Below are 57,671 nucleotides of genomic sequence, written 5' to 3'. Positions count from 1 at the left end.
GGCTTCGGATCCGGCAAGTACAACTCAACGGGCAACCAGATCCGCGTCAACCTCGCCGGCGTGACCAACTCCGCAGGCACCGCCGGTGTGGGCCAGGCCGTCTCCACGGTCACCTACGACATCGACATCATGGCGCCCGGCGTCACCATCAGGCTGGGCGACACCGTCCTCACCCCGGGCGAAACCACTACCGTCACCTTCAGCTTCAACGAGCCCGTCACCGGCTTTGACGCCGACGACATCGACCTGACACGGGCCAACGGCACGCTGGGTCCGCTGACCGCCATCGGAGATGACAGGAGGACTTGGACCGCCACCTTCACGCCCGCAGCGAATGTCAACGATGCCGAGAACAAAATCCGCGTCAGATCGGACGGCGTGGCGGACTTGGCGGGCAATGGTACGAGTACCTCCGTCAGCAGCAACTACACCATTGACACCCGGCCCGGCACCACGGGCCAGACATCCGGCCTGAGCGCACGCGTCACGCTGACCGATGACCGCCTCATGACGGGAGAAAAGGCGATCGTCATCATCGCCTTCAACAAGCCCGTCAACGGCTTCACGCTCGATGACGTGGACGCGACCCGGGCCAACGGCACGCTCAGCGACCTCATACTCAGCGCCGACGGCCGAACCTGGACGGCCACCTTCACGCCCACGGCGGGCGTCATCGCCGAAAGCAACACCATCAGCGTGAACCTCGCGGGCGTGACCGACGCCGCAGGCACTGCCGCAACCGGCAGCGCCACCAGCGCCAACTTCATCGTGAACACCGCGCTCCCTGCCGCCACGATCACGCTGACCGATACCGCGCTCACCGCGGGCGAAACAACGACCGTCACCTTCACCTTCAACCAAGTGGTCATTGGCTTCACGATCGATGACATCGATCTGACGCAGGCCAACGGCACATTGAGCGCACTCACATACGCCGCCAACAAAACCTGGACCGCCACCTTCACACCCGATGCCAACGTCAGCGACGCGACCAACACCATCCGCGTCAACCTGACCGGCGTAGCCAACGTGGCAGGCCGCTCCAGTACCGGCACCGCCAGCAGCGCCAACTACACCGTGGACACCCGGGTGCCGGACACCACGGCCCCGCAGCTGATCACCACCGGCGCCACGTCCCCCAAGGTCACCGGCGACCAACTGGTACTCAGCTTCAACGACACCAGCAACCTGGACGCGGACCCGGACCACAAACCGGCCAACGGGGCCTTTACGGTGCTTGTGAATGGCGTCGCGAACACCGTCACCCACGTCACCGTCCAGGCCCAAGCCAAGACCGTCACGCTCACGCTGACCACGGCAGTCACCCACGGCCAGTCGGTCACCGTCGCCTACACCGACCCCACGACCGGCAACGACACCAACGCGATACAGAACGCCGCAGGCCACGACGTGGCCAGCTTTGCCGCCACCGGGGTGGTCAACAACACGCCAGCAGCAACAGACACCACGCCCCCGGTGTTCAGCAGCGCCGCGGTCAACGGCGACCAGCTGGTGATCACATACACCGAAGCCAACACCCTGGACGCGGCCGCACTCGCGGGCAGCGCCGGCTTTACGGTGAGCAGCAGCACGGGCACGGCCATTACCGTGAGCAGCGCCGTGGTAGATGCGACGGCCAAGACCGTCACGCTCACACTGAGCCGCGCCGTGACCCAGGCTGAGACGGTGAAAGTCAACTACACCAAACCAGCATCCGGCGCCGTGGTGCAGGACGCTGCGGGCAACGACGCAGTGAGCTTCAGCGAGCAGGCGGTGACGAACAACACGCCGGCGGCACCCGCAGCGCCAGAAGACACCACGGCCCCGGTGTTCAACAGCGCCGCGGTCAACGGCACCCAACTGGTGATCACATACACCGAAGCCAACACCCTGGACCCGGCCGCACTCGCGGGCAACGCCGGCTTTACGGTGAGCAGCACCACGGGCACGGCCATCACCGTGAGCGGCGCCGTGGTGCATGCGACGGCCAAGACCGTCACCCTGACGCTGAGCCGCGCCGTGACCCCGGCTGAGACGGTGAAAGTCAACTACACCAAACCAGCATCCGGCGCCGTGGTGCAGGATGCTGCGGGCAACGACGCAGTGAGCTTCAGCGAGCAGGCGGTGACGAACAACACGCCGGCGGCACCCGCAGCGCCAACAGACAACACGGCCCCGGTGTTCAACAGCGCCGCGGTCAACGGCGACCAGCTGGTGATCAGCTACACCGAAGCCAACACCCTGGACGCGGCCGCACTCGCGGGCAACGCAGGCTTTACGGTGAGCAGCAGCACGGGCACGGCCATCACCGTCAGCAGCGCCGTGGTGCATGCGACGAACAAGACCGTCACCCTGACGCTGAGCCGCGCCGTGACCCAGGCTGAGACGGTGAAAGTCAACTACACCAAACCAGCATCCGGCGCCGTGGTGCAGGATGCTGCGGGCAACGACGCAGTGGACTTCAACAACCAGGCGGTGACGAACAACACGCCCGCGCAAGCAGACACCAGGCCCCCGGAGTTCATCGACGCCTCGGTCAACGGCAACCAGCTGGAGCTCCACTACGCCGATGCAAACCACCTGAACGCAAACCACAGCGCGCCCGCATCGGCGTTTGCACTGAACAGTCCCGGCGCTGCGGCCATCAACGTGAGCGACGTTGCCATCACGGGCAAGACCGTCACGCTGACGCTGAGCCGCGCCGTGGCCAACGGCGAAAAGCTCACGCTCAGCTACACCAAGCCCGCGACCGGCGACAACGCGATACAGGACGCGGCAGGCAACGCCGCGGTGGACTTGCACAACCAGACCGTGGAAAACTTCACGCCCGCACCGGCCCCCGCGCCCGGACCTGGACCCGCGCCCGGACCCGCGCCCACACCGGAACACGACCCCGGCGCGCCCAATGCGGACCACGACGGCGTGCCCGACGCGCAAGAAAATCAGGCCATCGGCCCCAAGGGCTCCGCCCCCGGCGACGGCAACAACGACGGCATCCAGGACAGCACGCAGGCCGCAGTCGCCTCCTTCAGCGCCAAGACCAGCAGCGGTTCCGGCACCTCGGTGACCCTGGTCGCAGACAGCCAGGGCGGCAAGGTCCCCTTGGGCAGCACCACCCGCATCACCAGCCTGGAGCAAAAGGCAGCGCCCGCCCAAACACCCAAGGCGCTGGAGACGCCGATCGCGCTGACCAGTTTCAAAGCCACGCTGGAGACCGCCGGCAGCACCGAGACCTTCAGCCTGTACGTGGACCCGAAGATCGGCGCCAACGGCTACTGGCTGCAAGACCACAGCGGCACCTGGGTGAACCTGGCGAGTAGCCCTTACGGCGGCAAGATGGTGGACGAAGGCGGGCGGCTGCGGCTGGACTTCACGATCACCGACGGCGGAGCGTTCGACGCCGACGGCCAAGCCAACGGCAGCATCACCGCGCCCGGCGCCGCAGCGAAGATGCCGCTGTCCATCGTGGGCCAGGCGCCGGATGGGACGCATGGCGGGTTCTGGCTCTGAGGCCGGCCCCCGAATCGGCATGCATCCGGAAAAGAACCGCGCTTGCGCCTGCGCGGTTCTGGCCTGATTCACTGCCACGGCATGCCCGCGGCCATGCATTGCAATGCGTTTCGGTAAGAAAGGGTGCCTATGCGACCGTCCGTTTGATCCAGTGGGGAGCGGCCAAGGCAGGCCGAAAAGTGAAGGCTGTCCGATTCACTTTCATGCGCAACCCGCAACAGTCATTGCAGTTTTAGCACCTGGAAAAGCGACATTTTCCTTAAAAATAAAAGAGTTATAGCGTTCGGCGCCAGGTCACCGGGATATGCGCAAGTGGTTTGGTGATGAAAGCCAGCAGATTCGCCCATCTGCTGGCTTTTTCTTTTCTGCGTCATCGATCATGCTCCGGCCCTGGCTCAGGCCGTTGCCGTGAGGTCTGGAGTTCCTGCTTTTCCTGCTCTCGGCCACGGCTGAAATCGGCCGTCTCCCCGGCGTTCAAGCGGCTCTGAACGTGGTCCATGACCGACTGAATGCCGGCCTCTTGCGCCTCGGGCTTGCCCGGCATCTTCGATTCAAAATAAGCCGCTGCTGTGTGCATCGTCTCGTATGCATCTTTCAGCTCTGGATATTCTTTCAAGGCTTCCCGCTCGGTCATCTGCTCGAAGGCCACAGCACGGCTTGGCCGTACTGCATCGCGCAGTAGATCGGGCAAGGCCCGATTACCTTCCAGTCTGTCCTGTGTGCTCAGGATTTTTCGCATGGCGCTTTCATTCTGAACGTACGGCTTCGCCAGCTCGTTCACGATGAGGTCGCGGGCGATGTACAAAAGATCGCGCCCGACATCACTACGACCGAACCGCTCCCAATCGACTTCATAGCCAGCTTCCTTGGCAAGCTGCTTGGTGAAGGTGCGAAGCGTGCGGCTGTTGCCGTCGCTAAACGGGTGAACATAATCCAGCTCTGCATAAATCTTGGCGAACCGTGCCGTGAATTCGGACGTCTTCAACCCGCGCAGTGCGTCGGGCTTGGCCAATTCAAGCACCTTGTCCAGCCGGTCCGTGGCGGCATCGCCCATGCGCGAGTAAGCGACGTAAAACGAACCTCCCACGGTTGATAGGCCGCGCTGCTTCATCCAGTCCACGCCATCGGGCACCGGCTTGCGGAATTCGCCCGGCGTCACGTCACCAAAGCCAGCGCCCGGCAAGTCCTGAAAGATGCGTCGGTTGACCTCCTTCAAATGCGCGGCATCGAAGTTGCCGCGCACCGGCTCCAGCTCAAGCTGAAAAACCCGCCTGAACGTGTTATCGGCTTCGAGCTGCTGCCGCAGTTCGGCCGTCAACGCTTTAGCGGCTGTGGGCTTGTTCTGCATCGGGCTTCACTTTGACGAAAAGGTCGGCGAGTTGGATTTCACCCTTGATGAATTGTCGCGCACCGGCTTCTGCCTCGGCGGAAGGCTTGAAGCCTTCCAAGCCAACGGACGCACGGGCGAAGTTCACGGCCTGTTCGCGGCGCCGGCTTTCGGCCGGGGAAATGGCATCGTTAACCGGTCTGTTGGCACGCGCGCGCGCTTCGATCACATAGGCCCGCATGAGTTCGCGCAGCACCTGGGCGGCCGGGCGGTCTTCCATCAAAGCGGCATTGGAAAACTCGGCACGCAATTCCGGTTCAATCCGGAACGTCATTTGAACTTCTTTGGACATGTTGTGTACCTCTTTTAAAAAAATGGCAATTTGGCGTATAAGCCGGCCTCCATTTTAATGTATGTACATTGCACAGGTCACCCAGTGTGTGGCGTTGTTGCATAAATCGACCTTCGAAGATGCCCCTCCCCAAGAACACCCATTCAGGTGATGCGCACGCACTGGCTGGAACGCCGGAACTACCGTGGTAGCGCCAAGTGAACCTTGATTGCATCCTCGATGGCCAACCTATCCGCTTTGGATAACGTACCCATCTGGCTTTTGAGCCGCGACTTATCGGCAGCCATGAGCTGATCAGCCATCGCCTTGCTACTTTGGCCGCCAGCAGTAACCACCGCTTCGCCTGGGTACTGCTGCCCCGTGTTGCTGGTCAGCGGCACGACCACCACCCGCGCCAGATTTCGATTGGCTGCATCGTTGCTCACGATCACCGCCGGGCGCGTCTTGCGGATTTCGCTGCCAACTGCCGGGTCGAACTCGACCCACCATACTTCACCGCGCTGCATCGGCCATATCTCCGGCAAGGGCGTTGCACCATTCCATCGCTTCGGCCTCGCGCACCATGTCGGCAGCCATCGCCCGGTAGCCGTCATCAAGTGACGTATCCACCACGTGCGGCCTCAGCAAGTCCTCAATGAACTGGCTCATCTTCCGCCGCCCTACCGTCCGGTAAAGCCCCTCATAAACCGCCTCATCAAGCGTGATCGTCATTTTCCGGCGCATACCCACCTCCTCTACACTGAATACGTATTACATCCCAACACGCTAGCCGATCGAACCCATCCGACCCGCCCTGCCCTCCCGGGCGGGAGTCAGCAGCAACCCGTTGGTGCTCAGCTACACCGAAGCCAATAGCCCGGACGGGGCAGCGCTGGACGGCGTCATCACCGCGCCCGGCGCCGCAGCGCAGATGCCACTGTCCACCGTGGGTCCGGCACCGGACGGGGCGCATAGCGGGTTCTGGCCCTGAGGCCAACCTCCCCCGAGTCGGATCCGATCTCTGCGGCCATGGCCTGCCTCTTGCGCAGCGCCGGGGTTTCCAGCGGCTGCCCGGCGATCGAATGGATGGATGGACGCATAACGTACATTTTCAGATAGAAAATTTCAACTTAACACGTATGATGCGCGGCATGTCGGGCTACCCCTCCTTCGCATGCATCGTCTCAACCCAAGCGTTGGTCGGGGCTTGGCACGGCTTGAACGCCGTGCCTCCGGGGGCCGGCGGGGTAATGACCCCCTCGGGAGCCTGGAGATCGGAAATCGCCGCTTGGCGTGCGCCGCCACAGGAGCACAACGCCTCCGGAACCAGACCCGCAAACAGACTCTGCCCACCGGAGCCCCCGCTGTTCACAAGGGCCATGCACCCAACCCCCGTCCCCCGCACCCATCCCTGAAACACCATGACGACCGATACCACGACACCAGACACCACGGCCCCGCAGCTGATCACCACCGGCGCCACGCGCCCCACGGCCAGCGGCAACCAATTGGTGCTCCGCTTTAGCGACGCGAGCAACCTGCACGCGGACCCGGCCCGCAAACCGGCCCCCGGGGACTTTGCGGTGCTCGTCGCTGGCACCCCGAATGCCGTCACCGCAGTCGCCGTGGACGGGGCGGCCAAAACCATCACGCTCACGCTGACTACCGCCGTGACAGTTGGCCAGACCGCGACCGTCGCCTACACCGACGGCACACCCAGCGACACCAGCGGCATACAGGACGCAATCGGCAACCGCCTGCCCGACTTTGCAGCCACGGAGGTGAATACGACACCCGACACCACGCCCCCGGTGTTCAGCAGCGCCGCGGTCAACGGCAATCAATTGGTGCTCACGTACACCGAAGCCAGCAGCCTGGACGCGGCCGCGCTCACGGGCAACGCAGGCTTTGCGGTAGCCGGCCACGGCGCGGACGGCACCGCCCCCATTGCCTACGGAGTCTTCAGCGCCGTGGTGAATGCAACGGCCAAGACCGTCACGCTGACGCTGAAAGCCCCCGTGCTACACGGTCAGAAGGTGACCGTCAGCTACACCAAGCCGACGACCGGCCCTGGGGTGCAAGACACTACCGGCAACGAAGCCGCGAACTTGATCGACCAGGCCGTGGCCAACAACACGTCCGCGGAAGCAGACACCACGCCGCCGGTGTTCCGTAGCGCCACGGTCAACGGCAACCAGTTGGTGCTGACCTACACCGAGGCAAACAACCTGGAAGGGGCAGCGCGCACGGGCAGCGCGGGCTTTGCGGTGAACAGCGCCGAGGGCGCGGCCATCCCCGTCACCGGCATCGTGGTGAACGCAACGGCCAACACCGTCACACTGACACTGAGCCGCGCCGTGACCCACGCGGAGCGGCTGACCGTCAGCTACACCAAGCCCGGGGGCAACGACGTGGTGCAGGACGCCACCGGCAACGACGCGGCAAACCTCAGCAACGAGGCCGTGAGCAACGACACGCCCATACCGGAGACCGTGCCCCCGGAGCTTGGCGACGTCACGGTCAACGGCGACCAGTTGGAGCTCATCTACGCCGATGAAAACAAGCTCGACGCCCACCACACCGCGCCCGCATCGGCGTTTGCGCTCAGCAGTTCCAGCGATGACGTGGCCATCCGCGTGCGCAGCGTTGCCGTCACGGGCAAGACCGTCACGCTCACGCTGAGCCGCGCCGTGGCCAGCGACGAGGTGCTCACGCTCAGCTACACCAAGCCGGCGGGCGACAACGTAATACAGGACGCGGCCAGCAACGACGCGCCAAGCTTCGGCAACCAGGCCGTGGAGAACCTCACGCCCGAGCCCACACCCGTGTCAGCGCCCACGCCCAAACCAGACCCCAGCGCAGCCAAACCAAACCCCGTCGCACTCAATGCGGACAGCGACGGCGTGTCCGACACACAGGAAAGGCAGGCCATCGGCCCCTGGGGCTCCGCCCGCGGCGACGGCAACGACGACGGCATTGCGGACAGCGCGCAGGCCGCAGTCGCCTCCTTCAGCGCCAAGATCAGCGGCAGTCCCGGCACCTCGGTGACCCTGGTCGCAGACAGCCAGGGCGGCAAGGTCACCTCCGGCAGCCACGCCCGCATCACCAGCCTGGAGCAAAAGACGGCACCCGCCGAGACACCCCAGGCGCTGGAGACACCCATCGCGCTAACCAGTTTCCAGGCCACGCTGGAGACCACCGGCAGCACCGAGACCTTCAGCCTGTACGTGGACCCGAAAATCGGCACCAACGGCTACTGGCTGCAAGACCACGGCGGCACCACCTGGGTGAACCTGGCGAGCAGCCCTTATGGCGGCAAGATGGTGAACGAAGGCGGGCGGCTGCGGCTCGACTTCTCGATCACCGACGGCGGCCCGTTCGACGCCGACGGCGAGGCCAACGGCAGCATCACCGCGTCCGGCGCCGCAGCGCAGATGCCGCTGTCCATCGTGGGCCAGGCGCCGAACGGGGCGCAGGACGGGTTCTGGCTCTGAGGCAAGCCATCCCCCGAGTCGGGTCCGCCCCGCGCTGAGCCCCGCCAAATTGGCAGGGGTTCAGACCATTCAAGAAACCATTCACGGCCTTCCCCGGGGACTGCGCACGCCGCCCAGGGTCCGGGCCGCATTGCCGGCCCGGCACGTCGGAGCCGGCCGCTTGGCGCGCGCCGCCAGAGGGCTGCAATGCAACGCGGCCCCAACTTACAGATGTTGCTTGCCATGCGCGCGGTACTTACGACACTTCACTTCCGGAGACATCCGTTGAGAAAGATCTGTGTATAACGAATTGGCCCCCCCGTCCCACGCACGCCCAGCACGGAGACACCATGGCCGATACCACCCCATCCGACACCACGCCCCGAGAGCCCAACAGGGAGCTCGACGCCACCATCACGATCGCCGACAGCGCGCTCACCGCGGGCGAGACCACCACCTTCACCTTCACCTTCAGCGAACCCGTCAACGGCTTGGACACCGGAGACATCTCGTACACCAACGGCACGCTGAGCCGGCCCACGGCCAACGCCGAGCACACGATCTGGACGGCCACCTTCACGCCCACGACCAACATCAACGCCCCGTCGAATGTCCTCAACGTAGACCTCGCCGGGGTGACCGACAACGCTGGCAACCCCGGCGAGGGTGAAGCCACCAGCGCCAACTACTCCGTGGACACCCGGGATACCGTGGCTCCGCTGCTCCACAGCGCCACGGTCAACGACAACCAGTTGGTGCTCAGCTACACCGATGCAAACATGCTGGACGCAAGCCACACCGCAGCCGCATCGGCCTTTGCGCTAAGCAGTTCCAGCGCTGCAGCCATCAGCGTGAGCAGCGTTGCCGTCGCGGGCAAGACCGTCACGCTGACGCTGAGCCGCGCCGTGACCAGCGACGAGGCGCTCACGCTCAGCTACACCAAGCCGGCGACCGGCGAGATACAGGACGAGGCGGGCAACGACGCGGCGGACTTGCACAACCAGACCGTGGACAACCGCACGCCCGAACCCAAACCCGACGTGCTCAATGCGGACAACGACGGCGTACCCGACGCGCAGGAAGATCAGGCCATCGGCCCCAGGGGCTCCACCGGCGACGGCAACGGCGACGGCATCCAGGACAGCGCACAGGCCGCAGTCGCCTCCTTCAGCGCCAAGACCAGCAGCGGTTCCGGCACCTCGGTGACCCTGGTCGCCGACAGCCAGGACGGCAAGCTCCCCTTGGGCAGCAACACCCGCATCACCAGCCTGGAGCAAAAGGCCGCGCCCGCCCAGACGCCCCAGGCACTGGAGACGCCCATCGCGCTGACAAGCTTCAAAGCCACGCTGGAGACCGCCGGCAGCAGCGAGACCTTTAGCCTGTACGTGGACCCGGCGCTGGGCGTCAACGGCTACTGGCTGCAAGACCACGGCGGCACCTGGGTGAACCTGGCGAGCAGCCCTTACGGCGGCAAGATGGTGGACGAGGGCGGGCGGCTGCGGCTGGACTTCACGATCACCGACGGCGGAGCGTTCGACGCCGACGGCCAGGCCAACGGCAGCATCAGCGCGCCCGGCGCCGCAGCGCAGATGCCGCTGTCCATCGTGGGCCAGGCGTCGGACATGGCGCATGACGGGTTCTGGTTCTGAAAGAGATGGTGAACGAAGGCGGGCCTGCGGCTGGACTTCCCGATCGCCGATGGCAATGCCAACGGCCCCATCACCGGACAAGCGCCGGATGGGGCGCACGGCGGGATCTGACGGCGTTGGGACCCGCCTGCCGGGACCCTTCCCGTTGATTCCACTGCGGGAACGCTTGCCGCCGAAGCGGCTTACCCGATCGGCATAAAGCTCACCGTTTGTCACGTTATGATACGTGGCATGTGGAACCGGTCTGCCCTTGCATGCGCCTGCCAACCAAACGGGGGGCGGGGTCTGCACATGGTGAAGGCCGCCCTCCTGAGCGGGCCATTGCGCCACGCGGCCAACCCCCTGCCTGATATCGGGGGGGGGGGGGGGGGGGGGGGGGGTACTCCCGCCACCATGGCGGCCTGCCCGCACCCCTCTCCATAAAGCCAGGCCCGTCATCGGCTTTCCTCCGGGGTTGCGCATGCAGCCCGCGGAAGGGATTGCGCTGCCTCTTTCTGCGCCCCTTGAAGCGGGGGGCGCCGACACATGGCGGCCTGCCCGCACCCCTCTCCGTAAAGTCAGGCCCGTCATCGGCTTTTCTCCGGGGTTGCGCACGCAGCCTACGGACGCGATTGCGCTGCCTTTTTCTGCGCCCCTTGAACCTGGGGGCGCCGGCACATGGCGGCCCACCACAACACCAGTCCCCACGAAGTAGCGCCCATCACCGGCGCATGTCCGCAGGGATACGTACCCGCACCCCATCCACCACCAAAGCACCATGAGCACCCAATTGAACATCACGCTGGCCAACTCCCGCCTCAAGGCGGGCGACACCACCACCGTCACCTTCGCCTTCAACGAGGCCGTCACCAACTTCACGCGCGACGACGTCGTGCTCAGCGACGCCAACGGCACGCTCGGCGAACCCACGACCAGCGACAACGGCAGGACCTGGACCGCCACCTTCACGCCCACGGCCAACGTCGAGGACGACAGCAACACCATCAGCGTCAACCTCGCGGGCGTGACCAACACCGCAGGCACCGCCGGATCGGGCCAAGCCAGCAGCACCAACTACAGCATCGACACCCGCAGGCCCACGCTCACCATCACGGTCGCCGACGAGTACCTCGGCATCGGCGAAACCACCACCGCCACCTTTACCTTCAGCGAAGCCGTCACGGGCTTTACCGGCCAAGCACTCGGTATCTACGGTGGTCTCAAGGTCTCTATCAGTGATCCGCATCCCAGCGGCACCAGCAGCACCGTCTGGACCGCCACGGTCACGCCTGTCTCCAACGGGCATTGCGAGATCGGCATAGATATGTGGACCGTCACCGATCTCGCGGGCAACGCCGGCTTGCGAGAAGTCACCTACTCCGCGAATAGCGTCATCGTCGATTTGGTGCGCCCCACCGCCGCCAGCACCAACCCCATCACACTCGCCGACACCGACCTCGGGCTCGGCGAAACCACCACCGTCACCTTCCGCTTCAGCGAGGCCGTCACCGGCTTCACGCTGGATGACATCGACCTCAGCCAGGCCCATGGCACGCTCAGCGGATTGCGCTCGACCTCCGGCGACGGTAGCAGCGGCGACACCTGGACGGCACTGTTCACCCCCACGGCCAACACGACCAGCCTGACCAACACCCTCGGGATCAACCTCTCTGGCGTGCGCGATATCGCTGGCAACGCCGGCCAGGGCAGCGTCCGCAGTGGCAACTACGCCGTCAAGACACAGGGGCTCACCGCCACCATCACACTGGCCGATACCGCCCTCGCTGTGGGCGAAACCACCACCGTCACCTTTACCTTCAGCGAAACCGTCACCGGCTTTACGCGCGACGACGTCGTGCTCAGCGACGCCAACGGCACGCTCGGCGAACCCACGACCAGCGACAACGGCAGGACCTGGACCGCCACCTTCACGCCCACGGCCAACGTCGAGGACAGCAGCAACACCATCAGCGTCAACCTCGCGGGCGTGACCAACACCGCAGGCACCGCCGGATCGGGCCAAGCCAGCAGCACCAACTACAGCATCGACACCCGCAGGCCCACGCTCACCATCACGGTCGCCGACGAGTACCTCGGCATCGGCGAAACCACCACCGCCACCTTTACCTTCAGCGAAGCCGTCACGGGCTTTACCGGCCAAGCACTCGGTATCTACGGTGGTCTCAAGGTCTCTATCAGTGATCCGCATCCCAGCGGCACCAGCAGCACCGTCTGGACCGCCACGGTCACGCCTGTCTCCAACGGGCATTGCGAGATCGGCATAGATATGTGGACCGTCACCGATCTCGCGGGCAACGCCGGCTTGCGAGAAGTCACCTACTCCGCGAATAGCGTCATCGTCGATTTGGTGCGCCCCACCGCCGCCAGCACCAACCCCATCACACTCGCCGACACCGACCTCGGGATCGGCGAAACCACCACCGTCACCTTCCGCTTCAGCGAGGCCATCACCGGCTTTGCGCTGGATGACATCGACCTCAGCCAGGCCCATGGCACGCTCAGCGGATTGCGCTCGACCTCCGGCGACGGTAGCAGCGGCGACACCTGGACGGCACTGTTCACCCCCACGGCCAACACGACCAGCCTGACCAACACCCTCGGGATCAACCTCGCCGGCGTGACCGATATCGCTGGCAACGCCGGCCAGGGCAGCGTCCGCAGTGGCAACTACGCCGTCAAGACACAGGGGCTCACCGCCACCATCACGCTGGCCGATACCGCCCTCGCTGTGGGCGAAACCACCACCGTCACCTTTACCTTCAGCGAAACCGTCACCGGCTTTACGCGCGACGACGTCGTGCTCAGCGACGCCAACGGCACGCTCGGCGAACCCACGACCAGCGACAACGGCACAACCTGGACCGCCACCTTCACGCCCACGGCCAACGTCGAGGACAGCAGCAACACCATCAGCGTCAACCTCGCGGGCGTGACCAACACCGCAGGCACCGCCGGATCGGGCCAAGCCAGCAGCACCAACTACAGCATCGACACCCGCAGGCCCACGGTCGCCATCACGGTCGCCGACCCGGACCTCGGCATCGGCGAAACCACCACCGTCACCTTTACCTTCAGCGAAGCCGTCACGGGCTTTACGATCGGTGCCCTCCGTGTCCTCTCCGGTGGTAGTAGGCCCGTAGTCACTATCAGTGATCTGCGTCCCAGCGGCACCAGCGGCACCGTCTGGACCGCCACGGTCACGCCCTTCGCCGACGGGGATTACAACATCGGCGTAGATATGTGGTACGTATCCGATCGCGCGGGCAACGTCAGCTTGCGAGACTGGCGAGAAACCACCTACCTCACGGGTAACGGTAACAACGTCATCGTCGATTTGGTGCGCCCCACCGCCGCCAGCACCAACCCCATCACTTTCGCCGACACCGACCTCGGGCTCGGCGAAACCACCACCGTCACCTTCCGCTTCAGCGAGGCCATTACCGGCTTTGCGCTGGATGACATTGACCTCAGCCAGGCCCATGGCACGCTCAGCGGATTGCGCTCAACCTCCGGCGACGGCAGCAGCGGCGATACCTGGACGGCGCTGTTCACCCCCACGGCCAACACGACCAGCCTGACCAACACCCTCGGGATCAACCTCGCCGGCGTGACCGATATCGCTGGCAACGCCGGCCAGGGCAGCGTCCGCAGTGGCAACTACGCCGTCAAGACACAGGGGCTCACCGCCACCATCACGCTGGCCGATACCGCCCTCGCTGTGGGCGAAACCACCACCGTCACCTTTACCTTCAGCGAAACCGTCACCGGCTTTACGCGCGACGACATCGTGTTCGACGCCACCACCGGCACGCTCGGCGAACCCACGACCAGCGACAACGGCACAACCTGGACAGCCACCTTCACGCCCACGGCCAACGTCGAGGACAGCAGCAACACCATCAGCGTGAACCTCGCGGGCGTAACCAACACCGCAGGCACCGCCGGATCGGGCCAAGCCAGCAGCGCCAACTACAGCATCGACACCCGCAGGCCCACGGTCACCATCACGGTCGCCGACGAGCACCTCGGCATCGGCGAAACCACCACCATCACTTTTACCTTCAGCGAAGCCGTCACGGGCTTTACGCTCGGTGCCCTCCGTGTCCTCTCCGGTGGTAGTAGGCCCGTAGTCACTATCAGTGATCTGCGTCCCAGCGGCACCAGCGGCACCGTCTGGACCGCCACGGTCACGCCCTTCGCCGACGGGGATTACAACATCGGCGTAGATATGTGGTACGTATCCGATCGCGCGGGCAACGTCAGCTTGCGAGACTGGCGAGAAACCACCTACCTCACGGGTAACGGTAACAACGTCATCGTCGATTTGGTGCGCCCCACCGCCGCCAGCACCAACCCCATCACACTCGCCGACACCGACCTCGGGATCGGCGAAACCACCACCGTCACCTTCCGCTTCAGCGAGGCCATCACCGGCTTTGCGCTGGATGACATCGACCTCAGCCAGGCCCATGGCACGCTCAGCGGATTGCGCTCGACCTCCGGCGACGGCAGCAGCGGCGATACCTGGACGGCACTGTTCACCCCCACGGCCAACACGACCAGCCTGACCAACACCATAGCGATCAACCTCGCCGGCGTGCGCGATATCGCTGGCAACGCCGGCCAGGGCAGCGTCCGCAGTGGCAACTACATCGTCAAGACACAGGGGCTCAGCGCCACCATCACGCTGGCCGATACCGCCCTCGCTGCGGGCGAAACCACCACCGTCACCTTTACCTTCAGCGAGACCGTCACCGGCTTCACGCGCGACGACATCGTGCTCAGCGACGCCAACGGAACGCTCGGCGAACCCACGACCAGCGACAACGGCACAACCTGGACCGCCACCTTCACGCCCACGGCCAACGCCAACGGCGCGACCAACACCATCCGCGTCAACCTCGCGGGCGTAAACACCGCCGCGGGTACTGCGGGTACCGGCACCGCCAGCAGCGACAACTTCATCGTGGACACCACGCCCCCGGTAATCAACACCGCCACGGTCAATGGCGATCAACTGGTACTCACGTACACCGAAGCCAACACCCTGGACGGAGCCGCGCTCACGGGCAATGCAGGCTTTACGGTCAGCAACGCCGCGGGCACGGCCATTACCGTCAGCGGTGCCAGCGTGAACGCAACGGCCAAGACCGTCACGCTAACGCTCAGCCGCGCCGTGGCCCAGGGAGAAGCGGTAAGCCTCAGCTACACCAAGCCCGCGACCGGCGCCGTGGTGCAGGACGCTGCCGGCAACGATGCGGCGGACTTCAGCAATCGGGCCGTGACGAACAACACGCCGGACCGCACGCCCCCGCAGCTGATTACCACCGGCGACGACGGATACCAGATCCCCACGATCAGCGTCTATACCGGTAATCTGGTGCTCCGATTCAACGACGCAAGCAATCTGAACGCGGACCAGGACCGCAAGCCGGCCGCCGGGGACTTCACGGTGCTCGTGGATGGTGTCCCCAGGGCGGTCACCGGTGTCACCGTGGACGCAGTGGCCAAGCTCATTAAATTGTCCTTGGCCACCCCCCCCGTGACCCATGGTCAGCACGTGACCGTCGCCTACCAGGACAGCACACCCAACGACACCAACGGCATCCAGGACACTGCCGGCAATCTCCTGACCAGCTTCCCGACCACGGCGGTGCTCACCGCCCTGCCAGACACCACCGCCCCGGCGCTCAGCACCGCCACGGTCAACGGCAACCAGTTGGTCCTCACCTACACCGATACAAGCAGCCTGAACGGGGCCGCACTCGCGGGCAATGCCGGCTTTACCGTCAGCAGCGCCACGGGCACGGCCATTACCGTGGACAGCGCCGTGGTGCATGCGACGAACAAGACCGTCACGCTCACGCTCAGCCGCGCCGTGGCCAACGGGGAGACGGTGACCATCAGCTACGCCAAGCCCGCGACCGGCAATGGGGTGCAGGACACGGCCCACAACAACGCAGTGAACTTCAGCAGCCGGGCCGTGACCAACACCACGCCGGACACCACGCCCCCGGAGTTCAGCAGCGCCACGGTCCGCGACAACCAACTGGTGATCAGCTACACCGAAGCCAATACCCTGGACGGAGCCGCGCTCACGGGCAATGCAGGCTTTGCGGTCAGCAGCGCCGCGGGCACGGCCATTACCGTGAACAGCGCCGTGGTCAGCGCAACGGACAAGACCGTCACCCTGACGCTCAGCCGCGCCGTGGTCCAAGGTGAGGCGGTAAGCGTCAGCTACACCAAACCCGCAACCAGCGCCGTGGTGCAGGACGCGGCCGGCAACGATGCGGCGGACTTCAGCAGCCGGGCGGTGACCAACAACACGCCGGACCGCACGCCCCCGCAGCTGATTACCACCGGCGACGACGGATACCAGATCCCCACGATCAGCGTCTATACCGGTAATCTGGTGCTCCGATTCAACGACGCAAGCAATCTGAACGCGGACCAGGACCGCAAGCCGGCCGCCGGGGACTTCACGGTGCTCGTGGATGGTGTCCCCAGGGCGGTCACCGGTGTCACCGTGGACGCAGTGGCCAAGCTCATTAAATTGTCCTTGGCCACCCCCCCCGTGACCGATGGTCAGCACGTGACCGTCGCCTACCAGGACAGCACGCCCAACGACACCAACGGCATCCAGGACACTGCCGGCAATCTCCTGACCAGCTTCCCGACCACGGCGGTGCTCACCGCCCTGCCAGACACCACCGCCCCGGCGCTCAGCACCGCCACGGTCAACGGCAACCAGTTGGTCCTCACCTACACCGATACAAGCAGCCTGAACGGGGCCGCACTCGCGGGCAATGCCGGCTTTACCGTCAGCAGCGCCACGGGCACGGCCATTACCGTGGACAGCGCCGTGGTGCATGCGACGAACAAGACCGTCACGCTCACGCTCAGCCGCGCCGTGGCCAACGGGGAGACGGTGACCATCAGCTACGCCAAGCCCGCGACCGGCAATGGGGTGCAGGACACGGCCCACAACAACGCGGCGGACTTCAGCAGCCGGACTGTTATCAACACCACGCTGGACACCACACCCCCGGCGTTCAGCAGCGCCACGGTCAACGGCAACCAACTGGTGATCAGCTACACCGAAGCCAACACCCTGGACGGAGCCGCGCTCGCGGGCAATGCAGGCTTTACCGTCAGCAGCACCGCGGGCACGGCCATCACCGTGAACAGCGCCGAGGTCAGCGCAACAGCCAAGACCGTCACCCTGACGCTCAGCCGCGCCGTGGTCCAAGGTGAGGTGGTAAGCGTCAGCTACACCAAGCCCGCGACCGGCGCCGTGGTGCAGGACGCTGCCGGCAACGATGCGGCGGACTTCAGCAGCCGGGCGGTGACCAACACCACGCCAGCAGCAGACACCACGCCCCCGGAGTTCAGCAGCGCCACGGTCACCGGCAACCAGCTGGTGATCAGCTACACCGAAGCCAATACCCTGGACGCGACCGCGCTCGCTGGCACCGCAGGCTTTACGGTCAGCGGTGCTGCGGGCACGGCCATTACCGTGAGCAACGTCCGCGTAAACGCAACGGCCAAGACCGTCACGCTCACGCTGAGCCGCGCCGTGACCCAAGCTGAGACGGTGACCGTCAGCTACGCCAAACCAGAATCCAGCGCCGTGGTGCAGGACGCTGCGGGCAACGACGCAGCAAACTTCACCAACCGGACAGTGACCAACAACACGCCGGCAACACCCGCAGCGCCAACAGACACCACGCCCCCGGAGTTCAGCAGCGCCACGGTCCGCGACAACCTGCTGGTGATCAGCTACACCGAAGCCAACGCCCTGGACGCAACCGCACTTACGGGCACCGCAGGCTTTACGGTCAACAGCACCACGGGCACCGCCATTACCGTGAGCAGCGCCAGCGTGGACGCAACGGCCAAGACCGTGACGCTAACGCTCAGCCGCGCCGTGACCCAGGCTGAGACGGTGACCGTCAGCTACGCCAAACCCGCAGCCGGCAATGGGGTGCAGGACGCGGCCCACAACAACGCGGCGGACTTCAGCGGCCGGGCCGTAACCAACACCACACCGGACACCACGCCCCCGGAGTTCAGCAGCGCCACGGTCCGCGACAACCAGTTGGTGATCAGCTACACCGAAGCCAACGCCCTGGACGCAACCGCACTCACGGGCACCGCAGGCTTTACGGTCAACAGCACCGCGGACACCGCCATCACCGTCAGCAGCGCCAGCGTGAACGCAACGGCCAAGACCGTGACGCTGACGCTCAGTCGCGCCGTGACCCAGGCTGAGACGGTGACCGTCAGCTACGCCAAACCCGCAGCCGGCAATGGAGTGCAGGACGCTGCCCACAACAACGCGGCGGACTTCAGCGGCCGGGCTGTGACGAACAACACGCCGGCAACACCAACAGCACCAACAGACACCACGCCCCCAGAGTTCAGCAGCGCCACGGTCCGCGACAACCAGCTGGTGATCAGCTACACCGAAGCCAACGCCCTGGACGCAACCGCGCTCACGGGCAACGCAGGCTTTACCGTCAGCAGCACCGCAGGCACGGCCATTACCGTGAGCAGCGCCCGCGTGAACGCAACGGCCAAGACCGTCACGCTAACGCTCAGCCGCGCCGTGGCCAACGGCGAGACGGTGACCATCAGCTACGCCAAACCCACGACCGGCAATGGGGTGCAGGACGCGGCCCACAACAACGCGGCGGACTTCAGCGGCCGGGCCGTAACCAACACCACACCGGACACCACACCCCCGGTGTTCAGCAGCGCCACGGTCACCGACAACCAGTTGGTGATCAGCTACACCGAAGCCAACGCCCTGGACGCAACCGCGCTCACGGGCAACGCAGGCTTTACGGTCAACAGCACCGCGGACACCGCCATCACCGTCACCAGCGCCGTGGTGAGCGCAACGGCCAAGACCGTCACGCTCACGCTCAGCCGCGCCGTGTCCAACGGAGAGACGGTGACCATCAGCTACGCCAAACCCGCAGCCGGCAATGGGGTGCAGGACGTTGCCCACAACAACGCAGCGGACTTCAGCAGCCGGGCCGTAACCAACACCACACCGGACACCACACCCCCGGTGTTCAGCAGCGCCACGGTCCGCGACAACCTGCTGGTGATCAGCTACACCGAAGCCAATACCCTGGACGCAACCGCGCTCGCGGGCAACGCAGGCTTTACGGTCAACAGCACCACGGGCACCGCCATTACCGTCAGCAGCGCCAGCGTGGACGCAACGGCCAAGACCGTCACGCTCACGCTCAGCCGCGCCGTGGCCAACGGCGAGACGGTGACCATCAGCTACGCCAAACCCGCAGCCGGCAATGGGGTGCAGGACGCGGCCCACAACAACGCAGCGGACTTCAGCAGCCGGGCCGTAACCAACACCACGCCGGACACCACACCCCCGGAGTTCAGCAGCGCCACAGTCACCAACAACCAGCTGGTGATCAGCTACACCGAAGCCAATACCCTGGACGCGACCGCGCTCACGGGCAACGCAGGCTTTACGGTCAACAGCACCGCGGGCACCGCCATTACCGTGAGCAGTGCCAGCGTGGACGCAACCACCAAGACCGTCACGCTCACGCTAAGCCGCGCCGTGGCCAACGGGGAGACGGTGACCGTCAGCTACGCCAAACCCGCAGCCGGCAATGGGGTGCAGGACGCTGCCCACAACAACGCGGTGGACTTCAGCGGCCGGGCTGTGACGAACAACACGCCGGCAACACCAACAGCGCCAACAGACACCACACCCCCGGAGTTCAGCAGCGCCACGGTCCGCGACAACCAACTGGTGATCAGCTACACCGAAGCCAACGCCCTGGACGCAACCGCACTCACGGGCACCGCAGGCTTTACGGTCAGCAGCACCGCAGGAACCGCCATTACCGTGAGCAGCGCCGTGGTGAGCGCAACGGCCAAGACCGTCACGCTCACGCTCAGCCGCGCCGTGGCCAACGGGGAGACGGTGACCGTCAGCTACGCCAAACCCGCAGCCGGCAATGGGGTGCAGGACGCTGCCCACAACAACGCGGTGGACTTCAGCGGCCGGGCTGTGACGAACAACACGCCGGCAACACCAACAGCGCCAACAGACACCACGCCCCCGGAGTTCAGCAGCGCCACGGTCCGCGACAACCAGCTGGTGATCAGCTACACCGAAGCCAACGCCCTGGACGCAACCGCGCTCACGGGCAACGCAGGCTTTACGGTCAGCAGCACCGCAGGCACGGCCATTACCGTGAGCAGCGCCAGCGTGGACGCAACGGCCAAGACCGTCACGCTAACGCTCAGCCGCGCCGTGGCCAACGGCGAGACGGTGACCGTCAGCTACGCCAAACCCGCAGCCGGCAATGGGGTGCAGGACGCGGCCCACAACAACGCGGTGGACTTCAGCGGCCGGGCTGTGACGAACAACACGCCGGCAACACCAGCAACGCCAACAGACACCACCCCCCCGGAGTTCAGCAGCGCCACGGTCCGCGACAACCAGTTGGTGATCAGCTACACCGAAGCCAATACCCTGGACGCAACCGCGCTCGCGGGCAACGCAGGCTTTACGGTCAACAGCACCACGGGCACCGCCATTACCGTCAGCAGCGCCAGCGTGAACGCAACGGCCAAGACCGTGACGCTGACGCTCAGTCGCGCCGTGGCCAACGGGGAGACGGTGACCATCAGCTACGCCAAACCCACGACCGGCAATGGGGTGCAGGACGCTGCCCACAACAACGCGGCGGACTTCAGCGGCCGGGCCGTAACCAACACCACACCGGACACCACGCCCCCGGAGTTCAGCAGCGCCACGGTCCGCGACAACCAGCTGGTGATCAGCTACACCGAAGCCAACACCCTGGACGCAACCGCGCTCACGGGCAACGCAGGCTTTACCGTCAGCAACACCGCAGGAACCGCCATTGCCGTCAACAGCGCCAGCGTGAACGCAACGGCCAAGACCGTCACGCTGACGCTGAGCCGCGCCGTGGCCAGCGACGAGAAGCTCACGCTCAGCTACACCAAGCCGGCGACCGGCGACAACGTGATACAGGACGCTGCCGGCAACGACGCGGCAAGCTTCGGCAACCAGGCCGTGGGGAACCTCACGCCCACGCCCACACCAAAACCCGCACTCGTGCCCACACCGGAACACGACCCCGGCGCGCCCACACCAAAACCCGGACCCGCGCCCACACCGGAACACGACTCCGGCGCGTCCAATGCGGACCACGACGGCGTGCCCGACGCGCAGGAAAATCAGGCCATCGGCCCCAGGGGTTCCGCCCGCGGCGACGGCAATGGGGACGGTATTCAGGACAGCGCACAGGCCGCAGTCACCTCCTTCAGCGCCGAGACCAGCAGCAGTTCCAGCACCTCGGTGACCCTGGTAGCAGACAGCCGGAACGGCAAAGTCCCCTCCAGCAGCAACACCTGCATCACCAGCCTGGAGCAAAAGGCGGTCCCCGCCCAGACGCCCAAGGCGCTGGAGACGCCCATCGCGCTGACAAGCTTCAAAGCCACGCTGAAGACCGCCGGCAGCACCGAGACCTTCAGCCTGTACGTGGACCCGGAGATCGGCGCCAACGGCTACTGGCTGCAAGACCACGGCGGCACCTGGGTGAACCTGGCGAGCAGCCCTTACGGCGGCAAGATGGTGGACGAAGGCGGGCGGCTGCGGCTGGACTTCACGATCACCGACGGCGGAGCGTTCGACGCCGACGGCCAGGCCAACGGCGTGATCACCGCACCCGGCGCCGCAGCGCAGATGCCGCTGTCCATCGTGGGTCAGGCGTCGGATGGGACGCCTGGCGGGTTCTGGTTCTGAGAGCAGTGCGCCTTGCGACGGCACGATGGTGAACGAAGGCGGACGGCTGCGGCTGGACTTCTCGATCACCGATGGCCAGGCCAAGGGCAGCATCACCGGACAAGCGCCGGATGGGGCGCACAGCGGGATCTGACGGCGTTGGGGCCAGCCTGCCGGGACCCTTCCCGTTGATTCCACTGCGGGGCGCTTGCAGCCGGAGCGGCTTACCCGATCGGCATAAAGCTCACCGTTTGTCACGTTATGATACGTGGCATGTGGAACCGGTCTGCCCTTGCATGCGCCTGCCAACCAAACGGGGGGCGGGGTCTGCACATGGTGAAGGCCGCCCCCCTGAGCGGGCCATTGCGCCACGCGGCCAAGCCCCTGCCTGATATCGGGGGGGGGGAGCACAACGGGGGTACTCCCGCCACCATGGCGGCCTGCCCGCACCCCTCTCCATAAAGACAGGCCCGTCATCGGCTTTTCTCCGGGGTTGCACACGCAGCCCGCGAAAGGGATTGCGCTGCCTCTTTCTGCACCCCTTGAACCAGGGGGTGCCGGCCCATGGCGGCCTGCCCGCACCCCTCTCCATAAAGACAGGCCCGTCATCGGCTTTCCTCCGGGGCCGCGCATGCAGCCTACGGACGCGATTGCGCTGCCTCTTTCTGCGCCCCTTGAACCTGGGGGTGCCGGCACATGGCGGCCTGCCCGCACCCCTCTCCATCAAGCCAGGCCCGTCATCGGCTTTTCTCCGGGGCCGCACACGCAGCCCGCGGACGCGATTGCACTGCCTCTTTCTGCGCCCCTTGAACCTGGGGACGCCGACACATGGCGGCCTGCCCGCACCCCTCTCCATAAAGCCAGGCCCGTCACCGGCTTTTCTCCGGGGTTGCGCATGCAGCCCGCGGACGGGATTGCGCTGCCTCTTTCTGCGCCGCTTGAACCTGGGGGCGCCGGCCCCTGGCGGCCCACCACCACACCAGTCCCCACGAAGTAGCGCCCATCAGCGGCGCATGTCCGCAGGGATGCGTGCCCACACCCCATCCACCACCAAAGCACCATGAGCACCCAATTGAACATCACGCTGGCCAACTCCCGCCTCAAGGCAGGAGAAACCACCACCGTCACTTTCGCCTTCAACGAGGCCGTCACCGGCTTCACGCGCGACGACGTCGTGCTCAGCGACGCCAACGGCACGCTCGGCGAACCCACGACCAGCGACAACGGCAGGACCTGGACAGCCACCTTCACGCCCACGGCCAACGTCGAGGACAGCAGCAACACCATCAGCGTGAACCTCGCGGGCGTGACCAACACCGCAGGCACCGCCGGATCGGGCCAGGCCAGCAGCACCAACTACGGCATCGATACCCGCAGGCCCACGGTGGTCGCCATCACGGTCGCCGACATGCACCTCGGCATCGGCGAAACCACCACCGTCACCTTTACCTTCAGCGAAGCCGTCACGGACCTTGTGCTGAATGACCTCTATTACCTCTACGCAAATTGGCGAATGCTCTCTTGCAGCGACCCGCGTCCCAGCGGTACCAGTCGCACCATCTGGACCGCCACGGCGACACCCCTCGCCAACGGGGATTGCAACATCGGCGTAGACATGCGGACCGTCACCGATCTCGCGGGCAACGCCGGCTTGGAACGGACCGTCACCAACGACAGTCGAGTCATCGTCGACTTGGTACGCCCCACCGCCGCCAGCACCAACCCCATCACATTCGCCGACACCGACCTCGGGCTCGGCGAAACCACCACCGTCACCTTCCGCTTCAGCGAGGCCATCTCCGGCTTCACACTGGATGACATCGACCTCAGCCAGGCCCATGGCACGCTCAGCGGATTGCGTTCGACCTCCGGCGACGGCAGCAGCGGCGACACCTGGACGGCACTGTTCACCCCCACGGCCAACACGACCAGTCTGACCAACACCCTCGCGATCAACCTCTCCGGCGTGCGCGATATCGCGGGCAACGCCGGCCAGGGCAGTGTCCGCAGTGACAACTACACCGTCAAGACACAGCCGCCCACCGCCACCATCACGCTGGCCAACTCCCGCATCAAGGCAGGCGAAACCACCGCCGTCACCTTTACCTTCAGCGAGGCCGTCACCGGCTTCACGCGCGACGACGTCGTGCTCAGCGACGCCAACGGAACGCTCGGCGAACCCACGACCAGCGACAACGGCACAACCTGGACAGCCACCTTCACACCCACGGCCAACGTCGAGGACAGCAGCAACACCATCCGCGTGAACCTCGCGGGCGTGACCAACACCGCAGGCACCGCCGGATCGGGCCAGGCCAGCAGCACCAACTACGGCATCGATACCCGCAGGCCCACGGTGGTCGCCATCACGGTCGCCGACATGCACCTCGGCATCGGCGAAACCACCACCATCACTTTTACCTTCAGCGAAGCCGTCACGGACCTTGTGCTGAATGACCTCTATTACCTCTACGCAAATTGGCGAATGCTCTCTTGCAGCGACCCGCGTCCCAGCGGTACCAGTCGCACCATCTGGACCGCCACGGCGACACCCCTCGCCAACGGGGATTGCAACATCGGCGTAGACATGCGGACCGTCACCGATCTCGCGGGCAACGCCGGCTTGGGAAAGACCGTCACCAACGACAGTCGAGTCATCGTCGACTTGGTGCGCCCCACCGCCGCCAGCACCAACCCCATCACACTCGCCGACACCGACCTCGGGCTCGGCGAAACCACCACCGTCACCTTCCGCTTCAGCGAGGCCATCTCCGGCTTCACACTGGATGACATCGACCTCAGCCAGGCCCATGGCACGCTCAGCGGATTGCGCTCGACCTCCGGCGACGGCAGCAGCGGCGACACCTGGACGGCACTGTTCACCCCCACGGCCAACACGACCAGCCTGACCAACACCATAGCGATCAACCTCGCCGGCGTGCGCGATATCGCTGGCAACGCCGGCCAGGGCAGCGTCCGCAGTGGCAACTACGCCGTCAAGACACAGGGGCTCACCGCCACCATCACGCTGGCCGATACCGCCCTCGCTGCGGGCGAAACAACGACCGTCACCTTTACCTTCAGCGAGACCGTCACCGGCTTTACGCGCGAAGACATCGTGTTCGACGCCACCACCGGCACGCTCGGCGAACCCACGACCAGCGACAACGGCACAACCTGGACAGCCACCTTCACGCCCACGGCCAACGCCAACACCGCGACCAACACCATCCGCGTCAACCTCGCGGGCGTGAACACCGCCGCAGGCACCGCGGGCACCGGCACCGCCAGCAGCGACAACTTCATCGTGGACAGCACACCCCCGGTGATCAACACCACCACGGTCAACGGCAACCAGTTGGTGCTCACGTACACCGAAGCCAACAGCCTGGACGGGACAGCGCTCGCGGGCAATGCAGGCTTTACCGTCAGCAGCACCACGGGCACGGCCATTGCCGTGAACAGCGCCGAGGTGCATGCGACGAACAAGACCGTCACGCTCACGCTCAGCCGCGCCGTGGCCCAGGGGGAAGCGGTAAGCCTCAGCTACACCAAGCCCGCGACCGGCGCCGTGGTGCAGGACGCTGCCGGCAACGATGCGGCGGACTTCAGCAGCCGGGCTGTTACCAACAACACACCGGACACCACGCCCCCGCAGCTGATTACCACCGGCGGCGGATACCAGGCCCCCGCGATCAGCGGCTATACCGGTGATTTGGTGCTCCGATTCAACGACGCGAGCAACCTGAACGAGGACCCGGCCCGCAAGCCGGCCGCCGGGGATTTCACAGTGCTCGTGGATGGCGTCGCCAGGACGGTCACCGATGTCTCCGTGAGTGCAATAGCCAATCTCATCACATTGTCCTTGGCCACCCCCGTGACCCATGGTCAGCGCGTGACCGTCGCCTACCAGGACAGCACACCCAACGACACCAACGGCATCCAGGACACTGCCGGCAATCTCCTGACCAGCATCCCGACCACGGCGGTGCTCAACGCCCTGCCAGACACCACCGCCCCGGCGCTCAGCACCGCCACGGTCAACGGCAACCAGTTGGTCCTCACCTACACCGATACAAGCAGCCTGAACGGAGCCACGCTCGCAGGCAATGCCGGCTTTACCGTCAGCAGCGCCACGGGCGCGGCCATTGCCGTGGACAGCGCCGTGGTGCATGCGACGAACAAGACCGTCACGCTCACACTCAGCCGCACCGTGGCCAACGGGGAGACGGTGACCATCAGCTACGCCAAGCCCGCGACCGGCAATGGGGTGCAGGACACGGCCCACAACAACGCGGCGGACTTCAGCAGCCGGACTGTTATCAACACCACACCAGATACCACACCCCCGGAGTTCAGCAGCGCCACGGTCCGCGGCAACCAACTGGTGATCAGCTACACCGAAGCCAACACCCTGGACGCGACCGCGCTCGCAGGCAACGCAGGCTTTGCGGTCAGCGGCGCTGCGGGCACCGCCATTACCGTGAACAGCGCCGTGGTCAGCGCAACGGACAAGACCGTCACCCTGACGCTCAGCCGCGCCGTGGTCCAAGGTGAGGTGGTAAGCGTCAGCTACACCAAGCCCGCGACCGGCAATGGGGTACAGGACGCGGCCCACAACAACGCCGCGGACTTCAGCAGCCGGGCCGTGACGAACAACACGCCGGACCGCACGCCCCCGCAGCTGATTACCACCGGCGGCGGATACCAGGCCCCCGCGATCAGCGGCTATACCGGTGATGTGGTGCTCCGATTCAACGACGCGAGCAACCTGAACGAGGACCCGGCCCGCAAGCCTGCCGCCGGGGATTTCACAGTGCTCGTGGATGGCGTCGCCAGGACGGTCACCGATGTCTCCGTGAGTGCAATAGCCAATCTCATCACATTGTCCTTGGCCACCCCCGTGACCCATGGTCAGCGCGTGACCGTCGCCTACCAGGACAGCACGCCCACCGACACCAACGGCATCCAGGACACTGCCGGCAATCTCCTGACCAGCTTCCCGACCACGGCGGTGCTCAACACCCTGCCAGACACCACCGCCCCGGCGCTCAGCACCGCCACGGTCAACGGCAACCAGTTGGTCCTCACCTACACCGATACAAGCAGCCTGAACGGAGCCACGCTCGCAGGCAATGCCGGCTTTACCGTCAGCAGCGCCACGGGCGCGGCCATTGCCGTGGACAGCGCCGTGGTGCATGCGACGAACAAGACCGTCACGCTCACGCTCAGCCGCTCCGTGGCTCAGGGGGAGGTGGTGAGCGTCAGCTACACCAAACCCGCGACCGGCAATGGGGTGCAGGACACGGCCCACAACAACGCGGTGGACTTCAGCAGCCGGGCTGTTATCAACACCACACCGGACACCACACCCCCGGAGTTCAGCAGCGCCACGGTCCGCGACAACCAGTTGGTGATCAGCTACACCGAAGCCAATACCCTGGACGGAGCCGCTCTCGCGGGCAATGCAGGCTTTGCGGTCAGCAGCACCGCGGGCACCGCCATTGCCGTGAACAGCGCCGTGGTGAGCGCAACGGACAAGACCGTCACCCTGACGCTCAGCCGCGCCGTGGTCCAAGGTGAGGTGGTAAGCGTCAGCTACACCAAGCCCGCGACCGGCAATGGGGTACAGGACGCGGCCCACAACAACGCCGCGGACTTCAGCAGCCGGACCGTGACCAACAACACGCCGGCAACACCAGCAGCGCCAGCAGACACCACGCCCCCGGAGTTCAGCAGCGCCACGGTCCGCGACAACCAACTGGTGATCAGCTACACCGAAGCCAATACCCTGGATGCGACCGTGCTCGCGGGCAACGCAGGCTTTACCGTCAACAGCACCGCAGGTACGGCCATTACCGTGAGCAGCGCCCGCGTGAACGCAACGGCCAAGACCGTCACGCTGACGCTCAGTCGCACCGTGGCCAACGGGGAGACGGTGACCGTCAGCTACGCCAAGCCCGCGACCAGCAATGGGGTGCAGGATGCCGCCCACAACAACGCGGCGGACTTCAGCAGCCGGGCCGTAACCAACACCACGCCAGACACCACGCCCCCGGTATTCAGCAGCGCCACGGTCACCGACAACCAGCTGGTAATCAGCTACACCGAAGCCAATACCCTGGATGCGACCGTGCTCGCGGGCGACGCAGGCTTTACGGTCAGCAGCACCGCAGGTACGGCCATTACCGTGAGCAGCGCCAGCGTGAACGCAACGACCAAGACCGTCACGCTGACGCTCAGCCGCTCCGTGGCCAACGGAGAAACAGTGACCGTCAGCTACGCCAAACCCGCGACCAGCAATGGGGTGCAGGATGCGGCCCACAACAACGCCGCGGACTTCAGCAGCCGGGCCGTGACGAACAACACGCCAGCGACACCCGCAGCGCCAGCAGACACCACGCCCCCGGAGTTCAACAGCGCCACGGTCACCGGCGACCAACTGGTGATCAGCTACACCGAAGCCAACAGCCTGAACGCGGCCGCACTCACGGGCAACGCAGGCTTTACCGTGAGCAACACCGCAGGCACCGCCATTGCCGTGAGCAGCGCCAGCGTGAACGCAACAGCCAAGACCGTCACGCTGACGCTCAGCCGCGCCGTGACCAACGGAGAAACAGTGACCGTCAGCTACGCCAAACCCGCGACCAGCAATGGGGTGCAGGATGCGGCCCACAACAACGCCGCGGACTTCAGCAGCCGGGCCGTGACGAACAACACGCCAGCGACACCCGCAGCGCCAGCAGACACCACGCCCCCGGAGTTCAACAGCGCCACGGTCATCGGCGACCAACTGGTGATCAGCTACACCGAAGCCAACAGCCTGAACGCGGCCGCACTCACGGGCAACGCAGGCTTTACCGTGAGCAACACCGCAGGCACCGCCATTGCCGTGAGCAGCGCCAGCGTGAACGCAACAGCCAAGACCGTCACGCTGACGCTCAGCCGCGCCGTGACCAACGGAGAAACAGTGACCGTCAGCTACGCCAAACCCGCGACCAGCAATGGGGTGCAGGACGCGGCCCACAACAACGCCGCGGACTTCAGCAGCCGGGCCGTGACGAACAACACGCCAGCGACACCCGCAGCGCCAGCAGACACCACGCCCCCGGAGTTCAACAGCGCCACGGTCATCGGCGACCAACTGGTGATCAGCTACACCGAAGCCAACAGCCTGAACGCGGCCGCACTCACGGGCAACGCAGGTTTTACCGTGAGCAACACCGCAGGCACCGCCATTGCCGTGAGCAGCGCCGTGGTGCATGCGACGAACAAGACCGTCACGCTCACGCTCAGCCGCACCGTGGCCAACGGGGAGACGGTGACCATCAGCTACGCCAAACCCGCGACCGGCAATGGGGTGCAGGACGCGGCCCACAACAACGCCGCGGACTTCAGCAGCCGGGCCGTGACGAACAACACACCGGCAACACCAGCAGACACCACGCCCCCGGAGTTCAGCAGCGCCACGGTCCGCGACAACCAACTGGTGATCAGCTACACCGAAGCCAACGCCCTGGACGCAACCGCGCTCACGGGCAACGCAGGCTTTACGGTCAGCAGCACCGCAGGCACGGCCATTACCGTGAGCAGCGCCCGCGTGAACGCAACGGCCAAGACCGTCACGCTGACGCTCAGTCGCACCGTGGCCAACGGGGAGACGGTGACCGTCAGCTACGCCAAGCCCGCGACCAGCAATGGGGTGCAGGACGCTGCCCACAACAACGCGGCGGACTTCAGCAGCCGGGCCGTAACCAACACCACGCCAGACACCACGCCCCCGGTATTCAGCAGCGCCACGGTCACCGACAACCAGCTGGTAATCAGCTACACCGAAGCCAACACCCTGGACGCGACCGCGCTCACGGGCAACGCAGGCTTTGCGGTCAGCGGCGCTGCGGGCACCGCCATTACCGTAAACAGCGCCGCGGTAAACGCAACGGCCAAGACCGTCACGCTAACGCTCAGCCGCGCCGTGGCCCAGGGAGAAGCGGTGAGCCTCAGCTACACCAAGCCCACGACCGGCGCCGTGGTGCAGGACGCGGCCGGCAACGACGCGGCGGACTTCAGCAGCCGGGCGGTGACCAACAACACACCGGACAGAACGCCCCCGCAGCTGATTACCACCGGCACCTCAGCCCCCAGGGCCCTTGGCAGCGCGCTGATGCTCGAATTCAGCGACATGGGCAACTTGGACGCAACAGAGGTCCGCAAGCCGCTCAGCAGGGACTTCACGGTGCTTGTGGATGGCACAGCCAATGCTGTCACCTCGGTCACCGTGAATGCAAACATCAATCTCATCTCCCTGGCGCTGACCACCCCCGTGCGACATGGTCAAAGCGTGAGCGTCGCCTACAACGACAGCACGCCCGACGACACCAGCGCCATACAGGACACTGCCGGCAATCGCCTGACCAGTTTCCCTTCCACGGCGGTGGACAACCGCGCGCTGGACCGCGAGAGCCCGCAGCTGATCACCACCGGCGCCATGCGCCCCTCCGTCAACGGCAACCAGTTGGTGCTTGGCTTTAGCGACACGAGCAACCTGCTCGCGGACCTGGCCTACAAGCCGGCCACCGGGGACTTTACGGTGCTCGTCGCGGGCCTCGCGAATGCCGTCACTGCAGTCGCCGTAGACGACACGACCAAGACCATCACGCTCATACTGACCACCGCCGTGACACCTGGCCAGACAACGACCGTCGCCTACACCGACAGCACACCCAACGACACCAGCGGCATACAGGACACAAAAGGCAACAGTCTGTCCCGCTTTGCGGCCACGGAGGTCAATACAGCACCCGACACCACGCCCCCCCAACTGATCACCACCGGTGACTCTCGCCCCAGGGTCACCGGCAACATGCTGCTGATCGACTTCACCGACACAAGCGCCTCGATATCCCAGGTTCCGAGCCGATGGCCAGTCAGCGGAGACTTCACGGTGCTCGTCAATGGTGTAGCCAACACCGTCACCGAGGTTTTCTATACACACGCCAAGACCATCGCCATAGTGTTGACCACTCCCGTGCGACAGGGTCAAACCGTGACCATCTCCTACCAGGACAGCACACCCAGCGACGACAGAGGCATACAGGACACAGCAGGCAACCGCCTGACCAGCATCCCGACCACGGAGGTGAACAACAAAACAGACAACACACCCCCGGTGATCAACACCGCCACGGTCAACGGCAACCAATTGGTGCTCACGTACACCGAAGCCAACCGCCTGGACGGGGCACCGCTCACGGGCAACGCAGGCTTTACGGTGAGCAGCACCACGGGCACGGCCATTACCGTGAGCGACGCCGTGGCGCATGCGGCGAACAAGACCGTCACGCTCACGCTGAGCCGCGCCGTGACCAACGCGGAGACGGTGACCGTCAGCTACACCAAACCCGAATCCGGCGCCGTGGTGCGGGACGCTGCGGGCAACACCGCAGCAAACCTCAGCAGTCAAGCGGTGACCAACACCACGCCGGCGACACCCGCAGCACCAGCAGACACCACGCCCCCGGAGTTCAGCAGCGCCACGGTCACCGACAACCAGCTGGTGATCAGCTACACCGAAGCCAATAGCCTGAACGCAGCCGCACTCACGGGCAACGCGGGCTTTACGGTCAGCGGCACAACGGGCACCGCCATTGCCGTCAGCAGTGCCAGCGTGGACGCAACGGCCAAGACCGTCACGCTCACGCTCAGCCGCGCCGTGGCCTACAGCGAGACGGTGAACGTCAGCTACACCAAACCCACGACCGGCGCCGTGGTGCAGGACGCTGCCGGCAACGCCGCAGCCAACTTCAGCAGCCAGGCCGCGATCAACAACACACAGGACACCACGCCCCCGGTGTTCAGCAGCGCCACGGTCACCGACAACCTGCTGGTGATCAGCTACACCGAAGCCAACCACCTGGACGCGGCAGCACTCACGGGAAACGCGGGCTTTACGGTGAGCAGCACCGCGGGCACGGCCATTACCGTGAGCAGCGCCCGCGTGAACACAACGGCCAAGACCGTCACCCTGACGCTGAACCGCGCCGTGGCCAATAGCGAGACGGTGAACGTCAGCTACACCAAACCCGCGAGCGGCAATGGGATACGGGATACCGCCGGCAACGACGCAGCAAGCTTCAGCGAAAAGGTCGTGGCCCACGGCACGCCGACGCCGACGCCAACGGACACCACACCCCCGTCGCTGGACAGCGCCACGGTCAACGGCAACCAGCTGGTGCTCACGTACACCGAAGCGGGCACCCTGGACGTGGCCGCGCTCGCGGGCAATGCAGGCTTTACGGTCGGCAGCAGCAACACGCGGGCCATCACCGTCACCGGCGCCGTGGTGGACGCGACGACCAAGACCGTCACGCTGACATTGAGCCGCGCCGTGACCTACAGGGAGACGGTGGAGGTCAGCTACACCAAACCCCCGACCGGCCATGGGGTGCAGGACGCTGCCGGCAACTCTGCAGCGGACTTCAGCCTCTGGCATGTGCGCAACAACACGCCGGTGCCAGCAGACACCACGCCCCCGGTGCTCAGCAGCGCCACGGTCAACGGCAACCAGTTGGTGCTCACGTACACCGAGACCACCAGTCTGGACGCGGCCGTGCTGACGGGCGCGGCAGGCTTTACGGTAACCGGCTACGGCACGGACGGCACCTCCCCCATTCCCTGCGGAGTCTTCAGCGCTGTGGTGAATGCGGTGGCCAAGACCGTCACGCTGACACTGAGAAGCCCCGTGGGGCACGGTCAGCGGGTGAGCGTCAGCTACACCCAGCCGACGACCGGCCATGTGGTGCAGGACGCTGCCGGCAACGAAGCGGCGAACTTGCGCGACCAGGCCGTGACCAACAACACGTCAGCGGCAGCAGACACCACGCCCCCGGTGTTCCGTAGCGCCACGGTCAATGGCGACCAGTTGGTGCTCCGCTACACCGAAGCAAACAACTTGGAAGGGGCAGCGCGCGAGGGCAGCGCAGGCTTTGCGGTCAGCAGCGCCGCGGGCGCGGCCATCACCGTCACCGGTATCGTGGTGAACGCGACGACCAACACCGTCACGCTGAAACTGAGCCGCGCCGTGACCCGCGCTGAGCTGCTGACCGTCAGCTACACCCAGCCCGGGGCCGAGAACGCGGTGCAGGACGCTGCCGGCAACGCCGCGGCAAACTTCGGCAACGAGGCCGTGAGCAACGACACGCCCATACCAGAGACCACGCCCCCGGTGCTTGGCGACGTCACGGTCAACGGCAACCTGCTGGAGCTCAGCTACACCGATGCAAACAAGCTCGACGCCAACCACACCGCGCCCGCATCGGCGTTTGCGCTCAGCAGTTCCAGCGATACGGCCATCCACGTCAGCAGCGTTGCCGTCACGGCCAAGACCGTCACGCTGACGCTGAGCCGCGCCGTGGCCAGCGACGAGAAGCTCACGCTCAGCTACACCAAGCCGGCGACCGGCGACAACGTGATACAGGACGCTGCCGGCAACGACGCGGCAAGCTTCGGCAACCAGGCCGTGGAAAACCTCACGCCCGCACCCACGCCCACACCGGAACACGACCCCACCGCGCCCATACCGGAACACGACCTCGGCGCGCCCGATGCGGACCACGACGGCATGCCCGACGAGCAGGAAGATCAGGCCATCGGCCCCAGGGGCTCCGCCCGCGGCGACGGCAACGGCGACGACATTCAGGACAGCGCACAGGTCGCAGTCGCCTCCTTCCACGCCGAGACCAGCAGCCGTTCCAGCGGCACCTCGGTGACCCTGGTAGCAGACAGCCGCAACGGCATGGTCTCCCCCGGCAGCAACACCCGCATCACCAGCCTGGAGCAAAAGGCGGTCCCCGCCCAGACGACCAAGGCGCTGGAGACACCGATCGCGCTGACGAGTTTCAAGGCCACGCTGGAGACCGCCGGCAGCAGCAAGACCTTCAGCCTGTTCGTGGACTGGGGGCTGGGCGTCAACGGCTACTGGCTGCAAGACCACGGCGGCACCTGGGTGAACCTGGCGAGCAGCCCTTACGGCGGCAAGATGGTGGACGAAGCCTGGCTGTTGCGGCTGGACTTCTCGATCACCGATGGCGGCCCGTTCGACGCCGACGGCAAGGTCGACGGCGTGATCACCGCGCCCGGCGCCGCAGGGTATATGCCGCTGTCCATCGTGGGCCAGGCGCCGGATGGGGCGCCTGGCGGGTTCTGGCTCTGAAGCCGGCCCTCCCCGGATCGGCTCCGATCTCTGCGGCCATGGGCTGCCTCCTGCGCAGCGCCAGGGCCATCCACCGGGTGATGGCGCGTTCGCGAACAGGGCGGCAGCATCCGTGCGCGCATCTTGCGCCGGCGCATGGCCCTGCACCCGGCGCCAGTTCAGGGCGATGCGCCGTGCTCCCTGCGCGTGCCGCGCGCGCATCTTCAGCGAACTGCACGTCCAGCCCCAGGGAGCGCAGCCCCTACCCGATCAGCAAAAATAACGCAAGGGGGCAGTTTGAAGCGCGATAGCAATGACATTTACCAACATGCAGTTGCAGTTCATCACGGATGATGCACGGCATGCCGAACGACCTCTCTTGTGCATCGCGTTGTCGCATCCATCGACCTTTGAAGATGCGCCTCCCCAGGAACCCCCACTCAGCGGATGCGCACGGCCTGCGGACCAATCAGAACCGCCATGCGATTGAGTCCATCCGCACGGATGGCGGCCTCGGCGGCCTGCGCGTCCAGCGCGCGGGCCCACGGGAGATGGCTGCGCAGTGTCCTTGCGTCCCGCGTGACTTGCGGCCAGGCAATGGCCCCTGCGCACGGGGGAATCCAGGGCGTCGCATCGCACGCGGCAATCCGCACGTGGCACGCCGTGGTGTCGTATCAGCTACACCAAGCCCGCGACCGACGACGCGCTGCAAGACGCAGCAGACACCACGCCCCGGTACTCGACACCGCCCCGGTCAATGACGATCCCCTGATGCTCACCCCTACACCGCAAACCAACAGCCTGGACGGGACCGCGCTCGCGGGCAACGCCAGCTTGACGGTCAGCAGCGCCGCGGGCGCGGCCATCACCATGCGCCGCGCCGTGATGGACGCGACGGCCAAGACCGTCACGCTGACGCGAAACCGCGCTGCGGCCCATGGTGGAGCAGACACAAAACCCGCAGCCGGCAACAACGCACTGCAAGACGCAGCGGGCAACGACGCGGGCAATCTTGCGAACCAGCCGGTGACGAACAATTCCGCAGCCGACACCACGGCTCCGGTGCTCAGCACCGCCACGGTCAGCGGGCGCGATCTGGTGCTGAGCTACACCGAGGCGAGTGGCCTGGGTCTGGATGCGACCCATCCAGCGCCCGCGACGGCCTTTGCGGTGAGTAGCAGCCGTGGCGTCGCCATAGCCGTCGAAAGCGTCACGGTCAACGCCACGGCCAAGACCGTGACCCTGCGCCTGACCCATCCCGTGGACAGTGGCGAAGCGGTGACCCTCAGCTACACCAAGCCCGCAGCCGGCAACAACGCACTACAAGACGCAGCGGGCAACGACGCGGGCGATCTTGCGAACCAGCCGGTGACGAACAACTCCGCAGCCGACACCACGGCTCCGGTGCTCGGCACCGCCACGGTCAGCGGGCGCGATCTGGTTCTGAGCTACACCGAGGCGAGTGGCCTGGGTCTGGATGCGACCCATCCGGCGCCAGTCGCGGCCTTTGCGGTGAGTAGCAGCCGTGGCGTCGCCATAGCCGTCGAGAGCCTCACGGTCAACGCCACGGCCAAGACCGTGACCCTGCGCCTGACCCGTTCCGTGGACCGTGGCGAAGCGGTGAACCTCAGCTACACCAAGCCCATGATCGGCAACAACGTGCTGCAAGACGCAGCGGGCAACGACGCGGGCAACCTCACCAACCAGGCGGTGACGAACAACAAGCGAACAGCCTGGACGCAAGCCACGCCGCGGCCCTTGTGGTCAGCAGCGCCGCTGGCACGGCCATCACCGTCACCGACGCCGTGGTGAACGCGACGGCCAAGACCGTCACGCTGACGCTCAGCCGCGCCGTGACCAGGGGAGGCGCTGACCATCAGCTACGCCAAGCCTGCAACCGACAATGTGATCCAGGATGCGGCAGGCAACGACGCGACGGACTTCAACAGCAAGACGGTACCGGCACCTGGGCGAGCCTGGCGAGCGGCCCTTCCGGCGGCAAGATGGTGAACGAAGGCGAGCGGCTGCGACTAGACTTCTCGACCCAGGATGGCGGACCGTTCGACGCCGATGGCAAGGCCGACGGCGTCATCACCGCGCCCGGTGCCGCAGCGAATAGGTCGCTGTCCCTCATGGGGCTGGCGTCCGATGGGGCGCATGGCGGGTTCTGGTTCTGAATCTTCCATGCACCCGTGGCCACGGACGCACGGGGCCATGCCGACGTCGTGCGCTGGAATGCCGTTCACCCCGTGCCCATGGCCATGGAACGCGCTCCTTACCTGATCAAAAAAGATGGCGCAAGAAGGAGGGTTGAAGAGCGATCTCCTTGGCATTTACCGGCATGAAACGGCAATTCATCGCGGATGATGCACGGCATGCCAAATGACATCTCCCTTGCATGCATCGCCTCCCCCACCCGTTGGCAGGGGCTTGGCGCTGCTTGAACGCGCTGTGCATCGACATGCTTCCCAGGCCAGCGGACGCCGCTGCACAACGGACCCCGCCAAGTCGCAAACGACGCAGGGGGACGGCGATGTGTAGAACGCCGAACCGTCCATTCCCCGCTATAGAAACGGCTGACATCCCGGCATGCCTGGCGCATGCGCGCCCGCAGCGTCCCGTGATGACACCCCCGCCGGATCGGCAGGGGTTCAGAGCATTCAAGAAACCGTTCACGACGCTCCCCGGGGACTGCGCATGCAGCCCCTGGTCGGGGTTGCGTTGCCGGTCCTTGCACATCGGAAATGACCCCTTGGCGCACGCCGCCAGAAGGGAACAACGCGCTCCTCCGGACAAGACCGTGACCAGGTTCTGATTACCGGAACCATCCCCGCCGCGTCCCCTGCCGACAGGGAATATGCGCCAACGTACATCCACCACTGAAACACCATGACGATTAATACCCACGACACGCCCGCCGCAACGGACAACACGCCCCCTGTGATCAGCACCGCCACGGTCACCGGCAACCGGATGGTGCTCACCTATACGGAAGCCAATCACCTCGACGGGACCGCGCTCGCGGGCGACGCCGGCTTTACGGTCAGGAGCCCCGGCGGCGCAGCCATCACCGTCACCGGCGCCGTGGTGGATGCCACCGCCAAGACCGTCACGCTCACGCTGAGCCGTGCCGTGGCCCACGGCGAGGCCGTGCTCGTCAAATACACCAAGCCCGCATCCAACCCCATGGTCCAAGACGCTGCCGGCAACGACGCGGCAAGCTTCGACGACCAGGCCGTCACCAACAACACGCCTGCGGCAACGGACAACACACCCCCCGTTATCAGCACCGCCACGGTCACCGGCAACCGGATGGTGATCACCTATACCGAAGCCAATAACCTCGACGGGACCGCGCTCCCGGGCGACGCCGGCTTTACGGTCAGGAGCCCCGGCGGCGCGGCCATCTCCGTCACCGGCGCCGTGGTGGATGCCACCGCCAAGACCGTCACGCTCACGCTCAGCCGCGCCGTGGCCCACGGCGAGGCCGTGCTCGTCAAATACACCAAGCCCGCATCCGACCCCATGGTGCAGGACGCGACCGGCAACGACGCGGCAAGCTTCGACGACCAGGCCGTCACCAACAACACGCCCGCCGTAACGGACGCCACGCCCCCTGTTATCAGCACCGCCACGGTCAACGGCAACCGGATGGTGCTCACCTATACCGAAGCCAATAACCTCGACGGGGCCGCGCTCGCGGGCGACGCCGGCTTTACGGTCAGGAGCCCCAACGGCGCGGCCATCACCGTCACCGGCGCCGTGGTGGATGCGACGGCCAAGACCGTCACGCTCACGCTGAGCCGCGCCGTGGCCCACGGCGAGGTCGTGATCCTCAAATACGCCAAGCCCGTATCCGCCCCTGTGGTCCAGGACGCGGCCGGCAACGACGCGGCAAACTTCGACGACCAGGCCGTCACCAACAACACGCCTGAGACAACGGACAACACGCCCGCCGTAACGGACGCCACGCCCCCCGTTATCAGCACCGCCACGGTCACCGGCGACCAACTGGTGCTCACCTATACCGAAGCCAATAACCTCGACGGGGCCGCGCTCGCGGGCAACGCCGGCTTTACGGTCAGGAGCCCCAACGGCGCGGCCATCACCGTCACCGGCGCCGTAGTCAACGCAAGCGCCAAGACCGTCACCCTCACGCTCAGCCGCGCCGTGACCCCCAGCGAGGTCGTGGTCGTCAAATACGCCAAGCCCGCATCCGAGCATGTGGTCCAGGACGTGGCAGGCAACGACGCGGCAAGCTTCGACGAACGGGCCGTCACCAACAACACGCCCGCCACACCGGACAACACGCCCCCCGTTATCAGCACCGCCGTGGTCACTGGCAGCCATCTGGTGATCACCTATACCGAAGCCAATAACCTCGACGGGACCGCGCTCCCGGGCAACGCCGGCTTTACGGTCAGGAGCCTCAGGGGCGCGGACATCACCGTCACCCGCGCCGTGGTGGATGCGACGGCCAAGACCGTCACGCTCACGCTCAGCCGTGCCGTGGCCCGCGACGAGGTCGTGGTCCTCAAATACGCCAAGCCCGCATCCGACCCTATGGTCCAGGACGCTGCCGGCAACGACGCGGCAAGCTTCGACGACCAGGCCGTCACCAACAACACGCCTGCAACAGACGACACGCCCGCCGTAGCGGACAACACGCCCCCCGTTATCAGCACCGCCACGGTCAACGGCAACCGGATGGTGATCACCTATACCGAAGCCAATAACCTCGACGGGACCGCGCTCACGGGTGACGCCGGCTTTACGGTCAGAAGCCCCAACGGCGCGGCCATCACCGTCACCGGCGCCGTGGTGGATGCCACCGCCAAGACCGTCACGCTCACGCTGAGCCGCGCCGTGGCCCACGGCGAGGTCGTGATCCTCAAATACGCCAAGCCCGTATCCGCCCCTGTGGTCCAGGACGCGGCCGGCAACGACGCGGCAAACTTCGACGACCAGGCCGTCACCAACAACACGCCTGAGACAACGGACAACACGCCCGCCGTAACGGACGCCACGCCCCCCGTTATCAGCACCGCCACGGTCACCGGCGACCAACTGGTGCTCACCTATACCGAAGCCAATAACCTCGACGGGGCCGCGCTCGCGGGCAACGCCGGCTTTACGGTCAGGAGCCCCAACGGCGCAGCCATCACCGTCACCGGCGCCGTAGTCAACGCAAGCGCCAAGACCGTCACCCTCACGCTCAGCCGCGCCGTGACCCCCAGCGAGGTCGTGGTCGTCAAATACGCCAAGCCCGCATCCGAGCATGTGGTCCAGGACGTGGCAGGCAACGACGCGGCAAGCTTCGACGAACGGGCCGTCACCAACAACACGCCCGCCACACCGGACAACACGCCCCCCGTTATCAGCACCGCCGTGGTCACTGGCAGCCATCTGGTGATCACCTATACCGAAGCCAATAACCTCGACGGGACCGCGCTCCCGGGCAACGCCGGCTTTACGGTCAGGAGCCTCAGGGGCGCGGACATCACCGTCACCCGCGCCGTGGTGGATGCGACGGCCAAGACCGTCACGCTCACGCTCAGCCGTGCCGTGGCCCGCGACGAGGTCGTGGTCCTCAAATACGCCAAGCCCGCATCCGACCCTATGGTCCAGGACGCTGCCGGCAACGACGCGGCAAGCTTCGACGACCAGGCCGTCACCAACAACACGCCTGCAACAGACGACACGCCCGCCGTAGCGGACAACACGCCCCCCGTTATCAGCACCGCCACGGTCAACGGCAACCGGATGGTGATCACCTATACCGAAGCCAATAACCTCGACGGGACCGCGCTCACGGGTGACGCCGGCTTTACGGTCAGAAGCCCCAACGGCGCGGCCATCACCGTCACCGGCGCCGTGGTGGATGCCACCGCCAAGACCGTCACGCTCACGCTGAGCCGCGCCGTGGCCCACGGCGAGGTCGTGATCCTCAAATACGCCAAGCCCGTATCCGCCCCTGTGGTCCAGGACGCGGCCGGCAACGACGCGGCAAACTTCGACGACCAGGCCGTCACCAACAACACGCCTGAGACAACGGACAACACGCCCGCCGTAACGGACGCCACGCCCCCCGTTATCAGCACCGCCACGGTCACCGGCGACCAACTGGTGCTCACCTATACCGAAGCCAATAACCTCGACGGGGCCGCGCTCGCGGGCAACGCCGGCTTTACGGTCAGGAGCCCCAACGGCGCGGCCATCACCGTCACCGGCGCCGTAGTCAACGCAAGCGCCAAGACCGTCACCCTCACGCTCAGCCGCGCCGTGACCCCCAGCGAGGTCGTGGTCGTCAAATACGCCAAGCCCGCATCCGAGCATGTGGTCCAGGACGTGGCAGGCAACGACGCGGCAAGCTTCGACGAACGGGCCGTCACCAACAACACGCCCGCCACACCGGACAACACGCCCCCCGTTATCAGCACCGCCGTGGTCACTGGCAGCCATCTGGTGATCACCTATACCGAAGCCAATAACCTCGACGGGACCACGCTCGCGGGCAACGCCGGCTTTACGGTCAGGAGCCTCAGGGGCGCGGACATCACCGTCACCCGCGCCGTGGTGGATGCGACGGCCAAGACCGTTACGCTCACGCTCAGCCGTGCCGTGGCCCGCGACGAGGTCGTGGTCCTCAAATACGCCAAGCCCGCATCCGACCCTATGGTCCAGGACGCGACCGGCAACGACGCGGCAAGCTTTGACGAACAGGCCGTCACCAACAACACGCCTGCGACAACGGACAACACGCCCGCCGTAACGGACATCACGCCCCCCGTGATCAGCACCACCACGGTCAACGGCAACCGGATGGTGATCACCTATACCGAAGCCAATAGCCTCGACGGGACCGCGCTCACGGGTGACGCCGGCTTTACGGTCAGGAGCCCCAGGGGCGCGGACATCACCGTCACCCGCGCCGTGGTGGATGCGACGGCCAAGACCGTCACGCTCACGCTCAGCCGCGCCGTGGCCCGCGGCGAGGTCGTGATCCTCAAATACGCCAAGCCCGTATCCGCCCCTGTGGTCCAGGACGCTGCCGGCAACGACGCGGCAAACTTCGACGACCAGGCCGTCACCAACAACACGCCTGAGACAACGGACAACACGCCCGCCGTAACGGACGCCACGCCCCCTGTTATCAGCACCGCCACGGTCACCGGCGACCAACTGGTGCTCACCTATACCGAAGCCAATAACCTCGACGGGGCCGCGCTCGCGGGCAACGCCGGCTTTACGGTCAGAAGCCCCAACGGCGCGGCCATCACCGTCACCGGCGCCGTAGTCAACGCAAGCGCCAAGACCGTCACCCTCACGCTCAGCCGCGCCGTGACCCCCAGCGAGGTCGTGGTCGTCAAATACGCCAAGCCCGCATCCGAGCATGTGGTGCAGGACGCGGCCGGCAACGACGCGGCAAGCTTCGATGACCAGGCCGTTACCAACAACACGCCCGCCGCAGCGGACAACACGCCCCCCGTTATCAGCACCGCCGTGGTCACCGGCAGCCAGCTGGTGCTCACCTATACCGAAGCCAATAGCCTCCACGGGGCCGCGCTCACGGGCAACGCCGGCTTTACGGTCAGGAGCTCCACCGGCACAGCCATCACCGTCACCGGCGCCGTAGTCAACGCAAAAATCAAGACCGTCACGCTCGTACTCAGCCGCACCGTGACCCACGGCGAGGTCGTGGTCGTCAAATACGCCAAGCCCGCATCCGGCCCTATGGTCCAGGACGCTGCCGGCAACGACGCGGCAAGCTTCGACGACCAGGCCGTCACCAACAACACGCCTGAGACAACGGACAACACGCCCCCTGTTATCAGCACCACCACGGTCATCGGCAACCAACTGGTGCTCACCTATACCGAAGCCAATAGCCTCGACGGGGCCGCGCTCCCGGGCAACGCCGGCTTTACGGTCAGAAATTCCACCGGCACAGCCATCCCCGTCACCGGCGCCGTGGTGGATGCGACGGCCAAGACCGTCACGCTCACGCTGAGCCGTGCCGTGGCCCGCGGCGAGATCGTGATCGTCAAATACGCCAAGCCCGACTACGGCCATGTGGTGCAGGACGCGGCCGGCAACGACGCGGCAAGCTTCGACGACCAGGCCGTCACCAACAACACGCCAGCCGCAGCGGACACCACACCCCCCGTTATCAGCACCGCCACGGTCACCGGCGACCAGCTGGTGCTCACCTATACCGAAGCCAATAACCTCGACGGGACCTCGCTCGCGGGCAACGCCGGCTTTACGGTCAGAAGCCCCACCGGCACAGCCATCACCGTCACCGGTATCGTGGTGAATGCGATGGCCAAGACCGTCACGCTCACGCTGAGCCGCGCCGTGACCAGCGACGAGACACTCACGCTCAGCTACACCAAGCCGGCGAGCGGCGACAACGCGATACGGGACGCGGCAGGCAACCCCGCGGCAAACTCCGGCCCCCAGACCGTGGACCACCTCACGCCCGCACCGAACCACCGTGTGGACAGCGACGGTGTGTCCGACACCGAGGAAGATCAGGCCATCGGCCCCGCGGGTGCGCTCACCGGCGACGGCAACGGAGACGGCATCCCGGACAGCGCGCAGGCCGCAGTCGCCTCATTCAGTGCCACGACCAGCCGCTCCAGCACCTCGCTCACCCTGGTGGCCGACAGCCATGACGGCAAGGTTCCCTCCGACAGCAACGCCCGCATCACCGGCCTGGAGCAAAAGGCGGTGCCCACCCAAACGCCCCGGGCGCTGGAGATGCCGATCGCGCTGACCAGTTTCCAAGCCGCGCTGGACACCGCCGGCAGCAGCGAGACCTTCAGCCTGTACGTGGATCCGCAGATGGACGTCAACGGTTACTGGTTGCAGGACAACACCGACACCTGGGTGAACTTGGCCAGCAGCCCTTACGGCGGCAGGATGGTGGACCAAGGCGGGCGGCTGCGGCTGGACTTCCAGATCGAGGATGGCGGACCGTTCGACGCCGATGACGCGGCCGACGGCGTCATCACCGCGCCCGGCGCCGCAGGGAATATGCCGCTGTCCATCATGGGGCAGGCGCCGGATGGGGTGCAGGACGGGTTCTTGCTCTGAAGAAATCACCGATGCCCGCGGTGTCCAACGATCAGATGGATAGACCCACCCGGGCCAGCGCGCCGTCCATGCCCCCCGTCCAGAAGATGGCGCACTCGCGACAGGACGGCAGCATGAACGCGCCCCTTGCGCCGGCGCATGGCTTTGCGCCCGGTGCTTTCGTCACTCGCCTGAAGCAGCCTGGTTCAGGGCACTGCGCCGTATCAGGCTCCGGCTGGCGGCGCCGTGGTCCGTGCGCCTTCGTCGAACGGCACGTCGGGTATTTTGCCCAGAAAATATCAGCACAAAGTAAAACGGCTGCATTTCGCGCCATCGCAGGAAGAAAACCCTCGCCATAACTTCTTCCATCAGGAGGATTTGCAACGCATCCAGCGCAAGAAAGGCGCAGCTTCATGTGCTGCTATTTTCAGGTCATGACACGCGCGTTTTCCATGCACCAGTGATTGCGGAGGCCCTGGGCAATGCGTCCGATCCTGGTGATCGGGCGCAGGCCGTGCCGAGGCTGTCGTGCGCTGGAATGCCGTTGACCAAGGGAAAACACCTAGACCAGCAGTCCGCGTGCGCACGGCCATGGAGCGCACTGCCTACCTGATCGGTAGAAATAGCGCAAGGGGGTGAATTGAAGTGCAATATTCATGACACTTGCGGGCATGAAGTTGCAATTCATCACGCATGATGCGCGGCATGTTGAGCTCCCTCTTTCGCAAGCATTGCCTGACCACGCATGGGCCAGGGGTGAATGAAAGCCTGGGGATGTGCAAGGGGCCGAACCGTCCCCTCCCCCCTGCAAGAACTGCTGACCCCACTGCATGGCTGGCTGCCCAACGCGCCCCCACTGGCGCCCGCGCGCCGGGGTCGGACAAGGACACCGGGCGCGACCTGCCGTCTGACGCCAACCGCAGGCCTGCGCGCCACCCGCATCGCTCCGTGGCGACACCCTCGCCGGATCGGCAGGGATGCAAGGCATTCAAGAAACCGTTCATGGCCCTCCCCAGGGACTGCGCATGCAAGCCATGGTCCGGGCTGCGTCGCCGGTCCCTGCCCATGGGGGATGGCCGCCTGGTGCACGCCCCCGGCAGAAAGCCACGCGCCCCTCGAAACAAGGCCGCAAACAAGCGCTGATTACCGGAATCACCCCCGCAGCATCCCCCGTCCACAAGGGATGCGCGACCCAACCCCAGCCAACGCACATCCATCACTGAAGCACCATGACGACCGACACCACCGCCCCACAGCTGATCACCACCGCCGACGAAGGCCCCTCCACCTACGGGAGGAATGACCTGAAGCTCCAATTCAGCAGCGCGAACGGATTGGACGAAGAGCACAAACCAGCCAGCAGAGACTTCACGGTGCTCGTGGATGGCGCAGCCAACGCCGTCACCACTATCGTCGTGAATGGATTGGACAACTACATCCTGCTGACCCTGACCACCGCCATGCGAATCGGTCAAGTAGTGACCCTCTCCTACCAGGACAGCACGCCCAACGACAACAACGGCATACAGGACCGGGCCCCGGCGAGCAATCGCTTGGCCAGCATCCCGCTCCTGGTGGTGAAAAACGCCCTCGTGGACGTCTATGGCCCGAGGCTGCGCACCACCGGCGACGCGCCCCCCAAGGTCACTGGCGACCAGTTGGTGCTCAGCTATGACGATGAGAGCTATCTGAACGGGGCCGCGCTCACGGGCAACGCAGGTTTTACGGTCAGCAGCGACGCGGGCACGGCCATTGCCGTCAACAGCGCCGTGGTGAACGCAGCGGCCAGGACCGTCACGCTGACGCTCAGCCGCCCCGTGGTCTACGGCGAAATGGTGCGCGTCAGCTACGCCAAACCGGCGATCGGCAATAGGGTTCAGGACGCTGTCGGCAACGTCGCGGCGAACTTCAGCAACCGGGACGTGGTCAACGACACACCGGATATCGCGGCCCCGCAGTTGATTACTACCGGAAACGATCGCCCCAAGATCACCGACGGCAGGTATCTGGGGCTTCATTTCAGCGACGCGAGCCCCTCCCTGGACGACCGCAACGGACCCGCCAAGGAAGACTTCACGGTGCTCGTGGACGGCGCAGCCAAGACCGTCGCCGAAGTCACCATGGGTGGAATGTCCAAGACCGTCCTGCTGACCCTGAGCACCTCCGTGGAATCCGGTCAGAGAGTGACCGTCTCCTACCAGGACAACACGCCGGGCAACAACGGCATACAGGACACGGCGAGCAATCGCTTGCTCAGCATCCCGACCACGGTGGTGATGAATGACACCACGCCCCCGCAGCTGATCACCACCGGTGACGCACGCCCCAAGGTCAACGACAACCAGCTGGTGCTCAGCTACACCGACACAAGCGACCTGAACGGGGCCGCGCTCACGGGCAGCGCAGGCTTTACGGTCAGCAGCGACACGGGCACGACCATCATCGTGAACAGCGCCGTGGTGAGCGCGACGGCCAAGACCGTCACGCTCACGCTCAGCCGCGCCGTGGCCAACGGCGAAACGGTGCACGTCAGCTACGCCAAGCCCGCGGCCAGCAATGGCGTGCAGGACGCTGCCGGCAACGCTGCGGTGGACTTCAGCAATCAGGCCGTGACCAACGACACACCGGACACCACGCCCCCGGCAATCAACAGCGCCGCGGTCAACGGCAACCAGTTGGTGCTCACGTACACCGAAGCCAACAGCCTGGACGGAGCCGCGCTCACGGGCAACGCAGGCTTTACGGTCAGCGGCGCCGCTGGCGCAGCCATCACCGTGAGCAGCGCCGTGGTCAACGCAACCGACAAGACCGTCACGCTGACGCTCAGCCGCGCCGTGACCAGCAGTGAGATAGTGCGCGTCAGCTACGCCAAGCCCGCGGCCAGCAATGGGGTGCGGGACGTGGCCGGCAACGCCGCGGTGGACTTCATCGACCGGGCCGTGACGAACACCACACCCGCAGCCGACACCACGCCCCCGGGGCTGAACACCGCCACGGTCAACGGCAACCAGCTGGTCCTCACCTACGCCGAAGCCAACACCCTGGACGAGGCAGCGCTCACGGGCAACGCAGGCTTTACGGTCAGCAGCACCGCGGGCGCAGCCATCACCGTGAGCAGCGCCGTGGTCAACGGGGCGGCCAAGACCGTGACGCTCACGCTCAGCCGCGCCGTGGCCAGCAATGAAACAGTGACCGTCAACTACGCCAAGCCCGCGAACAGCCATGGGGTGCAGGACGCTGCCGGCAACAGCGCGCTGAACTTCAACGACCATGCCGTGACGAACAACACGCCAGCAGACACCACGCCCCCGGAGATCAACACCACCACGGTCACCGGTGACCAGTTGGTGCTCACGTACACCGAAGCCAACAGCCTGAACGGGGCTGCGCTCACGGGCAATGCAGGCTTTACGGTCAGCAGCACCGATGACGCAGCCATCACCGTGAGCAGCGCCGTGGTGAACGGGGCGGCCAAGACCGTCACGCTCACGCTCAGCCGCGCCGTGGTCCACCGGGAGATGCTGCACGTCAGCTACGCCAAACCCACGTCCGGCAATGGGGTGCGGGACGCTGCCGGCAACGACGCAGCGAACTTCAGCGACCGGGCCGTGACCAACAACACACGGGACACCACGGCTCCGCAGTTGCTTGCTCCCACCCACGACCACGATCGCCCCGAGCTCACCGACGACACCCACCTGTCGCTCCGTTTCAGCGACACGAGTCTCTTGGACGAGAACCACAACAACAGACCAGCCAACCGGGACTTCACGGTGCTCGTGGATGGCGTAGCCAACACCGTCACCGACGTCGCCGTGAATGGAATGAGCCTCACACTGACTCTGACCACCCCCGTGATTGGTGGTCAACGAGTGACCGTCGCCTACCAGGACAGCACGCTCGACGACACCAAGGGCATACGGGACACGGAGGGTAATAGCTTGGCCAGCATCCCGACCACGGTGGTGGTCAATAACCTGTTGGACATGGTTTCTCCGCAGCTGATCACCGTCGGTGACGCGCGCCCCAAGGTCAACGGCAACCAACTGGTGCTCAGCTTTAGCGACACGAACAACCTGGACGCGGACCCGACCCACAAGCCGGCCAACGAGGCCTTTACGGTGCTCGTGAATGGCGTCGCGAATGCGGTCACCGAGGTCACCGTCAATGCCCAGACCAAGACCGTCACGCTCACGCTGACCACGGCGGTCACGCACGGTCAGCCGGTAACCGTCGCCTACGCCGACCCCTCCCCGGACAGCAACGATGCCAACGCGATACAGGATGCCTCAGGCAACGACGCGCCCAGCTTTGCGGCCACTGCGGTGACGAACAACACACCAGCGCCAACGGACACCACGCCCCGGGTGTCCAACAGTGAGCTCACCGTCGGGATTGCGATCGCCGACAGCGCGCTCACCGCGGGCGAGACCACCACCGTCACCTTCACCTTCACCGAGCCCGTCAACGGCTTTGACACCAGAGACATCACGTGCACCAACGGCACGCTGAGCCAGCCCGCGGCCAACGCCGAGCGCACGGTCTGGACGGCCACCTTCACGCCCACGGCCAGCATCAACGCCCCGTCGAATGTCTTCAACGTAGACCTCGCCGGGGTGACCGACAACGCCGGCAACGCCGGCGAGAGTGAAATCACCAGCGCCAACTACTCCGTGGACACCCGAGATACCGTGGCCCCGCTGCTCCACAGCGCCACGGTCAACGGTACCCAACTGGTACTCAGCTTTAACGACACGGGCAACCTGGACGCGGACTCGACCCACACACCCGCCAACGGGGCCTTTACGGTCCTCGTGGATGGCGTCGCGAACGCCGTCACCAACGTCGCCATCGAGCCGCAAGCCAAAACCGTCACGCTCACGCTGAGCACGGCGGTCACCAGCGGCCAGTCGGTCACCGTCGCCTACGCCGACCCCACGACCGGCAACGACGCCAACGCCATACAGGACACTGCCGGCAACGACGCGGCCAGCTTTGCTGCTACCGCGGTGACGAACAACACACCAGTGCCAGCAGACACCACGGCCCCGGCGCTGATCATCACCGGTGACTCGCGTCCCAAGGTCACTGGCAACCAACTGGTGCTCAGCTTTAGCGACACGGGCAACCTGGACGCGGACGCGGGCCACACACCGGCCCCCGGGGCCTTTACGGTCCTCGTGGATGGCGTCGCGAACGCCGTCACCAACGTCACCGTCGATTCCCAAGCCAAGACCGTTACGCTCACGCTGACCTCTGCGGTCACCCACGGCCAGACGGTCACCGTCGCCTACGCCGACCCCACGACCGGCAACGACGCCAACGCCATACAGGACGCTGCCGGCAACGACGCGGCCAGCTTTGCGGCCACTGCGGTGACGAACAACACACCAGCGCCAGCAGACACCACGGCCCCGCAGCTGATCATCACCGGCGACTCGCGTCCCAAGGTCACTGGCGACCAGCTGGTGCTCAGCTTTAACGACACAAGCAACCTGGACGGGGCCGCGCTCACGGGCAGCGCAGGCTTTACGGTCAGCGACGCCGCTGGCGCAGCCATCACCGTGAGCGGCGCCATGGTGAACGCGACGGCCAAGACCGTCACGCTGACGCTGGGCCGCGCCGCGGCCCCCGGCGAGACAGTGCACGTCAGCTACGCCAAGCCCGCGGCCAGCAATGGCGTGCAGGACGCTGCCGGCAACGCTGCGGTGAACTTCAGCAACGAGGCCGTGACGAACAACACGCCAGCAGACACCACGCCCCCGGTAATCAACACCACCACGGTCAACGGCGACCAGTTGGTGCTCACCTACACCGAAACCTACAGCCTGGACGGGGCCACGCTCACGGGCAATGCAGGCTTTACGGTCGCAAGCCTCACGGTGGACACGGGGGCAACAACCATCCCCGTCAACAGCGCCGTGGTCAACGGGGCGGCCAAGACCGTCACCCTCACGCTCAGCCGCGCCGTGGTCTACGGCGAACTGGTGCGCGTCAGCTACGCCAAACCGGCGACCAGCAATGGGGTTCAGGACGCCGCCGGCAACGCCGCGGCGAGCTTCAGCGACCGGGACGTGGTCAACGACACACCGGACACCGCGGCCCCGCAGCTGATTACTACCGGAGACGAGCGCCCCACGATCACCGACGGCATATATCTGGGGCTTCATTTCAGCGACGCGAGCTCCTCCCTGGACGACAGCAACGGACCCGCCAAGGAGGACTTCACGGTGTTCGTGGACGGCGTAGCCAACACCGTCGCCGCAGTCACCACGGAGGGAATGTACAAGATCGTCCTGCTGACCCTGAGCACCCCCGTGCAATCCGGTCAAAGAGTGACCGTCTCCTACCAGGACAGCACGCCGGGCAACGACAACGGCATACAGGACCCGACGGGCAATCGCTTGCTCAGCATCCCGACCACGGTGGTGATGAATGACACCGTTGCCCCGCAGCTGATCACCACCGACGGCGCGCGCCCCAAGGTCAACGGCAACCAACTGGTGCTCAGCTTCACCGACACAAGCGACCTGGACGCGGACGTGGCCCACAAGCCGGCGAACGGAGCCTTTACGGTGCTCGTCAACGGCGTCGCGAACGCCGTCACCAACGTCGCCATCGAGCCCCAAGCCAAAACCGTCACGCTCACGCTGAGCACGGCGGTCACCAGCGGCCAGACGGTCACCGTCGCCTACGCCGACCCCACGACCGACAACGACGCCAACGCCATGCAGGACGCCGCAGGCAACGACGCGGCCAGCTTTGCTGCTACTGCGGTGACGAACAACACACCGGCGCCAGCGGACACCACGCCCCCGCAGCTGATCATCACCGGCGACTCGCGTCCCAAGGTCACTGGCAACCAACTGGTGCTCAGCTTCGACGACACAAGCAACCTGGACGCGGACGCGGGCCACACACCGACCCCCGGGGCCTTTACGGTGCTTGTCAACAGCGTCGCGAACGCCGTCACCAACGTCACCGTCGATTCCCAGGCCAAGACCGTCACGCTCACGCTGACCACGGCGGTCACCAGCGGCCAGTCGGTCACCGTCGCCTACGCCGACCCAACGACCGGCAACGACGCCAACGCCATACAGGACGCCGCAGGCAACGACGCGGCCAGCTTTGCTGCTACCGCGGTGACGAACAACACACCAGCGCCAGCAGACACCACGGCCCCGGCGCTGATCATCACCGGCGACTCTCGTCCCAAGGTCACTGGCGACCAGCTGGTGCTCAGCTTTAGCGACACGGGCAACCTGGACGCGGACACGACCCACACACCGGCCAACGGAGCCTTTACGGTCCTCGTGGATAGCGTCGCGAATGCCGTCACCAACGTCGCCATCAATGCCGAAGCCAAAACCGTCACGCTCACGCTGACCACGGCGGTCACCAGCGGCCAGTCGGTCACCGTCGCCTACGCCGACCCCACGACCGGCAACGACGCCAACGCCATACAGGACGCCGCCGGCAACGATGCGGCCAGCTTTGCTGCCACTGCGGTGACGAACAACACACCAGCGCCAGCAGACACCACGGCCCCGACGCTGATCACCACCGGCGACTCGCGTCCCAAGGTCACTGGCGACCAGCTGGTGCTTAGCTTTAGCGACACGGGCAACCTGGACGCGGACGCGGCCCACAAGCCGGCGAGCGGGGCCTTTACGGTGCTTGTCAATGGCGTCGCGAACGCCGTCACCAGCGTCACCGTCGATTCCCAAGCCAAGACCGTCACGCTCACGCTGACCACAGCGGTCACCAGCGACCAGTCGGTCACCGTCGCCTACGCCGACCCCACGACCAGCAACGACGCCAACGCCATACAGGACGCCGCAGGCAACGACGCGGCCAGCTTTGCGGCCACGGCGGTGACGAACAACACACCGGACACCATGGCCCCACAACTGATCATCACCGGCGACACGACGCGCCCCAAGGTCACTGGCAACCAACTGGTGCTCAGCTTCGACGACACGGGCAACCTGGACGCGGACCCGACCCACACACCGGCCCCCGGGGCCTTTACGGTGCTGGTCAATGGCGTCGCGAACGCCGTCACCAACGTCACCGTCGATTCCCAGGCCAAGACCGTCACGCTCACACTGACCACGGCGGTCACCAGCGACCAGTCGGTCACCGTCGCCTACGCCGACCCCACGACCGGCAACGACGCCAACGCCATACAGGACGCTGCCGGCAACGACGCGGCCAGCTTTGCGGCCACGGCGGTGACGAACAACACACCAGACACCACGCCCCCACAACTGATCATCACCGGTGACACGACGCGCCCCAAGGTCAACGGCAACCAACTGGTACTCAGCTTTAGCGACACGGGCAACCTGGACGCGGACACGACCCACACACCCGCCAACGGGGCCTTTACGGTCCTCGTGGATGGCGTCGCGAACGCCGTCACCAACGTCACCGTCGAGCCCCAAGCCAAGACCGTCACGCTCACGCTGGCCACAGCGGTCACCCACGGCCAGTCGGTCACCGTCGCCTATGCCGACCCCACGACCGGCAACGACGCCAACGCCATACAGGACGCTGCCGGCAACGACGCGACCAGCTTTGCGGCCACTGCGGTGACGAACAACACACCGGCGCCAGCAGACACCACGGCCCCGCAGCTGATCATCACCGGCGACTCTCGCCCTAAGGTCACTGGCAACCAACTGGTGCTCAGCTTTAGCGACACGGGCAACCTGGACGCGGACGCGGGCCACACGCCGGCCCCCGGGGCCTTTACGGTGCTGGCCAATGGCGTCGCGAACGCCGTCACCAACGTCACCGTCGATTCCCAGGCCAAAACCGTCACGCTCACGCTGACCACGGCGGTCACCAGCGACCAGTCGGTCACCGTCGCCTACGCCGACCCAACGACCGGCAACGACGCCAACGCCATACAGGACGCCACCGGCAACGACGCAACCAGCTTTGCGGCTACCGCGGTGACCAACAACACACCGGACACCACGCCCCCGCAGCTGATCATCACCGGCGACTCTCGCCCCAAGGTCACTGGCAACCAACTGGTGCTCAGCTTTAGCGACACGGGCAACCTGGACGCGGACGCGGGCCACACACCGGCCCCCGGGGCCTTTACGGTGCTTGTCAACGGCGTCGCGAACGCCGTCACCAACGTCACCGTCGATTCCCAGGCCAAAACCGTCACGCTCACGCTGACCACGGCGGTCACCAGCGACCAGTCTGTCACCGTCGCCTACGCCGACCCCACGACCGGCAACGACGCCAACGCCATACAGGACGCCGCCGGCAACGACGCGACCAGCTTTGCGGCCACTGCGGTGACGAACAACACACCGGCGCCAGCAGACACCACGGCCCCGGCGCTGATCATCACCGGTGACGCGCGCCCCAAGGTCAACAACAACCAACTGGTGCTCAGCTACACCGAAGCGAACAGCCTGAATGGAGCCGCGCTCACGGGCAGCGCAGGCTTTACGGTCAGCAGCGACGCGGGCACGGCCATTACCGTAAGCAGCGCCGTGGTGAGCGCGACGGCCAAGACCGTCACGCTCACGCTGAGCCGCGCCGTGGCCAACGGCGAAACGGTGCACGTCAGCTACGCCAAGCCCGCGGCCAGCAATGGCGTGCAGGACGCTGCCGGCAACGCTGCGGTGGACTTCAGCAATCAGGCCGTGACCAACGACACACCGGACATCACGCCCCCGGCAATCAACAGCGCCGCGGTCAACGGCAACCAGTTGGTGCTCACGTACACCGAAGCCAACAGCCTGGACGGAGCCGCGCTCACGGGCAACGCAGGCTTTACGGTCAGCGGCGCCGCTGGCGCAGCCATCACCGTGAGCAGCGCCGTGGTCAACGCAACCGACAAGACCGTCACGCTGACGCTCAGCCGCGCCGTGACCAGCAGTGAGATAGTGCGCGTCAGCTACGCCAAGCCCGCGGCCAGCAATGGGGTGCGGGACGTGGCCGGCAACGCCGCGGTGGACTTCATCGACCGGGCCGTGACGAACACCACACCCGCAGCCGACACCACGCCCCCGGGGCTGAACACCGCCACGGTCAACGGCAACCAGCTGGTCCTCACCTACGCCGAAGCCAACACCCTGGACGAGGCAGCGCTCACGGGCAACGCAGGCTTTACGGTCAGCAGCACCGCTGGCGCAGCCATCACCGTGAGCAGCGCCGTGGTCAACGGGGCGGCCAAGACCGTCACGCTCACGCTCAGCCGCGCCGTGGCCAGCAATGAAACAGTGACCGTCAACTACGCCAAGCCCGCGAACAGCCATGGGGTGCAGGACGCTGCCGGCAACGCTGCGGTGAACTTCAACGACCGGGCCGTGACGAACAACACGCCAGCAGACACCACGGCCCCGGAGATCAGCACCACCACAGTCACCGGTGACCAGTTGGTGCTCACGTACACCGAAGCCAACAGCCTGAACGGGGCCGCGCTCACGGGCAATGCAGGCTTTACGGTCGAAAGCCTCACGGTGGACACGGGGGCAACAACCATCCCCGTCAACAGCGCCGTGGTCAACGGGGCGGCCAAGACCGTCACGCTCACGCTCAGCCGCGCCGTGGTCTACGGCGAACTGGTGCGCGTCAGCTACGCCAAACCGGCGACCGGCAATAGGGTTCAGGACGCCGCCGGCAACGCCGCGGAGAACTTCAGCGACCGGGACGTGGTCAACGACACAAGGGACACCGCGGCCCCGCAGCTGATTACTACCGGAAACGATCGCCCCAAGATCACCGACGGCATCTATCTGGTGCTCCATTTCAGCGACGCGAGCCCCTCCCTGGACGACAGCAACGGACCCGCCAAGGAGGACTTCACGGTGTTCGTGGACGGCGTAGCCAAAACCGTCACCGAAGTCACCATGGGTGGAATGTCCAAGGCCGTCCTGCTGACCCTGAGCACCTCCGTGGAATCCGGTCAAAGAGTGACCGTCGCCTACCAGGACAACACGCCGGGCAACAACGGCATACAGGACCCGACGGGCAATCGCTTGCTCAGCATCCCGACCACGGTGGTGATGAATGACACCATTGCCCCGCAGCTGATCACCACCGGTGACACGACGCGCCCCAAGGTCAACGGCAACCAACTGGTGCTCAGCTTCACCGACACAAGCGACCTGGACGCGGACCCGACCCACACACCGGCGAACGGAGCCTTTACGGTGCTTGTGAATGGCGTCGCGAACGCCGTCACCAACGTCACCGTCGAGCCCCAAGCCAAAACCGTCACGCTCACGCTGACCACGGCGGTCACCAGCGGCCAGACGGTCACCGTCGCCTACGCCGACCCCACGACCGGCAACGACGCCAACGCCATACAGGACGCTGCCGGCAACGACGCAGCCAGCTTTGCGGCCACTGCGGTGACGAACAACACGCCAGCGCCAGCAGACACCACGGCCCCGGCGCTGATCATCACCGGAGACTCTCGTCCCAAGGTCACTGGCGACCAGCTGGTACTTAGCTTTAGCGACACGGGCAACCTGGACGCGGACGCGGCCCACAAGCCGGCCAACGGGGCCTTTACGGTGCTTGTCAATGGCGTCGCGAACGCCGTCACCAACGTCACCGTCGAGCCCCAAGCCAAGACCGTCACGCTCACGCTGACCACGGCGGTCACCAGCGACCAGTCGGTCACCGTCGCCTACGCCGACCCCACGACCGGCAACGACGCCAACGCCATACAGGACGCTGCCGGCAACGACGCAGCCAGCTTTGCTGCCACCGCGGTGACGAACAACACGCCAGCGCCAGCAGACACCACGGCCCCGGCGCTGATCATCACCGGCGACACGACGCGCCCCAAGGTCAACGGCAACCAACTGGTACTCAGCTTTAGCGACACGGGCAACCTGGACGCGGACACGACCCACACACCCGCCAACGGGGCCTTTACGGTGATGGTCAATGGCGTCGCGAACGCCGTCACCAACGTCACCGTCGAGCCGCAAGCCAAAACCGTCACGCTCACGCTGACCACGGCGGTTACCAGCGGCCAATCGGTCACCGTCGCCTACGCCGACCCCACGACCGGCAACGACGCCAACGCCATACAGGACGCTGCCGGCAACGACACGCCCAGCTTTGCGGCCACTGCGGTGACGAACAACACACCAGCGCCAGCAGACACCGCTGCCCCGGCGCTGATCATCACCGGTGACTCGCGTCCCAAGGTCACTGGCGACCAGCTGGTACTTAGCTTTAGCGACACGGGCAACCTGGACGCGGACGCGGCCCACAAGCCGGCGAGCGGAGCCTTTACGGTGCTTGTCAATGGCATCGCGAACGCCGTCACCAACGTCACCGTCGAGCCCCAAGCCAAGACCGTCACGCTCACGCTGACCACGGCGGTCACCAGCGACCAGTCGGTCACCGTCGCCTACGCCGACCCAACGACCGGCAACGACGCCAACGCCATACAGGACGCCGCCGGCAACGACGCGACCAGCTTTGCTGCTACTGCGGTGACCAACAACACACCAGCGCCAGCAGACACCACGGCCCCGGCGCTGATCATCACCGGCGACTCGCGTCCCAAGGTCACTGGCGACCAGCTGGTGCTCAGCTTTAGCGACACGGGCAACCTGGACGCGGACGCGAGCCACAAGCCGGCGAACGGAGCCTTTACGGTGCTTGTCAACGGCGTCGCGAACGCCGTCACCAACGTCACCGTCGAGCCCCAAGCCAAAACCGTCACGCTCATGCTGAGCACGGCGGTCACCAGCGACCAGACGGTCACCGTCGCCTACGCCGACCCAACGACCGGCAACGACGCCAACGCCATACAGGACGCTGCCGGCAACGACGCGGCCAGCTTTGCGGCCACGGCGGTGACGAACAACACACCAGCGCCAGCAGACACCACGGCCCCGGCGCTGATCATCACCGGCGACTCTCGTCCCAAGGTCACTGGCAACCAGCTGGTGCTCAGCTTTAGCGACACGGGCAACCTGGACGCGGACGCGACCCACACACCGGCCCCCGGGGCCTTTACGGTGCTGGTCAACGGCGTCGCGAACGCCGTCACCAGCGTCACCGTCGATTCCCAGGCCAAGACCGTCACGCTCACGCTGACCACAGCGGTCACCAGCGACCAGACGGTCACCGTCGCCTACGCCGACCCAACGACCGGCAACGACGCCAACGCCATACAGGACGCCGCAGGCAACGACGCGCCCAGCTTTGCTGCTACCGCGGTGACCAACAACACACCAGCGCCAGCAGACACCGCTGCCCCGCAACTGATCATCACCGGCGACTCGCGTCCCAAGGTCACTGGCGACCAACTGGTGCTTAGCTTTAGCGACACGGGCAACCTGGACGCGGACGCAAGCCACAAGCCGGCGAGCGGAGCCTTTACGGTGCTTGTCAACGGCGTCGCAAATGCCGTCACCAGCGTCACCTTCGATTCCCAGGCCAAGACCGTCACGCTCACGCTGACCACAGCGGTCACCAGCGACCAGACGGTCACCGTCGCCTACGCCGACCCAACGACCGGCAACGACGCCAACGCCATACAGGACACTGCCGGCAACGACACGGCCAGCTTTGCGGCCACGGCGGTGACGAACAACACACCAGCGCCAGCAGACACCACGGCCCCGGCGCTGATCACCACCGGCGACTCGCGTCCCAAGGTCACTGGCGACCAGCTGGTACTTAGCTTTAGCGACACGGGCAACCTGGACGCGGACGCGAGCCACAAACCGGCGAGCGGAGCCTTTACGGTGCTTGTCAATGGCGTCGCGAACGCCGTCACCAACGTCACCGTCGAGCCCCAAGCCAAGACCGTCACGCTCACGCTGACCACAGCGGTCACCAGCGACCAGACGGTCACCGTCGCCTACGCCGACCCCACGACCGGCAACGACGCCAACGCCATACAGGACGCCGCCGGCAACGACGCAACCAGCTTTGCGGCCACGGCGGTGACGAACAACACACCAGCGGCAGCAGACGCCACGGCCCCGGCGCTGATCATCACCGGCGACTCTCGTCCCAAGGTCACTGGCGACCAGCTGGTGCTCAGCTTTAGCGACACGGGCAACCTGGACGCGGACGCGAGCCACAAGCCGGCGAGCGGAGCCTTTACGGTGCTTGTCAATGGCATCGCGAACGCCGTCACCAACGTCACCGTCGATTCCCAGGCCAAGACCGTCACGCTCACGCTGAGCACGGCGGTCACCAGCGACCAGACGGTCACCGTCGCCTACGCCGACCCTACGACCGGCAACGACGCCAACGCCATACAGGACGCCGCCGGCAACGACGCGACCAGCTTTGCTGCTACTG

General features: G+C 65.8%; 15 protein-coding genes (1 of these 15 running past the window's edge). 10 read left to right on the top strand and 5 right to left on the bottom strand.

Annotated features, from left to right (window positions below; genetic code table 11):
- A protein-coding gene (locus tag D5041_RS08560) for a SwmB domain-containing protein (protein WP_265284422.1) crosses the window boundary here: on the top strand, positions 1-3,510 show its final stretch. It extends 9,216 nt beyond the left edge of the window; only the last 3,510 of its 12,726 coding nucleotides appear in the window; the start codon falls outside the window, past its left edge; its stop codon occupies positions 3,508-3,510.
- A 221-nt stretch (positions 3,511-3,731) separates the two neighbouring features.
- Here the strand turns inward: D5041_RS08560 and D5041_RS08555 are convergent, their stop codons facing one another.
- From D5041_RS08555 to D5041_RS08535, 5 genes are all read right to left on the bottom strand, one after another.
- Positions 3,732-3,884, bottom strand: coding sequence for a hypothetical protein (locus D5041_RS08555; RefSeq protein ID WP_169315430.1), 153 nt, complete (start codon positions 3,882-3,884; stop codon positions 3,732-3,734).
- Positions 3,881-4,858 carry a Fic family protein gene (locus D5041_RS08550; RefSeq protein WP_265284421.1) on the bottom strand — a complete coding sequence of 326 codons (978 nt, stop codon included), beginning with the start codon at positions 4,856-4,858 and terminating at the stop codon, positions 3,881-3,883. The genes D5041_RS08555 and D5041_RS08550 overlap by 4 nt, the downstream gene beginning before the upstream one ends.
- The gene (locus tag D5041_RS08545) at positions 4,833-5,189 is read right to left on the bottom strand and encodes an antitoxin VbhA family protein (RefSeq protein ID WP_265257643.1); all 357 of its coding nucleotides are present in this window, start codon (positions 5,187-5,189) and stop codon (positions 4,833-4,835) included. Before D5041_RS08545 ends, D5041_RS08550 begins: the two co-directional genes overlap by 26 nt.
- A gap of 179 nt (positions 5,190-5,368) precedes the next feature.
- Complete coding sequence (locus tag D5041_RS08540) at positions 5,369-5,695, bottom strand: type II toxin-antitoxin system PemK/MazF family toxin (protein WP_010108018.1); 327 nt, start codon at positions 5,693-5,695, stop codon at positions 5,369-5,371.
- Positions 5,682-5,900 carry a DUF8778 family protein gene (locus tag D5041_RS08535; RefSeq protein ID WP_201766167.1) on the bottom strand — a complete coding sequence of 73 codons (219 nt, stop codon included), beginning with the start codon at positions 5,898-5,900 and terminating at the stop codon, positions 5,682-5,684. The genes D5041_RS08540 and D5041_RS08535 overlap by 14 nt, the downstream gene beginning before the upstream one ends.
- A 118-nt stretch (positions 5,901-6,018) precedes the next feature.
- On the opposite strand from D5041_RS08535, the gene D5041_RS08530 reads away from it, so the two are divergent.
- The 9 genes from D5041_RS08530 to D5041_RS08490 all read left to right on the top strand — a co-directional run.
- Positions 6,019-6,159 (top strand): hypothetical protein, encoded by a 141-nt coding sequence (locus D5041_RS08530; RefSeq protein WP_169315429.1) that lies wholly within the window; start codon positions 6,019-6,021, stop codon positions 6,157-6,159.
- 430 nt (positions 6,160-6,589) lie between these two features.
- A complete protein-coding gene (locus D5041_RS08525; RefSeq protein WP_265284420.1) occupies positions 6,590-8,662 on the top strand; it encodes a SwmB domain-containing protein in 2,073 nt (690 codons plus the stop codon).
- Between the two features lie 329 nt (positions 8,663-8,991).
- Positions 8,992-10,290 (top strand): Ig-like domain-containing protein, encoded by a 1,299-nt coding sequence (locus tag D5041_RS08520; RefSeq protein ID WP_265284419.1) that lies wholly within the window; start codon positions 8,992-8,994, stop codon positions 10,288-10,290.
- Between the two features lie 757 nt (positions 10,291-11,047).
- A complete protein-coding gene (locus tag D5041_RS08515) occupies positions 11,048-22,111 on the top strand; it encodes a SwmB domain-containing protein (RefSeq protein ID WP_265284418.1) in 11,064 nt (3,687 codons plus the stop codon).
- A 1,039-nt stretch (positions 22,112-23,150) separates the two neighbouring features.
- Positions 23,151-34,301 (top strand): SwmB domain-containing protein, encoded by an 11,151-nt coding sequence (locus D5041_RS08510; protein ID WP_265284417.1) that lies wholly within the window; start codon positions 23,151-23,153, stop codon positions 34,299-34,301.
- A gap of 426 nt (positions 34,302-34,727) precedes the next feature.
- Positions 34,728-36,092 carry a SwmB domain-containing protein gene (locus tag D5041_RS08505; protein ID WP_321162164.1) on the top strand — a complete coding sequence of 455 codons (1,365 nt, stop codon included), beginning with the start codon at positions 34,728-34,730 and terminating at the stop codon, positions 36,090-36,092.
- The gene (locus D5041_RS08500) at positions 36,041-36,457 is read left to right on the top strand and encodes a choice-of-anchor U domain-containing protein (RefSeq protein ID WP_265284415.1); all 417 of its coding nucleotides are present in this window, start codon (positions 36,041-36,043) and stop codon (positions 36,455-36,457) included. Before D5041_RS08505 ends, D5041_RS08500 begins: the two co-directional genes overlap by 52 nt.
- A 712-nt stretch (positions 36,458-37,169) precedes the next feature.
- The gene (locus D5041_RS08495) at positions 37,170-43,379 is read left to right on the top strand and encodes a SwmB domain-containing protein (protein WP_265284414.1); all 6,210 of its coding nucleotides are present in this window, start codon (positions 37,170-37,172) and stop codon (positions 43,377-43,379) included.
- Positions 43,380-44,587: 1,208 nt separating this feature from the next.
- Positions 44,588-57,671: SwmB domain-containing protein (locus tag D5041_RS08490; protein WP_265284413.1), on the top strand; the 13,084-nt coding region annotated here is incomplete at its 3' end.

The sequence above is a fragment of the Verminephrobacter aporrectodeae subsp. tuberculatae genome, from assembly GCF_026127385.1.
Lineage (GTDB): Bacteria > Pseudomonadota > Gammaproteobacteria > Burkholderiales > Burkholderiaceae_C > Acidovorax > Acidovorax aporrectodeae.
Note: the sequence above shows the minus strand (reverse complement) of the source record. Positions and strands in the feature narration are given on the sequence as shown.

Excerpts from the sequence above, each read along its gene's own strand:
- D5041_RS08495 (WP_265284414.1), top strand. The coding sequence starts at position 37,170 with ATGACGATTAATACCCACGACACGCCCGCCGCAACGGACAACACGCCC.
- D5041_RS08535 (WP_201766167.1), bottom strand. The coding sequence starts at position 5,900 with ATGACGATCACGCTTGATGAGGCGGTTTATGAGGGGCTTTACCGGACG.
- D5041_RS08545 (WP_265257643.1), bottom strand. The coding sequence starts at position 5,189 with ATGTCCAAAGAAGTTCAAATGACGTTCCGGATTGAACCGGAATTGCGT.
- D5041_RS08510 (WP_265284417.1), top strand. The coding sequence starts at position 23,151 with ATGAGCACCCAATTGAACATCACGCTGGCCAACTCCCGCCTCAAGGCA.
- D5041_RS08525 (WP_265284420.1), top strand. The coding sequence starts at position 6,590 with ATGACGACCGATACCACGACACCAGACACCACGGCCCCGCAGCTGATC.
- D5041_RS08505 (WP_321162164.1), top strand. The coding sequence starts at position 34,728 with ATGCGCACGGCCTGCGGACCAATCAGAACCGCCATGCGATTGAGTCCA.
- D5041_RS08520 (WP_265284419.1), top strand. The coding sequence starts at position 8,992 with ATGGCCGATACCACCCCATCCGACACCACGCCCCGAGAGCCCAACAGG.
- D5041_RS08540 (WP_010108018.1), bottom strand. The coding sequence starts at position 5,695 with ATGCAGCGCGGTGAAGTATGGTGGGTCGAGTTCGACCCGGCAGTTGGC.
- D5041_RS08515 (WP_265284418.1), top strand. The coding sequence starts at position 11,048 with ATGAGCACCCAATTGAACATCACGCTGGCCAACTCCCGCCTCAAGGCG.
- D5041_RS08550 (WP_265284421.1), bottom strand. The coding sequence starts at position 4,858 with ATGCAGAACAAGCCCACAGCCGCTAAAGCGTTGACGGCCGAACTGCGG.
- D5041_RS08555 (WP_169315430.1), bottom strand. The coding sequence starts at position 3,884 with ATGACGCAGAAAAGAAAAAGCCAGCAGATGGGCGAATCTGCTGGCTTT.